This window comes from Sphaerisporangium rubeum, assembly GCF_014207705.1.
Classification (GTDB): Bacteria; Actinomycetota; Actinomycetes; order Streptosporangiales; family Streptosporangiaceae; genus Sphaerisporangium; species Sphaerisporangium rubeum.
In genome coordinates this window covers 5321412-5377878 of record NZ_JACHIU010000001.1, presented here as the reverse complement: position 1 = coordinate 5377878, position 56467 = coordinate 5321412, and the positions used below count along the sequence as shown (strand labels likewise).

General features: G+C 71.2%; 49 protein-coding genes (1 of these 49 running past the window's edge). 30 read left to right on the top strand and 19 right to left on the bottom strand.

Annotated features, from left to right (window positions below):
- A protein-coding gene (locus BJ992_RS22890) for a DMT family transporter (protein ID WP_184984302.1) crosses the window boundary here: on the top strand, window positions 1-642 show its 3' portion. Its footprint begins 297 nt before the window's first position; only the last 642 of its 939 coding nucleotides appear in the window; its start codon lies off the left edge, out of view; the stop codon is at window positions 640-642.
- 8 nt (window positions 643-650) lie between these two features.
- On the opposite strand, the gene BJ992_RS22885 is transcribed toward BJ992_RS22890, so the two are convergent.
- Window positions 651-1391, bottom strand: a complete 741-nt coding sequence (locus BJ992_RS22885; RefSeq protein ID WP_184984300.1) for a GntR family transcriptional regulator — start codon at window positions 1389-1391, stop codon at window positions 651-653.
- Window positions 1392-1870: 479 nt separating this feature from the next.
- On the opposite strand from BJ992_RS22885, the gene dapA reads away from it, so the two are divergent.
- Together dapA and BJ992_RS22875 are read left to right on the top strand one after the other, a co-directional pair.
- Window positions 1871-2785 carry a 4-hydroxy-tetrahydrodipicolinate synthase gene (gene dapA / locus BJ992_RS22880; RefSeq protein WP_184984298.1) on the top strand — a complete coding sequence of 305 codons (915 nt, stop codon included), beginning with the start codon at window positions 1871-1873 and terminating at the stop codon, window positions 2783-2785.
- Between the two features lie 230 nt (window positions 2786-3015).
- Window positions 3016-4701, top strand: coding sequence for a ribonuclease J (locus BJ992_RS22875; RefSeq protein ID WP_184984296.1), 1686 nt, complete (start codon window positions 3016-3018; stop codon window positions 4699-4701).
- Between the two features lie 54 nt (window positions 4702-4755).
- Here BJ992_RS22875 and BJ992_RS22870 read toward each other — a convergent pair whose 3' ends face one another.
- A complete protein-coding gene (locus BJ992_RS22870) occupies window positions 4756-5433 on the bottom strand; it encodes a histidine phosphatase family protein (RefSeq protein ID WP_184984294.1) in 678 nt (225 codons plus the stop codon).
- Window positions 5430-6656: a PEP/pyruvate-binding domain-containing protein gene (locus tag BJ992_RS22865; RefSeq protein WP_184984292.1), complete on the bottom strand. Its 1227-nt coding sequence runs from the start codon at window positions 6654-6656 to the stop codon at window positions 5430-5432. The genes BJ992_RS22870 and BJ992_RS22865 overlap by 4 nt, the downstream gene beginning before the upstream one ends.
- Window positions 6657-6821: 165 nt before the next feature.
- Here BJ992_RS22865 and BJ992_RS22860 point away from each other — a divergent pair, with 165 nt between their 5' ends.
- From BJ992_RS22860 to BJ992_RS22850, 3 genes are all read left to right on the top strand, one after another.
- Window positions 6822-7217: a DNA-binding protein gene (locus tag BJ992_RS22860; protein WP_184984290.1), complete on the top strand. Its 396-nt coding sequence runs from the start codon at window positions 6822-6824 to the stop codon at window positions 7215-7217.
- Window positions 7214-7849: a transcriptional regulator gene (locus BJ992_RS22855; RefSeq protein WP_184984288.1), complete on the top strand. Its 636-nt coding sequence runs from the start codon at window positions 7214-7216 to the stop codon at window positions 7847-7849. Before BJ992_RS22860 ends, BJ992_RS22855 begins: the two co-directional genes overlap by 4 nt.
- Window positions 7850-8058: 209 nt before the next feature.
- Complete coding sequence (locus BJ992_RS22850; RefSeq protein WP_184984286.1) at window positions 8059-8613, top strand: DUF402 domain-containing protein; 555 nt, start codon at window positions 8059-8061, stop codon at window positions 8611-8613.
- 63 nt (window positions 8614-8676) lie between these two features.
- Here BJ992_RS22850 and BJ992_RS22845 read toward each other — a convergent pair whose 3' ends face one another.
- Both BJ992_RS22845 and BJ992_RS22840 read right to left on the bottom strand, forming a co-directional pair.
- Window positions 8677-9993, bottom strand: a complete 1317-nt coding sequence (locus tag BJ992_RS22845; RefSeq protein WP_184984284.1) for a pectate lyase family protein — start codon at window positions 9991-9993, stop codon at window positions 8677-8679.
- Window positions 9994-10060: 67 nt separating this feature from the next.
- Entirely contained in the window at window positions 10061-10981 is a 921-nt protein-coding gene (locus BJ992_RS22840; RefSeq protein WP_184984282.1) for a 5-dehydro-4-deoxyglucarate dehydratase, read from the bottom strand.
- Window positions 10982-11220: 239 nt separating this feature from the next.
- Between BJ992_RS22840 and BJ992_RS22835 the strand changes: the two genes are divergently transcribed.
- The 8 genes from BJ992_RS22835 to BJ992_RS22800 all read left to right on the top strand — a co-directional run bounded on the left by BJ992_RS22835 (window position 11221) and on the right by BJ992_RS22800 (window position 18935).
- Window positions 11221-12108, top strand: a complete 888-nt coding sequence (locus tag BJ992_RS22835; protein ID WP_343072809.1) for a carbohydrate ABC transporter permease — start codon at window positions 11221-11223, stop codon at window positions 12106-12108.
- Window positions 12109-12119: 11 nt separating this feature from the next.
- Window positions 12120-13010 (top strand): carbohydrate ABC transporter permease, encoded by an 891-nt coding sequence (locus tag BJ992_RS22830; RefSeq protein ID WP_184984277.1) that lies wholly within the window; start codon window positions 12120-12122, stop codon window positions 13008-13010.
- A gap of 27 nt (window positions 13011-13037) precedes the next feature.
- Window positions 13038-14354, top strand: a complete 1317-nt coding sequence (locus BJ992_RS22825; protein ID WP_184984275.1) for an ABC transporter substrate-binding protein — start codon at window positions 13038-13040, stop codon at window positions 14352-14354.
- Window positions 14355-14433: 79 nt separating this feature from the next.
- A complete protein-coding gene (locus tag BJ992_RS22820; RefSeq protein ID WP_184984273.1) occupies window positions 14434-15585 on the top strand; it encodes an enolase C-terminal domain-like protein in 1152 nt (383 codons plus the stop codon).
- The gene (locus tag BJ992_RS22815) at window positions 15579-16346 is read left to right on the top strand and encodes an NAD-dependent epimerase/dehydratase family protein (protein WP_184984271.1); all 768 of its coding nucleotides are present in this window, start codon (window positions 15579-15581) and stop codon (window positions 16344-16346) included. Before BJ992_RS22820 ends, BJ992_RS22815 begins: the two co-directional genes overlap by 7 nt.
- Window positions 16347-16387: 41 nt before the next feature.
- On the top strand, window positions 16388-17170 hold the full coding sequence (locus BJ992_RS22810; RefSeq protein WP_184984269.1) for an IclR family transcriptional regulator: 783 nt from the start codon (window positions 16388-16390) through the stop codon (window positions 17168-17170).
- 86 nt (window positions 17171-17256) lie between these two features.
- A complete protein-coding gene (gene kduI, locus BJ992_RS22805) occupies window positions 17257-18072 on the top strand; it encodes a 5-dehydro-4-deoxy-D-glucuronate isomerase (protein ID WP_184984267.1) in 816 nt (271 codons plus the stop codon).
- Complete coding sequence (locus BJ992_RS22800; protein ID WP_281390445.1) at window positions 18069-18935, top strand: SDR family oxidoreductase; 867 nt, start codon at window positions 18069-18071, stop codon at window positions 18933-18935. Before kduI ends, BJ992_RS22800 begins: the two co-directional genes overlap by 4 nt.
- On the opposite strand, the gene BJ992_RS34380 is transcribed toward BJ992_RS22800, so the two are convergent.
- Window positions 18896-19687: an IclR family transcriptional regulator domain-containing protein gene (locus BJ992_RS34380; RefSeq protein WP_184984265.1), complete on the bottom strand. Its 792-nt coding sequence runs from the start codon at window positions 19685-19687 to the stop codon at window positions 18896-18898. The genes BJ992_RS22800 and BJ992_RS34380 overlap by 40 nt on opposite strands.
- Before the next feature lie 68 nt (window positions 19688-19755).
- On the bottom strand, window positions 19756-20691 hold the full coding sequence (locus tag BJ992_RS22790; RefSeq protein WP_221474936.1) for a sugar kinase: 936 nt from the start codon (window positions 20689-20691) through the stop codon (window positions 19756-19758).
- 75 nt (window positions 20692-20766) lie between these two features.
- Between BJ992_RS22790 and BJ992_RS22785 the strand changes: the two genes are divergently transcribed.
- From BJ992_RS22785 to BJ992_RS22755, 7 genes are all read left to right on the top strand, one after another.
- Window positions 20767-20952, top strand: a complete 186-nt coding sequence (locus BJ992_RS22785; RefSeq protein WP_184984263.1) for a tautomerase family protein — start codon at window positions 20767-20769, stop codon at window positions 20950-20952.
- 227 nt (window positions 20953-21179) lie between these two features.
- Entirely contained in the window at window positions 21180-23720 is a 2541-nt protein-coding gene (locus BJ992_RS22780; protein ID WP_184984261.1) for an FtsK/SpoIIIE family DNA translocase, read from the top strand.
- 112 nt (window positions 23721-23832) lie between these two features.
- Window positions 23833-24582, top strand: a complete 750-nt coding sequence (locus BJ992_RS22775) for a helix-turn-helix domain-containing protein (protein ID WP_184984259.1) — start codon at window positions 23833-23835, stop codon at window positions 24580-24582.
- Window positions 24583-24703: 121 nt separating this feature from the next.
- On the top strand, window positions 24704-26110 hold the full coding sequence (gene rimO / locus BJ992_RS22770; RefSeq protein WP_184984257.1) for a 30S ribosomal protein S12 methylthiotransferase RimO: 1407 nt from the start codon (window positions 24704-24706) through the stop codon (window positions 26108-26110).
- Window positions 26107-26712: a CDP-diacylglycerol--glycerol-3-phosphate 3-phosphatidyltransferase gene (gene pgsA / locus BJ992_RS22765; protein WP_184984255.1), complete on the top strand. Its 606-nt coding sequence runs from the start codon at window positions 26107-26109 to the stop codon at window positions 26710-26712. Before rimO ends, pgsA begins: the two co-directional genes overlap by 4 nt.
- Window positions 26709-27203 (top strand): CinA family protein, encoded by a 495-nt coding sequence (locus BJ992_RS22760; protein ID WP_184984253.1) that lies wholly within the window; start codon window positions 26709-26711, stop codon window positions 27201-27203. The genes pgsA and BJ992_RS22760 overlap by 4 nt, the downstream gene beginning before the upstream one ends.
- Window positions 27204-27456: 253 nt before the next feature.
- Window positions 27457-27822, top strand: coding sequence for a helix-turn-helix domain-containing protein (locus BJ992_RS22755; RefSeq protein ID WP_184984244.1), 366 nt, complete (start codon window positions 27457-27459; stop codon window positions 27820-27822).
- Window positions 27823-28165: 343 nt separating this feature from the next.
- Here the strand turns inward: BJ992_RS22755 and BJ992_RS22750 are convergent, their stop codons facing one another.
- Genes BJ992_RS22750 through BJ992_RS22740 form a run of 3 tightly spaced genes read right to left on the bottom strand, consistent with a single transcriptional unit; the run spans window position 28166 to window position 31369 of the window.
- Entirely contained in the window at window positions 28166-28954 is a 789-nt protein-coding gene (locus BJ992_RS22750; protein WP_184984242.1) for an Fpg/Nei family DNA glycosylase, read from the bottom strand.
- A gap of 1 nt (window position 28955) precedes the next feature.
- Window positions 28956-29405 carry an RrF2 family transcriptional regulator gene (locus BJ992_RS22745; protein ID WP_184984240.1) on the bottom strand — a complete coding sequence of 150 codons (450 nt, stop codon included), beginning with the start codon at window positions 29403-29405 and terminating at the stop codon, window positions 28956-28958.
- An 8-nt stretch (window positions 29406-29413) separates the two neighbouring features.
- On the bottom strand, window positions 29414-31369 hold the full coding sequence (locus tag BJ992_RS22740; RefSeq protein ID WP_184984238.1) for an endonuclease/exonuclease/phosphatase family protein: 1956 nt from the start codon (window positions 31367-31369) through the stop codon (window positions 29414-29416).
- 159 nt (window positions 31370-31528) lie between these two features.
- Here BJ992_RS22740 and BJ992_RS22735 point away from each other — a divergent pair, with 159 nt between their 5' ends.
- Together BJ992_RS22735 and BJ992_RS22730 are read left to right on the top strand one after the other, a co-directional pair.
- Window positions 31529-32707, top strand: a complete 1179-nt coding sequence (locus tag BJ992_RS22735) for an ROK family transcriptional regulator (RefSeq protein WP_184984236.1) — start codon at window positions 31529-31531, stop codon at window positions 32705-32707.
- Between the two features lie 140 nt (window positions 32708-32847).
- A complete protein-coding gene (locus BJ992_RS22730; protein ID WP_221474935.1) occupies window positions 32848-34527 on the top strand; it encodes a substrate-binding domain-containing protein in 1680 nt (559 codons plus the stop codon).
- Window positions 34528-34758: 231 nt separating this feature from the next.
- On the opposite strand, the gene BJ992_RS22725 is transcribed toward BJ992_RS22730, so the two are convergent.
- Genes BJ992_RS22725 through BJ992_RS22710 form a run of 4 tightly spaced genes read right to left on the bottom strand, consistent with a single transcriptional unit; the run spans window position 34759 to window position 39473 of the window.
- Window positions 34759-36231 (bottom strand): glycoside hydrolase family 3 protein, encoded by a 1473-nt coding sequence (locus tag BJ992_RS22725; protein WP_184984234.1) that lies wholly within the window; start codon window positions 36229-36231, stop codon window positions 34759-34761.
- A 43-nt stretch (window positions 36232-36274) separates the two neighbouring features.
- Window positions 36275-37126 (bottom strand): carbohydrate ABC transporter permease, encoded by an 852-nt coding sequence (locus tag BJ992_RS22720; protein ID WP_184984232.1) that lies wholly within the window; start codon window positions 37124-37126, stop codon window positions 36275-36277.
- Entirely contained in the window at window positions 37123-38136 is a 1014-nt protein-coding gene (locus BJ992_RS22715) for a carbohydrate ABC transporter permease (RefSeq protein ID WP_184984230.1), read from the bottom strand. Before BJ992_RS22715 ends, BJ992_RS22720 begins: the two co-directional genes overlap by 4 nt.
- A gap of 2 nt (window positions 38137-38138) precedes the next feature.
- Window positions 38139-39473 (bottom strand): extracellular solute-binding protein, encoded by a 1335-nt coding sequence (locus BJ992_RS22710; protein WP_184984228.1) that lies wholly within the window; start codon window positions 39471-39473, stop codon window positions 38139-38141.
- 214 nt (window positions 39474-39687) lie between these two features.
- On the opposite strand from BJ992_RS22710, the gene BJ992_RS22705 reads away from it, so the two are divergent.
- Window positions 39688-40866, top strand: coding sequence for an ROK family transcriptional regulator (locus BJ992_RS22705; RefSeq protein ID WP_184984226.1), 1179 nt, complete (start codon window positions 39688-39690; stop codon window positions 40864-40866).
- Window positions 40867-41134: 268 nt separating this feature from the next.
- Window positions 41135-41788, top strand: coding sequence for a M15 family metallopeptidase (locus BJ992_RS22700; RefSeq protein ID WP_184984224.1), 654 nt, complete (start codon window positions 41135-41137; stop codon window positions 41786-41788).
- Between the two features lie 22 nt (window positions 41789-41810).
- Here BJ992_RS22700 and BJ992_RS22695 read toward each other — a convergent pair whose 3' ends face one another.
- Window positions 41811-46643 carry an ATP-dependent helicase gene (locus BJ992_RS22695; RefSeq protein WP_184984222.1) on the bottom strand — a complete coding sequence of 1611 codons (4833 nt, stop codon included), beginning with the start codon at window positions 46641-46643 and terminating at the stop codon, window positions 41811-41813.
- 138 nt (window positions 46644-46781) lie between these two features.
- Here BJ992_RS22695 and BJ992_RS22690 point away from each other — a divergent pair, with 138 nt between their 5' ends.
- From BJ992_RS22690 to recX, 4 genes are all read left to right on the top strand, one after another.
- Window positions 46782-47270 (top strand): VOC family protein, encoded by a 489-nt coding sequence (locus BJ992_RS22690; RefSeq protein ID WP_184984220.1) that lies wholly within the window; start codon window positions 46782-46784, stop codon window positions 47268-47270.
- 55 nt (window positions 47271-47325) lie between these two features.
- Entirely contained in the window at window positions 47326-47520 is a 195-nt protein-coding gene (locus BJ992_RS22685) for a DUF3046 domain-containing protein (RefSeq protein ID WP_184984218.1), read from the top strand.
- Window positions 47521-47691: 171 nt separating this feature from the next.
- Window positions 47692-48777 (top strand): recombinase RecA, encoded by a 1086-nt coding sequence (gene recA, locus BJ992_RS22680; RefSeq protein ID WP_184984216.1) that lies wholly within the window; start codon window positions 47692-47694, stop codon window positions 48775-48777.
- A 28-nt stretch (window positions 48778-48805) separates the two neighbouring features.
- A complete protein-coding gene (gene recX / locus BJ992_RS22675) occupies window positions 48806-49525 on the top strand; it encodes a recombination regulator RecX (protein ID WP_184984214.1) in 720 nt (239 codons plus the stop codon).
- Between the two features lie 78 nt (window positions 49526-49603).
- On the opposite strand, the gene BJ992_RS22670 is transcribed toward recX, so the two are convergent.
- Complete coding sequence (locus BJ992_RS22670; protein ID WP_184984212.1) at window positions 49604-50569, bottom strand: TIGR03557 family F420-dependent LLM class oxidoreductase; 966 nt, start codon at window positions 50567-50569, stop codon at window positions 49604-49606.
- Between the two features lie 581 nt (window positions 50570-51150).
- Here BJ992_RS22670 and rny point away from each other — a divergent pair.
- Complete coding sequence (rny, locus tag BJ992_RS22665; protein ID WP_246496749.1) at window positions 51151-52770, top strand: ribonuclease Y; 1620 nt, start codon at window positions 51151-51153, stop codon at window positions 52768-52770.
- A 90-nt stretch (window positions 52771-52860) separates the two neighbouring features.
- Here the strand turns inward: rny and BJ992_RS22660 are convergent, their stop codons facing one another.
- The 3 genes from BJ992_RS22660 to BJ992_RS22650 all read right to left on the bottom strand — a co-directional run bounded on the left by BJ992_RS22660 (window position 52861) and on the right by BJ992_RS22650 (window position 56453).
- Window positions 52861-54738 (bottom strand): S9 family peptidase, encoded by a 1878-nt coding sequence (locus BJ992_RS22660; RefSeq protein ID WP_184984209.1) that lies wholly within the window; start codon window positions 54736-54738, stop codon window positions 52861-52863.
- A 141-nt stretch (window positions 54739-54879) separates the two neighbouring features.
- Window positions 54880-55773 carry an amino acid ABC transporter permease gene (locus BJ992_RS22655; RefSeq protein WP_184984207.1) on the bottom strand — a complete coding sequence of 298 codons (894 nt, stop codon included), beginning with the start codon at window positions 55771-55773 and terminating at the stop codon, window positions 54880-54882.
- Entirely contained in the window at window positions 55770-56453 is a 684-nt protein-coding gene (locus BJ992_RS22650) for an amino acid ABC transporter permease (RefSeq protein ID WP_184984205.1), read from the bottom strand. Before BJ992_RS22650 ends, BJ992_RS22655 begins: the two co-directional genes overlap by 4 nt.
- Window positions 56454-56467: the final 14 nt, after the last annotated feature.

Here is a 56467-nt window from a genome sequence, read left to right as displayed (position 1 = left end):
GTGGTGTTCGGCTTCCCCGTCCTCAGCGCGCTGGCCCTGCACGCCGGTGCCGATGTCGCGCACGGCGCGGTCGTCATCGGGCTGCTGCCGCTGGCCACGGCCGTGTGCGCGGTCGTGCGTGCCGGGGAGCGGCCCCGGGTGCTGTTCTGGGTGGCGAGCGTCGCGGGGGCCCTGGCGGTCACCGTCTTCACCGTGGGACGCGGCGACGGCCGTCTCGCCGTCGCCGACCTGCTGCTGGTCGGCGCACTGATCTCGGCCGCGGTCGGCTACACCGAGGGAGCCCGCATGGCCCGCGACACCCCCGGACTCCAGGTGATCGCCTACGCCTTGGTGGTCGCGGCCCCCGTCACGATCCCGGTGACCGCCGGCCTCCTGCTGTTCGGCGACCAGTCGTTCTCCGCGCCGGCCTTCGGCGGGTTCCTCTACGTCGGCCTGGTCTCGATGTTCCTCGGCTTCGTCCCCTGGTACGCGGGCCTGGCTCGCGGCGGCATAGCCCGCGCGGGCCAGACCCAGCTGCTCCAGCCCTTGCTGACCATGGTGTGGGCCTGGCTCCTGCTCGCGGAACCGGTCGACCCCGCCACCGTCACCGCCGCACTGGCCGTGCTCCTCTGCGTCGCCGCCACCCAGCGCACCCGTGTCTGACCCGGTGGTCAGGCGCCGAGGGGGACCGAGTAGACGAGACGGAACCGGTTGCCGGGGACGACCACGTCGCTGGTCTCGACGGGACGGTCCACCGACCAGTGGGTCCGCTCGACATGGAGGACGTGGACACCGGAGGGAAGGTCCAGAAGGTCGCTCTCGTGGGGTTGCGGGACCCGGGTGTGGACGCTTTCCCGGATGTCGGTCACCTTGACGCCGGCGGCGCTCAGGCGGGCCAGCAGGCTCTTGCGCGCGGTGGTGCCCTCGTCGGGGAGGCGGAGGGTGCCGGTCAGGTCGGCGGGCTCGTAGGAGGTGGCGAGTTGCATGGGGGTGCCGTCGGTGCGGAAGACGTAACGGGTGCGGATCACGGGGGTGAGATCGGGGAGGGCCAGGCGGCGCGCGATCTCACGGGTGGCCTTGACCTGGTCGGTGCGCCAGTCCCAGGTGGCGCGCCGGCCCGCGGCCCGCATGTCGGCGGCGAACGGAGCGTCGTGGTCGAGGTTGCGGCAGCGCTGCAACGGCTGCAGGACGGACCTCTCACGGACGTAGTGGCCCGAGCCGACCTTGCCGACGATGAGACCCTCGGCGGCGAGCACGCGCAGCGCGTGACGGGCCGCCGTCTCGCCGACGCGGAAGCGCTGGGTGAGCTGAGCGCGGGAGGGGATCGGCGCGCCGGGTGGCAACGTGCCGTCGGCTATCTGGCTCCGCAGCTCTTCGACGACACGTAGATACACCGGGTCGTTGCCAGTCATCCGTCCACCCTGGAGTACTCGGAGATCGTTTTCCTATCTTGCCGTAACCATTAGACGACTAGGAGTAATGACCGAAACTTGGAGCCCCAACTTTACCAAACGCGATTCTCCAGGGGCACTGCGTGACGGAAATCGGGACCGGTCCATCCGGTGATTCGAACGCCGGCCCCGCCGAGGTGCGACGATGCGTGAGAGATGCGCACTGCTCCCGGCGTGCGGCGATCCCGCCGGCGACCTTAGGGCCCGCCGGAACGCCGCCACGAGGAAGCGGCCGAAAATTCTCCGTAGAACCGTGTAACGCACGCGTAAGCCGCCACGATTGTTCGGATAGAGGCCGCCGATGTGTGTACCCCCGAGCACATATCGGCGGCCTCTATCCATCTTGGAACGTCGCCGGCCCCGCCGGACGCCTCGCGGACTACGGCGAACCGGGGTGGCGGGGTCCACCGTCACCACCGGATCCGGGTACCGTTCGGTCTATGGCATCGCCACTCGCATCCTCCGGCGCGCCCTTCGGCCGCATGCTGACCGCCATGGTCACCCCCTTCACCGCCGACCGCGCTCTCGACGTCGACCGCGCGCAACGACTGGCCACCTACCTCGTCGACGAGCAGAAAAACGACGGCCTGGTGGTCAGCGGCACGACAGGGGAGTCCCCCACGACGTCCGATGCCGAGAAAGACCTGCTGCTGCGAGCCGTGCTGGAGGCCGTCGGCGACCGCGCCACGGTGGTCGCCGGTGTCGGCACCAACGACACGGCCCACTCGATCGAGGTGGCCAAGGCCGCCGAGCAGGCCGGCGCGCACGGCGTGCTGCTGGTGACGCCTTACTACAACAAGCCGCCGCAGGAAGGCCTGTACCACCACTTCGCCTCGGTGGCCGACGCCACCGGCCTGCCGGCGATGCTGTACGACATCCCCGGCCGCACCGGCACGGCGATCGCCGTCGAGACGCTGATCCGCCTGGCCCAGAATCCCCGCGTCGCCGCCGTGAAGGACGCCAAGGGCGACTTCTTCGCCTCGTCCGAGGTCATGCTCGCCACCGGGCTCGTGTTCTACTCCGGTGACGACGCGGTGAACCTGCCCTGGCTATCGGTCGGGGCCGCCGGGTTCGTCAGCGTGGTGGGTCACGTGGTCGGCGCGCAGCTCGCCGACATGATCGGCCGCTACCGCGCCGGCGACGTCAACGGCGCCAGGGACATCCACCAGCGTCTGCTGCCGGTGGTGGCGGGCATCATGAACCGCACCCAAGGCGCGATCATGGCCAAGGCGGCGCTGGACCTCGTCGGCCAGTGGGGCGGCCCGCTGCGTCTGCCTCTGGTGGAGGCCACCGAGGAGCAGTTCGCCGCGCTGCGGGCCGATCTGGTCGCCGGCGGCGTCAAGCTGGCCGACTGAAACCGTCCACCCGGAGGCGGTGGCCCGGCCCATCGGGCCGCCGCTCATCCGGCCTGGACCACCGAACGCCGAGATATTGCGCAATATCGGAAAGATGCCGCAGGGTACACGCGGCGAGGAGGAACGGATAGTTTGCGAAAGAGATACCGCGAAGAAGGCTCGCGCCGCGCGCGACGGCTCGGCGAGGGAGCCGTACCCGCGCGCCGGGCCGGTGCACACGGGGGGAGAACATGAGCCATCCGCATCCCGAACTCGGGCCGCCCCCACCGCTCGCCGAGCACGGCCTGCGCATCGTCGCGCTCGGCGGCCTCGGTGAGATCGGCCGCAACATGGCCGTCTTCGAGTTCGACGGCAGTCTGCTGGTGGTCGACTGCGGAGTGCTGTTCCCCGAGCCCGAGCAGCCGGGGGTCGACCTGATCCTGCCGGACTTCGAATACATCCGCGACCGTCTCGACGACATCGAGGCCGTCGTGCTGACCCACGCGCACGAGGACCACATCGGCGCGGTGCCGTACCTGCTGCGTGAACGATCCGACATCCCGCTGGTCGGTTCGATGCTGACGCTCGGCCTGATCGAGAGCAAGCTCACCGAGCACCGCATCCAGCCGGTCAAGGTCGAGGTCGCCGAGGGGGAGCGGCGCCGCTTCGGGCCGTTCGAGTGCGAGTTCTTCGCGGTCAACCACTCCATCCCCGACGCCTTGGCCGTGGCGCTGCGCACCCCGGCGGGGCTGGTGCTGCACACCGGCGACTTCAAGATGGACCAGTTGCCGCTCGACGGCCGCCTCACCGACCTCGGCGGTTTCGCCAGACTCGGCGCCGAAGGCGTGGACCTGCTGATGTCGGACTCCACCAACTCCGAGGTGCCCGGTTTCGTGCCGAGCGAGCGCACCATCGGACCGGTGATCGACGAGGTGTTCCGCAGCGCCGAGAAGCGCATCATCGTCGCGTGCTTCGCCTCGCACGTCCACCGTGTGCAGCAGATCTTCGACGCCGCCGAGGAGAACGGCCGCAAGGTCGCGCTGATCGGCCGTTCCATGGTCCGCAACATGACGGTGGCCCGTGAGCTCGGCTACCTGCGGGTTCCCGCCGACATCCTGGTCGACTCCCGCGAGATCGAGGAGTGGCCGCCGGAGGACGTGGTGCTGATCTGCACCGGGTCGCAGGGTGAGCCGATGGCGGCGCTGTCGCGCATGGCCAACCGCGACCACCCGATCCGGGTGGCCGAGGGTGACACCGTGGTGCTGGCGTCGTCGCTGGTGCCGGGGAACGAGACCGCGGTCAACAAGGTCATCAACGGGCTCACCCGCTGGGGTGCCAGGGTGGTGCACAAGGGCAACGCGCTGGTGCACGTCTCGGGCCACGCCGCGGCCGGCGAGCTGCTGTACGTGCTCAACCTCACCAAGCCGTCCAACTTCATGCCGGTGCACGGCGAGTGGCGCCACATGCGCGCGCACGCCAAGCTCGCGGCGCTGACCGGCGTGCCGGACGACCACATCGTGATCGCCGAGGACGGCGTCGTGGTCGACCTGGTGGACGGCCGTGCGCGCATCACCGGTGCGGTGCAGTGCGGCTACGTCTACGTGGACGGCTCGTCGGTCGGCGCGGTCACCGACGTCGCGTTGAAGGACCGGCGCATCCTCGGCGACGAGGGCTTCATCTCGGTCGTCGTGGTGGTGGACTCCACCACCGGCAAGGTGACCGGCGGCCCCGAGGTGTACGCGCGCGGCTCCGGCATCGAGCTCGCGGCGTTCGACGCGGTGATACCGCTGATCGAGAAGGCCCTGGAGGAGTCGGCGGCCGACGGCGTCGCCGACCTGCAGCAGATGCGCCGGGTGACCCGGCGCATCGTCGGCCGCTGGGTCAACGAGAGCTACCGCCGCCGGCCCATGATCATCCCAGTGATCGTGGAGGTCTGACCGGCGCGAGCCACCTCCGCGGTGATCGTGGAGGTCCGGCCGGCGCGAGCCACCTCACGGCCTGACGCGCTCGGGGAAACCCGTCCAGCGCAGATCGGCCGGGAGGTGGCTCATGTCGTTGAACACCACGACGGCAGGCGGCGCGTCGTCGCGGTACTCGATGACCGTCAGCGCGGCGTTGCCGCTGTTCAGCCCGAGCCACCGCGCCGGCGGCGCGTCCAGCGCGTGCCGCACCAGCCACGCGATCTGGAAGGCGTGCGTCACCAGCACCTCGTGCACGTCTGGTCCTGTCGCGTCTGGTTCGCTTGCGCTCGGTTCGCTCGCGGTTGCTCCGGCCGACCTCGGTTCGGTCGCGTCTGAGGCCTTCGCGTCAGGGATCTTCGCGAACCGCGCGACCAAGGCATCGGCGAGTCTCCGGCCCATTGCCGCCTCCTTGTCGTCGCAGCCGTCGAGGTAGCCGGTCCAGCGCGGCGGCGTCTCGGCCGCGCTCGGCACGTACGGCACATGGTCGGTGAGCTCGGCGGCCTCGCGCACGGGGACGTCCGGCAGGTGCCGCGCGATCTCGTGCGCGCTCGCCACGGCGCGCGGCAGCGGGGAGTGCCACACGGCGTCGACCGGCAGGCCGGCGAGCCGTTCGCCGAGCAGGCCCGCCTGCCGGTGGCCGGCGGCGGTGAGCTCTCCCGTCGCGTCGGCCGCGCCGTGGCGTACCAGGTAGAGCACTCGGGTCGTCATGATCGGCCTTCCTGGGTCACGGTGCCGGCGGTGCCGTCGACGGTGACGGCACCGCCGTCGCGCAGCCTGCTCGTCGCGTCTGGCACGCCGAGTACGGCGGGGATGGCGTACTCCCTGGCGACGATAGCCGCGTGGGACAGCACGCCGCCGACCTCGGTGACCACACCGGCGGCGACACGCAGCAGCGGCGTCCACGCGGGGTCGGTGAAGCGGCAGACCAGGATGTCTCCCTGGTGGACGCGCGCGAAGTCGGCAGGACCACGGACGATCCTCGCCGCGCCGGTCGCCGTCCCGTGGCTCCCTGGTGTTCCGGTGAGCGCGGCCGGTGTTCCGGCGGACGGGGCCGGTGGGGTTTCGTGGACGCCGGACGGTGGAGGGGTGGCGGTGACCGGCCGGGCCTGAAGGATCCAGACGTGGCCCTCGGCGACGGCCCACTCGATGTCCTGTGGTCCGCCGAGCACGGCGGCGATCTCGTCGCCGAGCGCGGCGAGCCGCCTGGCGGTCGCGTCGCCGATCGACGGCCGGTGCCGGTCGCGCGCGGGGACGTCGCCGACGATCAGTCGCGTGCCGTGCCGGTCGAGCCGGGTGCTCTTGTCCGCGACGGTGCGGGCCACCGATCCGTCCCCGGCGATCCGGTAGGTGTCAGGGGTGACCGTCCCTTGGACGACGCTCGGACCAAGACCCCATGCGGCCTCGATCCGGGTCGCGTCGCCGGCGCCGGCGGGGGTGAACATGACCCCGGACACCTCGGCGTCCAGATGGCGCTGCACGAGGACGGCCATCGCGGGTTCACCGGCCGTCCGTCCGTCCCGGGCCCGGTAGCCGGCCGCACGCGCCGACGACAAGGAGGCCCAGCAGGCACGCACCGCGCCGGCGACGTCCTCGGCCCCCCGCACGGCGAGAAAACTCTCGTACTGTCCGGCCGCCGACGCCTGAATGGTGTCCTCGTCCGCCGCCGACGAGCGCACCGCCACGTACGGGTCGCCGAGATCCCCGAGCGCACGTGTCAGCGCGTCGGCGAGGGAGGTCTGGAGCGGGTCGGCCTCGGTCACCTGCCGCGCCGCGCCGCCACCCTCCGGCGGTGCGAGTCCCGACGCCGGGGAGGCGGTGAACGGGACCACGAAGCCGTCGGGAACCGGCAGTCCCGCGCGCAGCAGAACACCGAGCGTGCCGGCCTTGCCTCCGCAGGTCCCGGCGGCGGCCTTTGTCAGAGGTACGAGCACTGGCTGCGCCTTCCACCAGGTTGTTCGCGGGTTGTCGCGGGGACCTCGACCAGGGGTTTGAGCACCGGCGGCGCCTCCCGGCGGTAGCTGCCATCGACGTACGAGCACGATCACGTCATCAACATTTTGTTGACAACATTTTGTTGATTGTGCAGCATGAGTGGCATGCCTCGCAAGCCGGACATCACACACACCACTCACGCCGACCAGCTCCAGGCCCGGCGTGAGCGGGACGCGCGTGCGCGTCTCATGAGCCTCGGTGCGGACGCGCTGGAGGCACGACCGTGGCGGCCACCGCCGGTTCCGCCGTCGGCGTCCGATCTCGTGCAGTTCGCCGTGTGGCGTCAGGCGGACCTCGGTCCGCAGGACGTCCTGAGCGTGCTCACCCTGCTGCCGGCGGCACGCGCGGAGACCGACGGGCTCGAATCGGCCTTGCTGTTCGTGGCCAGGAGCGCGGGGCTGACCTGGGCCCAGATGGCGCACGCGATGGGCTTCAACTCACCGCAGGCGTGCCAGCAGCACTTCAACCGCCTGGCCGCGCGACAGGATGGTGGCGCATGACGCGGGACTCCTCGTTCGGCCTGCTGGTGCTGCACGCCGTGCGCGTCACCGGGTTCGCCGACACCCCCGTGCTGGCTCGCCGGTACGGACTCGGTGCGGCCGAGACCGAAGAGGAACTGCGCGACGCCGAGGCACGGGGCTGGGTCACGCACACGTCCTTCGCCGGCACCGGCGGCTGGTCGCTGACCGAGGCGGGTCGCGCCGAGAACGAACGCCGCCTCGCGGACGAACTCACCGGCGCCGGCGGCGCGGACGAGGTGCGTGACGTCTACCGTCGGTTCCTCCCGCTGAACGCCATGCTTCTCAAAGCCTGCACCGACTGGCAGCTGCGGCCCGCCGGCGGCGACCGGCTCGCCGTCAACGACCACAGCGATCCGGTCTGGGACGCCGGAGTCCTCGCCGAGCTGGCCTGCGTCGGCCGTGCGCTCACGCCGCTGGGGGATCGGCTCGCGAAGGTGCTCACGCGCTTTCGCGGATACGACGAACGCTTCACCGCGGCGCTCGACCGGGCCAGAGGCGGCGACGGCGCATGGGTCGACCGCACCGACGTCGACTCCTGCCACCGGGTGTGGTTCGAACTCCACGAGGACCTCATCGCCACGCTGGGGATCGACCGGCACGCGGAGGTCTGACCGTCCCCCAGCCGGAGATCGACCGGCGAGCACGTGGAAACGTCGACCGGCGCGAGGGGGTCTGACCGTCCCACAGCCGCAGAGATCGACCGGCGAGTACGTCGACCGGTACGGGGAGCTCTGACCGTCCCGCGTGCCGTGGCCGCCGCACGGGACCGGATCCGGCGTAGGTTTCTCGCCGGGACCTGTCGCCGTCGTGAGGAGCCGTCATGACCGAACTCGGAGCCGATCCGCCACCCGTCGTCACCGGTGCCCCCGGTGCCTTCGGTGCGGCGGTCGCGGTCCGCTACACCAAGTACGACGGTTCGCTGCACTGGCACCACCAGGGCCGGCTGCTCGGCGAGGACGAGCACGGCGTCTGGACCGGATGCCCGGTGAACACTCCAGGTGGCCGGGGCACCGAGGTGTCCCTGGTCTGGGACCACGCCTTCGTCATGCTGTTCCCGAGGGACGCGTGGTTCACCGTGAACTTCAACGCGCCGCCGGAGCGCCTGGAGGTCTACTGCGACATCACGACCGTCCCGCGCTGGCGCGACGGCCTGGTGACCATGGTGGACCTGGACCTCGACGTGATCCGCCTGCGGGACGGCGAGACGTTCCTCGACGACGCCGACGAGTTCGCCGAGCACCGGGTCCGTTACGGCTACCCGCCGGACGTCGTCGCCGAGGCCGAGCGTTCATCCGCCTGGCTGATGGACGCCGTACGTGACCGCCGTCCGCCGTTCGACGGCACGCACGAGCGCTGGCTCGCCGAGGTGATGTGACGCCGGCGGCCCGGAGCCGGGGGACCCGTCCGGCTCCGGGCCGCCGCCCGGTGGCCCGCCGCGTCAGCGCAGCCGGCCGGCCCCCGCGAGCAGGGGCACGGTGAGCGGGACCACGACAGCGGGGTCGATCCGGGTGTGCAGCGTGGGGGTCCAGCCCACGTCGGGGGACAGGTCGGGGTCGTGGGTCGCGTTGTGCTCGGCCAGCAGATCCACGGTACGCACGCGGTGGCCCTGCGCGACCAGGCTGCGTTCGGCGTGCAGTGCGGTGCCGCCCCAGTTGTAGATGATCTCGCCGAGCGGCACGGCGGCCCCGAGCCGGAAGAAGTTGTCCTGCGCGTAGATCTTGGACTGCACGCCGGCGCCGAAGCTGTAGACGTACCCGGCGCCGTCCGGCACCTCGTAGTGGTTGTTGTAGACGTGCACCTGGCCGAACCGTACCCGTGGCGCGCGCTGCAGGATGGTGTCGAACACATTGTGGTGCACGGTGACGTTGAGCTTGCCGAGGTCGGTGGCCGGGTTGTTGGTGGAGCCGATCAGCATCGTCTTGTCGTGGCCGGCGAACCGGTTCCACGACACCGTCGCGAGGTCGGAGCCGCTGGTGATGTCGAGCTGGCCGTCGTGCACCTGGTAGGGCCGGCCGAAGTACAGCGGCTGGGCCGAGTCGGGGTTGTCACCGTCGTCGAAGGTGTTGTGGTCGGCCCACACGTGCGTGGACCCGGTGACCGAGACGTTGTCGTACAACGAGTTCCAGTTGCCGTCCGCGCCGTCGGTGGGGTCCCACTGCGGGAAGCAGTCGTAGGCGTCCTGGAAGTGGATGTTGCGGATGATGACGTTGTCGGCCTTGTCGATGTGCAGGTTGAAACCCTTCAGCACCGCGTGGCCGACCCCGACGATGGTGGTGTTGGATCCCACCTTGGGTTTGATCCACGCGGTCTGCCGCGCCGCCGAGGCGGCGCGCGCGTCCTCCATCGGCCCGGCCGGCTCGGTGTCGCGGCCCCACACCGCCGGGTCGTACGCGGCGAGGTAGCCGTCGAGTGTGTAGCCGCCGGTGGCGTGGTCGTCGCAGGTGAGCCTGCGGCCGTCGTCACCGGTGGCGGCGTCGATGACGCCTCTCACATAGATGATCTTCGGGGTGGGGTCGGCGCGGTTCAGCGCGGCGACCAGCGCGGCCCGCGTGGTGACGGTGTACACGTGTGCCGCGTCGGCGGCGGCGCCACCGGTGGTGCCGGCGCCGGACGACCCCCACCCGTCGCCGGCCGGCAGGGTCTGCCGGCCGAGGGGGACGCCGTGCGCGGACGCGGGCCCCGCCGGTACGGCGAGCGCGGTGGCCGCGCACAGGGCCGCCGCTGCGACGGCGGCCCGGCGTGAAGGTGTTCTCATGGGGGATGTACCTCCTGGGTCAGGCGGAGGTCCCGCCTCAGGCAGGCGGGGAGACGTGGGGTGCGGGTCAGGGCTCCTCGACGAGCGCGAGCCCTCGCTCGATCAGCTCGCCGAGTCGTTTGACGTGCTCGGGGGCCGGTTCGCACAGCGGCGCGCGCACCGGGCCCGCGTCCAGGCCGCGCAGCCGCGCGCCGGCCTTGACCAGGGACACGGCGTACCCGCTGCCTTGGCGGCGCAGCTCGACGAACGGCCGGTAGAACCCGTCGATGAGCCGCGCGCAAGTGGCGTCGTCGCCGTCGACGAGCGCGCGGTGGAACCGGACCGCGACGGCCGGCAGGAAGCAGAACACCGCCGAGGAGTAGAGCGTGACGCCGAGCCCGCGGTAGGCGAGCGCGGACATCTCGGCGGTCGGCAGGCCGTTGAAGTACAGCAGCTCGCCGTCCTGTGAGCGCACGGCGCTGATGATGCGCTGCATCAGGTCCAGGTCGCCGTGGCCGTCCTTGAGGCCGACGACGCCGGGGTGCCGCGCGAGCGCGACCACGGTGTCCGGCTCGAACACGGCGTTGTCGCGCTGGTAGAGGATCACCGGCAGCGCGGTGCCGTCGGCGAGGTTCTCGTAGTGCCGCCGCAGGCCCTCCTGGTCGGCGTGCACGAGGTACGGCGGCAGCGCGAGCAGCCCGTCGGCGCCGGCCTTCTCGGCGGCGGCGGCGAACGTCAGGGCCAGCGAGGTGCCGTACCCGGTGCCGGCGATCACCGGCACCCGGCCGGCCGTCTCCTCGACGGCGGCCTCGACACAGGCGGCGTAGTCGTCCAGGCCGAGGGCCGGGAACTCGCCGGTCCCGCAGCAGGCGAACACGCCGGCGCATCCCGCGGCGACCCCCTCGCGGACGTGCGCGCGGAAGGCGTCCAGGTTGAGCCGCTCACGCGGGTCGCAGGGAGTGACGGGGAAGAAGAGCGGCCCGCCTGCCTTGTCCGCCAGCACTGTCATGCGGTCCTTTCCGATGTCCATATGCGAGAACATGATTCATGTATATGAACACGAGGAACGTAAGACGGCCAAGCCCTCCGGGTCAAGAGAGCGGCGGAAACCCTGTCGAGCGCCATTGGAAATGTTCCGGTTACCTGTCGGAGGCTTGACAGCCGCCGTCCGGCGTTCCTACGTTGACGGCGCGTCCACATGCGTGAACGTCGTTCAGGAATGTGTGTGCCTATCGATCGGAGCGCGAGGTGGCTGGAGGAACCGGACGACCCCGGACGCCGCGCTGGGCTCCGTACCTGCTGATCTCCCCGACCGTGCTGCTGATCGCGATCTTCCTCGTGTACCCCATCGGCAGCGTCCTGTACTACAGCTTGCAGCACTACAACCTGACCCGGCCATGGTCGGACGGCTTCGCCGGCCTGGACAACTTCCGGCGCATGCTGCTGGAGGACCCGCTGTTCTGGTCCAGCCTGGGTTTCACCGCCAAGTGGGTGGTCGTCGAGATCGCGCTGCAACTGGTGTTCGGCATGGCGCTCGCGTTGATCGTCAATGAAACATTCATCGGCAGAGGCCTGGCCAGGTCCCTGGTCTTCTCGCCGTGGGCCGTCTCCGGGGTGCTCACCACCGGCATCTGGATCCTGCTCTACAACCCCACCACCGGCATCGTCCGCTACCTCGGCGCGCCGGAGGCCGCGGTGCTCGGCAACCCCGACACCGTGTTCGGCGCCATCGTCGTCACCGAGCTGTGGCGCGGTGTGCCGTTCTTCGCGATCCTGCTGCTCGCCGGCCTGCAAGGCGTCCCCGGCGAGCTGTACGAGGCCGCCGCGGTGGACGGCGCCGGCCGCGTGCGGCGGTTCCTGCACGTCACGCTGCCTCACCTGCGCGACGCGATCGTCCTCGCCACGCTGCTGCGCGCGGTGTGGGAGTTCAACAACGTCGACCTGATCTACACGCTGACCGGCGGCGGCCCCGCGCAGGTGACCACCACGCTCCCGCTGTACGTCGCGCAGCGTGCCATCGACGCCAAGGACTTCGGGTACGGCTCGGCGCTGACCACCGCCGGGTTCGTGATCCTGCTGTTCTTCTCGCTGGTGTACCTGCGGCTGAGCCGGTTCGGCGCGGACCACAAGGCATGAGGGGCGGTTCCATGGCGACCGAGGTGATCCCCCGGCAGGCGGCGCAGGCGCCGCCGGACACCCCGCCGGGAGGCGCGCCGGCGCGGCACGTGCGCGACCCCGGCCGGGTGCTGCGGCTGTACGTGCCGCTCGGGCTCTACCTGGCGTTCACCCTGATCCCCTTCTACTGGATGATCGTCTTCGCGCTGCGGCCCGCCGGGTCCACCTCCCCGGTGCCGTGGCCGATCACGTTCGACCACTTCGCCACGGTCTGGAATGACATCGGCTACGCGGTGTTCTTCAAGAACAGCGTGATCGTCGGCGTGCTGTCGCTGTTCTTCACCACCGTGATCGCGCTGATGGGTGGGTACGCGCTCGCGCGGTTCCGGTTCCGGGGCCGCGGGCTGTTCATGGTCGTGCTGCTGTGCACGCAGTTCATCCCCGGCGCCATGATGCTGATCCCGCTGTTCTCGATCTTCCGTGAGCTCGGGCTCATCAACTCGCTGTGGAGCCTCGTCGTCGCGGACACGGTGTTCAACCTGCCGCTGTCCATCATCCTCATGAGCGGCTTCGTCACCGCCGTCCCCTTCCAGGTGGAGGAGGCCGCGATGGTGGACGGCTGCTCACGGCCGCGCGCGTTCTTCGCGGTCGTGCTGCCGCAGCTGCGGCCGGGGCTGATCGCGGTGGGGTCGTTCGCGTTCATCCACACCTGGAACAACTTCCTGTTCGCGCTGATGTTCATCAGCCGGCAGGCCAACTTCACGATCCCCGTCGGCCTGAGCTACACGATCGGGGAGTACAGCGCCGACTTCGGGGCCCTGGCGGCGGGTGGCGTGGTCGCCGCGCTGCCTGTCGTGTGCGTGTTCGCAGTGATTCAGCGCTACCTGGTGCACGGCATCAGCGCCGGTGCCGTGAAGGGGTAGCACCCCCCGACTGGAGGACACCGATCCATGAGAAGCATCGCCAAGGCCACGACGGCCGCCGTCGCCGTCCTCACGCTGTCCGTGGCCGCCACCGCCTGCGGATCCGGCTCGGGGGAACCCGGCACGAGCGCGGCCCCCACCACCATCACCTTCTGGGACAACAACGGCGGTGTGCGCACACCGATCTACACCGAGCTCATCAAGCGGTTCGAGAAGGCCAACCCGACCATCAAGGTCGAGTACGTCGGCATCCCGATCGCCTCGGTGCAGCAGAAGTACGACACCGCCGTCGCCGGCGGCGACACGCCTGACGTCGGCGGCGTCACCACCAGCTACCTCGCCGGCCTGGTCGGCCAGCAGGCACTCGAACCCGCCGACGGATGGCTGTCGTCCAGCGGCATGTCAGGCAAGCTGCTCGGCAGCATGCTGACCTCGGTGAAGAACACCGCCGCCGACGGCAAGACGTACATGGTGCCGGCCACCTCCAACCTGGACGTCGTGTGGTACCAGAAGGACAAGCTGTCCGCCGCCGGCGTCGAGGCGCCGAAGACGTGGGACGAGTTCTTCGCCGCCGTGCCGAAACTCACCAAGGCCCCCGACCAGTACGGCTGGACCATCCGCGGCGGCGCCGGGTCGATCTTCCAGTTGCTCGCCGAGGCGTACGCCTACTCCGGCGTCCCCCAGTTCTTCGACGCCTCAGGCAAGAGCACGGTGAACGATCCCAAGAACGTCGAACTGGTCACCAAGATCGCCGAGCTGTTCAAGAAGGACACCCCCGAAGCGGACGTCACCAACGACTTCCCCAAGATGGTGGCGCAGTTCACCAGCGGCAAGGTCGCGATGATGCACCACAACCTCGGCTCCTACAACGACCACGTCAAGGCGTTCGGCGCGGACAAGGTGGACGCGTTCCCGCTGCCGGTCGGCGCGTCCGGCAAGCGCACCGTCGTGGCCAACCCCGTGGACGGCTTCGCGGTGTTCAAGAACAGCGAGCACAAGGAGGCCGCGTGGAAGTTCGTGGAGTTCCTGGTCTCCAAGGAGAGCAACAGCTACTGGAACCAGCAGACCGGTCAGATCCCGGCCAACACCGAGGCGCAGGGTGACTCCTGGCTGGGGGAGCGGCCGTACCTGAAGAACGCGGCGGACGTGCTCGCCGACCCCGGCACCGTGGTCGTCGCGCCGCCGTACCACCTGCCGCAGTTCTCCTCGATCACCAAGGCCGACACCGAGCCGCTGTTCCAGAAGGTGCTGCTCAAGCAGATGACGCCGCAGGAGTTCCTGGACACCTTGGCCGGCAAGCTCACCGAGGCGCAGGCGGAGTGGAAGAAGGCCAACCCCAACTGATCCGGCGCGGGCCGGCGTCCGCCACCTGACCGTGGACGCCGGCCCGCCGCGACCGGACCCCCGCACCGAAGGGAGCGAGATGGCCGTCATCGAACGCGTCACCGTCACGGTGTTCACCACCGTCACGCGGTCCGTGGTGGACGGGCACGGACACCGGCACCCGGGGCCGCCACGTGAGGTGCGCGAGGCCCTGCTGGAGATCACCGACAGCGACGGCGCGACCGGACGGTGCCTGAGCACGCCGGAGACGCTGCGCCAGAGCATGATCGACGCGCACGTGCGTCCGGTGCTGCTCGGCCGGGACGCCGTGGACCGTGAGCGCCTGTGGCACGACCTGGCCCGCCGGCAGCGCGGCGCGCACGGCCACCTCACCGACCGCCTGCTCAGCACCGTCGACCAGGCCCTGTGGGACCTTCTCGGCCACCGGACGGGCCTGCCGGTGTGGCGGCTGCTCGGCGGTGCACGCTCCTCGGTCCCCGCGTACGCCAGCACCATGTGCGGCGACGACATCCCCGGCGGTCTCGCCACCCCGGCCGACTACGCCGATTTCTGCAAGGACCTCGTCGCGCGGGGCTACCGCGGCATCAAGCTGCACACCTGGATGCCGCCGATGCCGCACGGCGTCGCGCTCGACATCGAGGCGTGCGCCGCCGTACGCGACGCGGTCGGCCCGGACGTCGCGCTGATGCTCGACGCCAACCACTGGTACAGCCGCACCGAGGCGCTGCGTCTCGGCCGCGCGCTGGACGAGCTCGGCTTCGCCTGGCTGGAGGAGCCGATGGAGGAGGCGTCGGTGCGGTCGTACAAGTGGCTGGCCGACCAGATCGCGACGCCGGTGCTCGGCCCGGAGACCTCGTGGGGCAAGCACATGGCGCGGGCCGAGTGGATCGCCGCCGAGGCGTGCGACATCCTGCGGGTCGGGGTCGTCGGGTCCGGCGGCATCATCCCCGCGGTGAAGGCGGTGCACACGGCCGAGTCGTTCGGCATGGGCTGCGAGATCCACGGCAACGGCTCAGGCGCGCTCGCCGTGATCGGGGCCACGCTGTGCGGCGAGTGGTACGAGCGGGGCCTGCTGCACCCCCACTCCGACTACGACTCCCCGCCGCCGCACCTGCGGTCCGTCGTCGACCCCCTCGACGCGACGGGGAACGTCGTGATGCCGGACAGACCGGGCCTCGGTGACGATCTTGACGAGGACCACATCGCGGCCCATACGGTGGTCACATGGTGAAAAGTGTGCTTGTGACCGGTGCGGCAGGACGGATCGGCACCTGCCTGACCGAAGGACTTCCCGAATACGGCCACACGTTGCGGCTGCTGGACCGCGAACCTCTCGACCACCCGGCCTTCGAGACGATCAGGGGGGACGTCACCGACCCCGAGGTGCTGGAGCGCGCCATGGAGGGAGTCGGCGCCGTCGTGCACCTGGCCGGGGTCCCCTCGACCAGCGCACCCTGGGAGCGGGTCATGCCGGCCAACATCGAGGGCACCTACCAGGTGTTCGAGGCGGCGCGCCGCGCCGGCGTGGAGCGCGTGGTCTTCGCCAGCAGCAACCACGCCGCCGGGTTCGTCCGGCGGCAGGAGAGCGTGCCGGCGGACGTCGCGGTGGCGCCGGACTCGCTGTACGGCGTGTCCAAGGCGTTCGGCGAGGCGCTCGGCCGGTTCTACACCGACCGGTACGGCATGCGCGTCGCGGCGCTGCGCATCGGGACGTTCGCGCCGCGTCCACCGCTGCCGCGCGCGCTGTCCACCTGGCTCAGCCCCGGTGACATGGTGCGGCTCGCGCACGCGTGCCTCACCTCGCCTGATCTCACGTACGCCGCCGTGTGGGGAGTGTCGGCGAATACGCGAAACTGGTGGGACCACGCCGCGGGCCGCGCGCTCGGCTACGAGCCGCAGGACGACGCCGAGGCGTACGCCTCGGAGTTGCCAGAGCTTTCGCCGGACGACCCGGAGTACGCCTGGCTCGGCGGACGCGTCGTGGAGGCCTGACGGCCGGAATGGAGGACGATGTGGGGCAGGGAGACGCGGACATGGCCGAGCAGGGAACCACCGTGCCGCACGTCAAGTCCGCCGTGCGGACCGTCGAGCTGCTCGACTTCTTCGCGCAGTACCCCGGCCTGCACAGCCTGTCCGACCTCCAGGGCAAGCTCGGCTACCCCAAGAGCAGCCTGCACGCGCTGCTGCGCACCCTGGTCGGCCTCGGCTGGATCGAGACCGACGTCACTGGCACGCTGTACCGCATCGGCATGCGCGCGCTGCTCGTCGGCGCCACCTACATCGACGGCGACCCGGTCGTCCAGATCGCCAGGGACGCGCTCGACTGGCTGGCCGAGACGACGGGGGAGACCGTCCACCTGGCCCGCCTGGACCATTTCGACGTCGTCTATCTCGCGACCCGCGCCTCGCGGCACTACCTGCGGCCGTTCACCCGGGTCGGCCGCCGCCTGCCGGCGTCCACCACCTCGCTCGGCAAGGCGATCCTCGCCACCCGCGACGACGCCGAGGTGAGCCGCATGCTCCCCTCGGAGCTGCCGAGGCTCACCAAGAACACCATCGTGGACCAGGGCCAGCTGATGGCGGACCTGCGGCGGGTGCGCAAGCGCGGGTACGCCGTCGACCGTGAGGAGAACACCGAGGGGCTGCGCTGCTTCGGCGCGGCCCTGGACATCGCCTACCCGCCGCGGGACGCGCTGAGCGTCTCGGTGCCGGTGCCACGGCTGACGGCGGGCCGCGACAAGGAGATCGCGGCCTGCCTGATCGAGGCCCGCGACCGCATCGAGGTGGCGGCCCGAGGGGTGCGGCGCACGTACTGACCCTCTGACGCGCGGCCGGCGGGTTCTGCACGCCTGCTGATCGTTCTATGACGTGACACGAAATCTCATGTACTGGAATCGGAGGCATGGTGGAGACACGGCACGCGACCGCACCCGACCAGGTGCCCGGCATGACAACAGAACAGCTGCGCGCCAGGTTCCTCGCCGAGGGCCTGTTCACCCCCGGGGACGTCACCCTCGTCCACTCCCACGAGGACCGCATCGTGATCGGCGGCGCGTCCCCCGGCGACGGCACCCTGGAGCTGCCGTGTCCCGCTGAGCTGCGTGCCGAGTACTTCCTTGAGAGGCGCGAGCTCGGCGTGGTGAACGTCGGCACCCCCGGCACGGTCACCGTGGACGGCGCCGCGTACGACCTCGGCCCCAAGGAGTGCCTGTACGCCGGCCGCGGCTCACGTGAGGTCACCTTCACCGGCGGCCCGTTCTACCTGGTCTCCACCGCCGCGCACGCCGACCACCCGACCGCCAAGGCCGGCCTCGCCGACGCCGAGCCCGTCCACCTCGGCGGCCGGGAAGGCTCCAACGAGCGCACCATCTACAAGTACATCCACGCCAAAGGCATCCAGAGCGCACAACTGGTGCTCGGCGTGACCGTCCTCGCCGCCGGCAGCATGTGGAACACCATGCCGTGCCACACCCACGAGCGCCGCACCGAGGTCTACTTCTACTTCGACCTCCCCGAGGACCAGCGGATCGTCCACCTCATGGGCCGTTCCGACGAGACCCGCAACCTGATCGTCGCCGACCGCCAGGCCGTCATCTCCCCCTGCTGGTCCGTGCACTGCGGCTTCGGCACCCGCAACTACTCCTTCGTCTGGGCCATGGGTGGCGAGAACCAGGCCTACGACGACATGGAACAGGTCGCGATCGGCGCGATGCGATGACCACCGGGACCCCGGACATCTCCGGGAGCCGCACGACAGAGCCCGTCCGTGCCGCTGGGGCCCTGGGACCGGCACCGGCAACCCCCACGACCACCGGCGAGCCCCGCGAGCGGGACATGTTCTCCCTGGCCGGCCGCACCGCGCTGGTCACCGGCAGCCGTACCGGCATCGGCCGCGCCGTCGCCGTAGGTCTCGCACGCGCCGGCGCGGACGTCATCCTGCACGGCCACCACGACGACCTGGACGAGGTGGAGGCCGAGGTCCGCAAGGCCGGCCGCCACGCCTGGCGCTGGATCCACGACCTGTCCGACACCGAAGGACTCCCCGAGGCCGCCGCGACCCTGCTGGAGCGGCACCGGATCGACATCCTCGTCAACAACGCCGGCGTCATCCGCCGCACCCCGGCCGAGGCCCACTCCTACGCCGACTGGCGCGACGTCCTCACCGTGAACCTCGACGCGGTCTTCCTCCTGACCAAGGCCGTCGCCACCCCCATGCTGGACCGCCGCACCGGCAAGATCATCATGATCGCCTCGATGCTGTCCTTCCAAGGCGGCGTCAACGTCCCCGGCTACACCGCCGCGAAACACGCCGTCGCCGGCCTCACCCGGGCCCTGGCCTGCGAGTGGGCCGCCAGGAACGTCCAGGTCAACGCCATAGCCCCCGGCTACATCGCCACCGCCAACACCGAGGCACTGCGCGCCGACCCCGACCGCGAGCCGGCCATCCGCGCGAGGATCCCCGCCGGCCGCTGGGGCACCCCGGACGACCTGGCCGGCGCCGCCGTCTTCCTGGCCTCACCCGCCGCGAGCTACGTCAACGGTCACGTCCTGGCCGTGGACGGCGGCTGGCTGGCCCGCTGAACGGCCGGAGGCGCGCCGAGGGCCAGGGACACCTCGCGCGCCGCGGCGACGACGGACGGTGCGAGGTCCGCCAAGGCGGCGCGGCTCATGTCCATGGCGAGGGTGGAGATGGAGATGCCGCCGAGCACGGCGCCGGTGTGGTCGAAGACGGCGGCGCCGACGCAGCGGACGCCTGGCTCGTTCTCCTCGTCGTCCACGGCGTGGCCGGCGGCGCGGACGTCCTTCAGGTGGGCCAGCAGGTCGTCGACGGTGGTGCGGGTGTTCGGGGTGTGGCCCGGCAGGCCGGTGCGTGCGCAGATGGCGCGGACCTCGGCGTCGGGGAGCTCGGCGAGTATGGCCTTGCCGATGGCCGTGCAGTGCAGGCGCAGGCTCATGCCGACCCGCGACGGCATCTGGTAGGGCCTGCGGCCCTCCAGCTTGGCGACGTACACGGCCTCGTCGCCGCCGCGGATCGCGAAGTGGGTGGTGTACCCGGTGCTCTCGTGCAGCGCGCGCAGCGCGGCGTCGGCCTGGCGCGCCGGGTCGAACCGGCTCATGACCTTGCCGGCGAGGGTGAGGATGCGGGGGCCGGGTTCGTAACCACCGGTGCCGTCCTGCCGCGCGAATCCCCACTCGACGAGGGACTGCAGGACGCGGTGGACGGTCGACTTGGAGACGCCGGTCGCCGCGGCGATGTCGGTCACCCGGTGGTGCTCGGCGATCGCCTCCAGCACCGCGAGCGCCTTGTCGATGGAGCTGCCTTCCCTGACCACGTGCCGAGCTTACTGACAGCGGATCGCCATGGGGGAGCGGCTTGTCGTGCGGTGACGCTCGCCGTGGGTCAGGGCCGCGGGGAGGCGGCGAGGAGGCGGTCGATCTGCTCGGCGGTGGCGACCGTGCCGGTGCCGCCGCGGCCGGTGAGGCTGATGGCGGCGGCCGCGGTGCCTGCTCGTACGGCGTCCGGCAGGCGGTCGCCTCCGGCGAGCCTCGCCGCGAGCACGCCGGTGAACGCGTCGCCGGCGCCGGTCTGGTCCACGATGTGCGTGGCCGGGACGGCGGGGACGTGCTCAAAGCCGTCCGGTGAGGCGAGCAGCACGCCGTCGGGGCCGCGGGTGACGGCGGCGGCGCGGGCCCCGAGGCGCAGGCACGCCAGGGCCGCCTCGCGGGGGTCGGCGGTGGCGAGCAGCGGCAGGCTGTCGCCGGGGCACGACGGTGTCAGCAGGTCCACGTGCGGCGCGAGGTCGGTGAGGAAGCGGGTCGCGGCCGGCGGTGTGGTGAGCCGCGACCGGAAGTTGGGGTCGTACACGACCGTGCCTCCGGCGCCGCCGACGGTCTCGGCGGCGTACCGCACGGCCTGCGCGCACGAGGGGGACAACGCGGCGGTGATGCCGCCTGCCACCAGCACCGACGCCTGCGCCAGCGGCACGCGCGCCAGGTCGGCGGGCCCCATGCGGGAGGCGGCGCTGCCGGCGCGCAGGTACGCGAACGCGCGCTCGCCGCTCGGGTCCGCGCCGACGGCATACGCGCCGGTGGAGCCGGGGCCGCGGGTCATCCAGGTGGTGTCGACGCCGTGGCCCCGCGCGAACGCGATCAGCCGCTCGCCGAACTCGTCGTCCCCCACCAGGGTCACCAGCGCGGTGTGGGCCCCCGCGGCGGCGGCCGCCACGGCGGCGTTGAGCGCGTCGCCGGAGAACGACAAGTGGAAGGTGTCCGCCTCGGTCAGCGGCACGGACGCCGAGAACTCCACCAGCGGTTCGCCGATCACCACCACGTCCACACCGGATCTCCTTCTTGGTTCATGTAGTGGAATTTGATTTTATGTGATGCAACAGAATGCCGACAGGAGGACATCATGCCGAACATCACCGTCGAGCTGTTGTCGGGTCGAACCATGGACCAGCGCCGCGAGTTCGTGGCGGCGGTCACCGAGGCGGCCGTGGACATCCTGAAGGCACGCAGGGAGGCGGTCCGCATCGTGTTCTGGGAGATCGAGAAGTCGGACGTCGCCAACGGCGGCACCCTGGAGTCGGACAAGTAGAGAACCGGCGCGAGGCGGGGGAGGACCGCTCCTCCGCCTCGTCACGCCAGGTCACGGGCCATCTTCCGTGCTCGCCAAGGCGGTGGGGGCCGGCTCGTCGCCGTACGGCCGGTTTCTCCGGCTTCCGGCGGGCCGGCTGGAAACCCGGCTGGAAACCCGGCTGGAAACACGGTGAGACGCGGCGCGCCTCCTCTGGCGGGAGATGCCTCATGCGTACCCTCGGTACCATGGCCACCCGTACGTCGAAATCCACCCAAAAGGGGTCGGCGAAGCGGTCAGCGCCGTCGCGTACGTCCCCCGCCAAGCGCTCGCCCGCCAAGGCCGCGCGGCCCACGGGAGCGCGCTCCGGCAGCCGCACCCCGGCCCGTCAGGCGCACACCCAGCCCGATCCCATCGGCTGGGTGTTCCTCGCCATCGGCAAGCTCTTCGCCGGCGTGTGGCTGCTGTTCGCCAACGGCATCGGCACCGCCGCGCGCGCGTTCGGGCAGCAGGCGCGTGAGCTGGACCCGGCGCACCGGCGCGACGGCCTCGGTCTCGCCGTGCTCGCGCTGGCCATCGCGGTGGCCGCCATGACGTGGCGTACCGGCCAGGGGGCCGCCGCGACCGTCGTGACCGCCGTGCTGCGCGGGGTGCTCGGCTCGCTGGCCTGGTCGGTCCCGGTCCTGCTCGCGCTGATCGCCTGGCGGCTGCTGCGCCACCCCGACCAGAACGCCGACACCGGCCGCATGATGATCGGGTGGACCGCGCTGCTCGCCGGGGTGCTCGGCATCGTGCACGTCGCGCACGCCACGCCGTACCCCTCCGGCCCCGCGCCGACCGACGGCATGGACAAGGTCTCCGCGGCCGGCGGCATGATCGGCTTCATCGTGTCCGCGCCGCCGTCCAGCGTTCTTCCCGCCTTCGTCACGATCCCGCTGCTGATGCTGCTCTCCGGCTTCGGCGTCCTGGTGATCACCGCCACGCCGGTGCACCGGGTGCCCGAGCGGCTCGCCGAGATCCACCACATGCTGTTCCAGAAGAGCGGCGCCGGCGACGCCAAGCCGCCGGTGAAGCGGACACGCAAGCCCCGCGCCGCGTCCTCCGGCAAGAGCGACGGCGAAGGTGACGTCGGCGAGCACGGCAAGCCGTACGACACGCCGCTGGTGGACGACGGGCCCGGCCGGCTCGCCGACCACTCGCCGGAGATCGTGCCGGGCCTCGTGGACGAGGAGCCGCCGGCGCCGGTGGAGCGCAGGGCCGCCGAGCCGCCGGAGCCGACCCCGGCGCCGCGCAAGGTCGAGCAGCTCGTACTGTCCTCGCAGGAGGGTCCCTACACCCTGCCGGACGTCGCCACGCTGCGCTCCGGCACGCCGCCGAAGCCGCAGACCAAGGCCAACACCGTCGTGGTGAACGCGCTCAGCAGCGTGCTGGAGCAGTTCGCCATCGACGCGCAGGTGGTCGGCTTCACCCGCGGCCCGACGGTCACCCGGTACGAGATCGAGCTCGGCCCCGCGGTGAAGGTCGAGAAGGTCACGGCGCTCACCAAGAACATCGCCTACGCCGTCAAGTCCGCCGACGTGCGCATCCTGTCCCCGATCCCCGGCAAGTCGGCCATCGGCGTCGAGATCCCCAACACCGACAAGGACCTCGTCAGCCTCGGCGACGTGCTGCGGTCCCAGGTGGCGCAGGCCGACCACCACCCGATGATCGTCGGCCTCGGCAAGGACGTCGAGGGACGCACCATCGTCGCCAACCTGGCCAAGATGCCGCACATCCTCATCGCCGGCGCCACCGGCGCCGGCAAGTCCACCTGCATCAACGGCCTGATCTGCTCGGTGCTGATGCGCTCCACCCCCGACGAGGTGCGCATGGTGCTGGTCGACCCCAAACGGGTCGAGCTCAACACCTACGAAGGCATCCCCCACCTCATCACCCCGATCATCACCAACCCCAAGAAGGCCGCAGAGGCCCTCGAATGGGTGGTCGGCGAGATGGACCGCCGCTACGACGACCTCGCCGCGAGCGGGTTCCGCCACGTGGACGACTTCAACAAGGCGGTGCGCGCCGGCAAGCTCACCGCGCCACCCGGCAGCGAGCGGGTGTACCAGCCCTACCCCTACCTGCTGGTCATCGTGGACGAGCTCGCCGACCTGATGATGGTCGCCCCCCGCGACGTCGAGGACTCCATCGTCCGCATCACCCAGCTCGCGCGCGCCGCCGGCATCCACCTGGTGATCGCCACCCAGCGGCCCAGCGTGGACGTCGTCACCGGCCTGATCAAGGCGAACGTGCCGTCGCGGCTGGCGTTCGCCACCTCCTCGCTCGCCGACTCGCGCGTCATCCTCGACCAGCCGGGGGCCGAGAAGCTCGTCGGCCAGGGCGACGCGCTGTTCCTGCCGATGGGTGCCAGCAAGCCCATGCGGTTGCAGAACGCCTACGTCTCCGAGAAGGAGATCTTCGACATCGTCGCGCACTGCAAGGCGCAGATGCAGGCCGAGTACCGCGACGACGTCGCCGCCACGGCCACCGCGAAGAAGGAGATCGACGAGGAGATCGGCGACGACCTCGACCTGCTGGTGCAGGCCGCCGAGCTGATCGTCACCACGCAGTTCGGCTCCACGTCCATGCTCCAGCGCAAGCTGCGCGTCGGCTTCGCCAAGGCGGGCCGCCTGATGGACCTGCTGGAGAGCAGGAACGTCGTCGGCCCGAGCGAGGGTTCCAAGGCGCGTGAGGTCCTCGTCCAGCCCGACGGGCTCCCCGGCCTGCTCGCCGACTTGCGGGGAGGGTGACCCCTCCACACTTCCCCCGGCGATAACTGGTTGAATATGAATGACTACGCATCGTCGGAATGTGGGAAATGAGAAAGTGGGCGGGAGCGTGGCCGCCCGGCGAGGGGGACTCATGAGCATCGGGGTGACGCTGGCCGCGGCACGCGACGCGGCCGGCATGACGGTCGCGCAGCTGTCCGGCCGCACACGCATCAGAGAGACGGTGATCTACGCCATCGAGAGGGACGACTTCTCGATGTGCGGCGGCGACTTCTACGCTCGCGGCCACGTGCGCAACATCGCGCGAACGGTCGGGCTGGACCCCGACGCGATCGTCCACCAGTTCGACGAGGAGCACGGCGGCGCGCCGGCCCCGGTGCGGGCCGCCGCCGTCTTCCAGGCCGAGAGCCGCATCAAGCTCCGTGAGCGGCGCAGCCCCAACTGGTCCACCGCCATGGCCATCGCCCTGGCCATCGTCGCGGTGTTCGGCGTCACCCGCGTCATGAGCGGTTCCAGCACCCCCACGGCCAATGAGAGCGCCGCCAAGCCCGCCCCGTCCGCCAAGGCCCCCGCGACGCCGTCCCGGCCCCCCGTCGCGGCCAAGGCCCCCGCGGCGCCGGTCAGCGACATGGTGACGCTCCAGGTCAAGGCCACCAAACCCTCGTGGGTGGAGATCAGCGACAGCAAGGGCAAGCCGGTGTTCCGCGGCACCCTGCCGGCGGGGGTCACCTCCACCTGGAAGGCACGCAACCGCATGCAGATCACCATCGGCAACGCCGGCGGTGTCGTGCTGAAGGTCAACGGCAAGCGGCTCGGCGTCCCCGGCAAGCCGGGTGAGCTCGTCACCAGGACGTTCGGCCCGGAGCCGCCGCGCTCACGGTGACCCGCGGCGGCGGCCGGCCGCCTGTCCCGGGTCGCCGCTCGGCGCGTCAAGCGGGGATACCGGCGCAAGAACGGGGGGAGTGCGCCGTGTGGGGGCCGACTGCCGATACCGTAGAGCCATCATGTCTTCCCGCCGAACCGCATCGCTGATCACACTGGGCTGCGCGCGCAACGAGGTCGACTCCGAGGAGCTGGCCGCGCGCCTGGAGGCCGCCGGGTGGCGGCTCGACGACGACCACCCCGACGTCGTCGTCGTCAACACCTGCGGCTTCATCGACTCGGCGAAGAAGGACTCCATCGACACGCTGCTCGCCGCCGCCGACTCAGGCGCCAAGGTCGTCGCCGCGGGCTGCATGGCCGAGCGCTATGGCAAGGAGCTGGCCGACGCGCTGCCCGAGGCCGCCGCGGTCATCTCGTTCGACGACTACACCGACATCGGCGGCCGCCTCGACGACGTCGTCGAGGGCCGGTCGCTGACGCCGCACACACCGCGCGACCGCCGCACCCTGCTTCCCATCAGCCCCGTTGAGCGCGGCGGCGCCGCCGCGCACATCCCGGGTCACGGGGAGCTCCCCGAGGGCCTCGCTCCGGCGAGCGGCCCGCGCACGCTGCGCAAACGGCTCACCGGGGGGCCGGTGGCCTCGCTGAAGCTCGCCTCGGGGTGCGACCGGCGGTGCAGCTTCTGCGCCATCCCGGCCTTCCGCGGCGCGTACGTCTCACGGGACCCCGGCGAGCTGCTCGCCGAGGCCGAGTGGCTGGCCGCGCGCGGGGTCACCGAGCTCGTGCTGGTCAGCGAGAACTCCACGTCGTACGGCAAGGACCTCGGCGACCTGCGCGCGCTGGAGAAACTCCTGCCGAAGCTCGCCGCCGTGGACGGCGTCCAGCGGGTGCGGGTCTCCTACCTGCAGCCCGCCGAGCTGCGGCCGGGCCTCATCGAGGTCATCGCCGGCACCGAGGGTGTCGCGCCGTACTTCGATCTGTCCTTCCAGCACGCCAGCGGCCCTGTGCTGCGCCGCATGCGCCGCTTCGGCGACCCGGCGCGGTTCCTCGACCTGCTGGAGTCGGTCCGAGCCCTCGCGCCTGAGGCGGGGGTGCGGTCCAACTTCATCGCCGGCTTCCCCGGCGAGACCGAGGAGGAGTTCGCCGACCTGGTGGGCTTCCTCGACCGCGCCAGGCTGGACGTCATCGGCGTGTTCGGCTACAGCGACGAGGACGGCACCGAGGCGGCGAGGCTGGACGGCAAGGTCCCGCAGGACGTCGTCGACGAGCGGGTCGCGACGCTCAGCGAGCTCGCCGAGGAGCTCACCGCGCAGCGGGCCGAGGAGCGCATCGGCACCGAGATCGAGATCCTCGTCGAGGAGGACCTCGGGGACGGCGGTTACGAGGGCCGTGCGGCCCACCAGGGGCCCGAGGTGGACGGCTCGGTGACCGTGCAGGGCATCGGGCTGGTGCCGGGCCAGATCGTGCGTGCGACCGTCGTGGACGCCGAAGGCGTCGATCTCATAGCCCGCATCAAGGCCGGGCCATGACGAACGACTCGGAGGCCGGCACCGAGCACCTCACGCCGTCCGCGGGCCGCCGGGTCAGTCCGTGGAACGTCGCCAACGTGCTCACCGTGCTCCGGCTGCTGGTGGTCCCGCTCTTCGTCGCCGGCATGTTCGTCGACGGTCCCGGCTGGCGCTACTTCGCGCTGGTGGTCTTCCTGCTGGCGTCGCTCACCGACCAGCTCGACGGATGGCTCGCGCGGCGGTACGGGCTGGTGACCGACTTCGGCAAGATCGCCGACCCGATCGCCGACAAGGCGCTCATCGGCGCCGCTCTGGTCACCTTGTCCATACTCGCCGAGCTGCCCTGGTGGGTCACCGTGGTGATTCTCGCCAGGGAGGTCGGCGTCACGGCGCTGCGCGTCGCGGTGATCAGGCACGGCGTCATCCCGGCCAGCTACGGCGGCAAGGTCAAGACCGTGCTGCAGATCGTCGCCATCGCGCTGTACGTCCTGCCGGGCACACCTGACCCGCTGCGGTGGGTGGCGATGGGTGCGGCGCTGCTGGTGACCGTCGCCACCGGCGCCGACTACGTCAACCGCGCGGTGCGGCTGCGCGCCGTAGCGCGTAAGGCCAGAGGCGGATGAACGCGGCGGCGGCCGGGGTGCTCGCCGCGCTGGTGCGCGGCGGGTCCACCGTGGCGGTCGCCGAGTCGCTGACCGGAGGGCTGCTCGGCGCGACGATCACCGCGCGGGCCGGCGCGTCCGCGGCGTTCCGCGGCGGCGTGATCGTGTACGCGACCGATCTGAAGGCGTCGCTGCTCGGGGTTCCCGAAGATCTACTCGATCGGGAGGGTGCCGTGCACCCGGAGGTCGCCGCGGCCATGGCCCGCGGTGTCCGTGACCTGGCCGCCGCCACGTACGGCCTCGCGGTGACCGGCGTCGCGGGGCCCGACCCGCAGGACGGCAAGCCCGTCGGTACCGTGCATATCGCGCTAAGCGGGCCGGAGTCGGCCTTGTGGCATCGTGATGTGTCGCTGGCCGGTTCCCGGGAACAGATCCGCGAAAACACCGTCTGGGAGAGTTTGGATCTTCTGAGAAGTGTGCTGGACGCCTCAGTGGGGGAACATACCGGATGATTACCGCGTTACGTCACCAGCGAACATGCTCCGCACGGTCTGCCGCCCTGCTGGCCCATGCGGGTACGGTGGAGCTGTGAGCGAGGTTCGTGACCCATCGGTGAGGAGTAAGTCCGGCGTGCGCCCGGCTACAGGGCCGAGCGAACCCAGGATGACGGCGAGGAGCATGCACGAAGGGCATTCGAAGAATGGGCGATACGAACCGACCGCGCGGAGCGTCGTGAAAACGCCTGCGCCCGGGAGGGAGCGACAGATGGTCCTGCTGCGTCAGCTGCTCGGTGACGTCCTGCGGCGGCTGAGGGTGCGGCAGGCCCGCACCCTTCGAGAAGTCTCCACCGTGGCACGTGTCTCCCTCGGCTACCTGTCCGAGGTGGAGCGTGGCCAGAAGGAGGCGTCATCGGAGCTGCTCGCGTCGATCTGCGGCGCTCTCGGCGTGCCGCTGTCGCAGGTGCTCCGCGAGGTGTCCGACCAGTTCGCACTGGCCGAGCTCCAGCACGCACCCGTCCTGGCCGACGTTCCCGAGCACGAGCGTCTGCCTATGTCCGAGACCGTGTCCAGCACGATGTCAGGTCCGGAGTTCGACGGCTTCCCCGAAGTCAAGGACATGGTCGCCGCCTAGGCGCCACCGGCCACCGCCTCCCGGCGTCCCCGGCCCTCGCCCGTCAGCGACGGCCCCGGCCGCCACGTCCTCTACGACCTATGCCTCGTGCCGTCCCCTCGCGAGCGCCTTCCGGAGATCTCACCTGGATCCGGCACCCCCTACGGGTGGCCGCTCAGTCCGGCAGTTCCGGCCCGCGTGCCGCACCCCGAGCCTCTACGGGCCCGCGCGCCGCACCCCCGAGCCCCCATGTCCGTGAATCGCGTCCGGTAGCCGGCTCCACGTCCCCGCGCCGGCCCAGGTAACCGTCACTCTCGTGCCGCCGCACGTCACCCCGGCCCACGTCCGCCGTGGGTTCACCCGGTCACGGCTGGCAGGCGGGACAGTAGAAGATCACGCGCTCGTACGGGCCTTCTCCGAGCTCGCCCCCGAGCATGCGCGTGCCGCAGCGCAGGCACGGACGGCCCGCGCGGCCGTAGGCCCACAGGCGGTGCCCCGGACGCGGATCGCCGGTCGTGACCGGACCGCCGGACGCGTCCTTGGCGGAGAACAGCAGCCGGTGCGCCAGATCCACCACCTTGAGCAGGTCAGGGACGTCCGCGACGGGCCGGTGCGGCGACAGGCCCGCGAGGAACAGGGTCTCGGCGCGCCAGATGGTGCCGAGACCGGCCACGTTGCGCTGGTCGAGCAGGGCTTCGCCGATGGTCGCCGCCGGGTGACCTGCCAGGTTGGCGGCGGCACGCTCGGCGTGACCGGCGCTCCACGACGGATCGAGCAGGTCGGGGCCGAGGTGGCCCACCAGGCGGTCCTCCTGGTCGGTCGGCACGAGGTCCACCATGCCGAGCTTCACGCCGACCGCCTGCCGCAGATCGTTGACCAGCACCAGGCGCACGGCGTCGCCGCGCCGCACCGGCGTGCCGGCCCGCTGCACCCGCCACGTGCCGTCCATGCGCAGATGCGTGTGCACGGTCAGCCCGCCTTCGATCCGGGTCAGCAGGTGCTTGCCCCGGGACTCGGTGGTCAGCACGGCCCGGCCCGACAGGTCCGCCGTGGCGTGCCGCGGCACGCGGAAGTCGCTGCGGACCAGGACCCTGCCGTCCAAGGCGGCGCGCAGGCGGACTGCGGTCCGGTGGACGGCGTCGCCTTCGGGCACGTCAGTCCCAGGCGGCGGGGTCGGCCGCGAGCTCCATCACCCTGGACGGCAGCGTGCCTGAGGCGATCTGCTCCAAGGTGACTTCTTCGAGGATCATGCGCTCGCTGGCGCGCAGCGCGATCCACACCTCCTGCAGCGAGCGGGCCGCGCCACGGTAGCCGACGTGCTCGGGCCGCTCGCCGCGCACGTTGGCGAGCGGGCCGTCCACGGCACGGATGACGTCGGCGAGCGTGATCTGCGCGGCGGGTCTGGCCAGCACGTAACCCCCTTCGGGGCCGCGCTGGCCGCGGACGAGGCCCGCTCTGCGCATCTGAAGCAGGATGTTCTCCAGGTACTTCGGGGGAAGTTCCTGCTCCTTGGCGAGCTCGCCCACCGTGGTGGGGCCGCTACCGGCCGCGGCCAGTTCGGCGGCGGCGCGCAGCGCGTAGTCGACGCGGGCGGAAAGTCGCATGTAGCTGATTATCCCGCCTGTCGCAGGTCGCTCAGCCGCAGCCTCACGACAACGGGAAGGTGATCGGAGTACGTCACCCTCGGTACCTTCGCCGACACGGCCGTCAGGCCCGCGCCGAGCAGCACGTGGTCGATGCGCTGGACCGGCGCGTCCGCAGGAGACGTCGGCGGGTCGCCGAGCCCGATCAGCGGATCGGTGAGCCCGGCCCCCTCCAGCACCCGCATCTCCTGGTCGTCCTTGGTGACGTTGAGGTCCCCCGCCAGCAGCACGCGCCGCGTCACCGGCCCCGAGGCCCTCGCCGTCCCGGCGGCCCCGGTGGTCGCGCCGCGTGCCAGGTCGGCGGCGATGGCGGCGACCTCGGGGGCCTGTCCTGCGGTGGCCTGCAGGTGGGTGCCGACGATCCCCACCTCCTGTCCGCCGATCTCCACGACCGCCGCCTGCGCCTGCGCGCCGGTCGGGTGGTCGTGCCGGCCGAGCGGGTGGGACGTGATCTGCCGCACCGGCAGGTTGGTGAGCAGCGCGTCTCCCCACAGCGCGTCGGCGGCCGGCGCGAAGTGGTACCGCATGCCGAGCCCCTTGGCGATCCTCGCGAGGTCGTCGTGGCCGCCGTTGAGCAGCCACCCCCGGTCGACCTCCGACAGCAGCACCACGTCCGGCCGTTCGCTCCTGGCCCAACCGGCGATCCTGTCCAGGTCCAGGGTGCCGGACAGGCCGAAACCCATCCTGATGTTGTACGCGATCAGCGTGAACTCCGGCCCGGCCGCCGTGCGCACCGCGGGCTGTACCGCAGGCAGGGGCCGCCACGTCAGCGCCGCCACCGCCACCGCGGTGACCGCCGCCACCACGGCCAGGCGGTACGGCCGGGGCCGCGCCGCCGTACCGGAGGAGCCCCCGGCCCGCAGCGCCACCAGGCCGGTCAGCGCGCCGAGAACCGCGGGCACCACGGCGTTGGGGAAGCCGAGATCGGTGTCGTAGGCGGCGTAGTAGAGGAACACGGCCACCAGGAAGATCAGCATCCCGCCGAGCAGCGTCGCGCCGCCGCGTGCCGCGCCGCCGGTCCGAGGCAGCCCCGCCGTCCCGAGGCAGGCCCCGAGCGCGGGAGCGACCAGCAGGGCGACCAGCGGCGACTCGACCGGCAGCAGGGCTCCCGCCGCCACCGGCAGCAGCACCGCCATCACCCACGCGGGCCGGGGTGGCCGGGCCGCGAACGACACCAGCAGGAACTGTGCCGCGACCAGCGCCGCCGCGACGACCGCCACCTGCCACGGCCCCGCCTGCTCCGCACGCGGCCGGTCGGCCAGGCCGAGCGGCGTGAGCAGCATGCCGTGCAGCGCGACCACCGGCCCGAGCACGGCCCACACCCCGGCAGGCGCGACGTCCTTGGCGGCCACGACGTGCCACGCGCACACCAGGAAGACGGCGCATCCGGTGGCGACGGCGACGTACACCACCGGCCCGTCCCGCCAGACCGCGTCCACCTGGTCCAGCGCCAGATGGAGCACCCCGGCCGCGGCGAGACCGCCGGCCAGTCCGGTCGCCACGGCGGGCCGCGGGACCATGCGCGCGCAGCCGTACAGGAAGACCAGCGCGGCGGTGACCCCGGCGCCGGCCACGTACAGCTGCGGCATGCCGGTCACCGGCCCCTGGAGCGCGAGGCGGGCCGCGCACAGCACCGCCGCGCCGCCGAGCAGCACCGCACGAGGCCCGGCCAGGCGGGTCAGCGGGATCGCGGCGAACGGCAGCACGAACCACAGCGCCGCGAACAGCCCCATGCGTTCCGGGGGAGTTGACCCCGCCTGGCCGTACAGGGTGATCAGCGACGGCAGGAACACACCGAGCACGTCGGTCAGCAGCACCATGCCGAGCGCGAGCGTGAGCGTCGCGGCCCGGCGCGGGGTGAGCCGTTCCGACAGGCGCTCCAGAGGTCGTGAGCGCTCGGGGACGGCCGTGTCGATGTCGCGCATGCGCACTCCTCGGGCCGGGGACATGAGTGATCCTCGGGTCTGCCGGGGGTCGAAGGCAAGAGGGCCGACAGCGCAGGTGATGGCGCTAAACTCGCAGGAAGGTTTACCGATGGAACGGTGCGGTGGACCCCACGGGGATCGACGACAGGAAAGCATGCGATGGAGCGACGTCCTGGCGTGCCCAGGTTGCTGCGGGAGATCAACGACCGGGCCGCGCTGGAGCTGCTGCTCTCCTCGGGTCCGCTGACCCGCGGGCAGATCGGTGACCTCACCGGCCTGTCCAAGGTCACCGCGTCCCAGACCCTGTCACGCCTGGAGGAGCGAGGCCTGGTCGAGGTGGTGGGGGCGCAGGCCGGCAACCGCGGCCCGAACGCCGCGCTGTACGGCGTCATCCCCTCCGCCGCCTACGTCGCGGGCCTCGACGTCGGCCCCGAGTCGGTCACCACGGCCGTTGCCGACATCAACGGCGAGGTCGTCGCCGAGGTCACCGTCCCCACCGACGGCCACGACGACCCGGTGACGGTCGTGCACAACGCGGTGGTGAAAGCCTGCCGCTCCGCCAAGGTCGCGCTGTCGCGCCTGCGAGGCATCGTGATCGGCACCCCCGGCGTGGTCGACCCCCGCACCGGCGACGTCCGCTTCTCCTTCGACCTCCCCGGCTGGCACGAAGGCAGCCACGAGGCCCTGGCCCGCGACCTGCGCCGTCCCGTGACCATCGAGAACGACGTCAACCTCGCCGCCATCGCCGAGCGCGCCGAAGGCGCCGCCAAAGGCGTCGAGGACTTCGTCCTGCTCTGGATCGAACGCGGCGTCGGCCTCGCCGTCGTCCTCGGCGGCCGGCTGCACCGCGGCAGGTCCGGCAGCGCCGGCGAGATCGGCTACCTCCCCGTCCCCGGCGTCCCCACCGCGGGTGACGTCCGCGCCGTCCCCGGCCGCCTCCCCTCCCTGGCCGGCGGACTCCAGTCCCTGATCAGCGCCGAGGCCGTCGCCGAGTTCGCCGAGCCGTACGGCTTCGCCGGCGGCACCGCCGCCGACGCCGTGCGCGCCGCGGTGAAGAGCGGCCCCGCAGGCGCCGCCTTCCTCGACGAGCTGGCCCACCGTCTCGCCTTGGGGGTCGCCTCGGTCTGCGTCGTGCTCGACCCCACTTTGGTCGTCCTCAACGGCGAAGTGGGCCGGGCCGGCGGGGACGAGCTCACCGGCCGGGTCGAGGAGGCCGTGGCCCGCATCTGCCCCATCCGCCCCGAGGTCGTCGTCAGCCGCGTACACGGCCGCCCCGTGCTGCGCGGGGCCGTTCTCGCCGGCCTGGAGCAGGCGCGCGAGGAGCTGTTCACCTCCTGACCCCTCGCTGACGGTCCGTTCCGGCTTTTCCTCGCGAACGGTGTCCGGAGGTTGAATTCCCCATGAACTGATCGTCACCGGTCGCGGACCGTCGTCGCAGCGCCACGAGAATCGGAACCAGTCGCGAGGGGGTGCGTCTGGTGGCCGTGCTGGAGTGGCTGGCGAGGGTGGTCGACTTCATCGGTGGCGCGGGCCCGGTGCTGTTCTCGATCGTCCTGCTGATCGCCACCCCCTACTTCGACCGGCTGCTCGTGCGCCGCAAGCGCCTGGCGTTCCGCGTGCTGTACAACTCCAAGATCGGCCTCGGCCCCGAGACGCTGCACGACGGCGGCGACCCGGCGCGGTCCGGGCCGCCCCAGTTGCGCCAGGTGCTGCGGCTGGTGGACCGCATGAGCATGGTCGTCATCCGGATACGCAACAACGGCAGCTACGACATCGGGCCCGACGACTTCGACACACCGCTGTCGTTCACGTTCGGCGGCCGTGTGGTGTGGAACGCACGGGTCTCGGAGGCGAGCACGCCGGAGTTGCGCGCGCGGCTGCGCGAAGGCCTGCGGTTCTTCTCGACCGAGGAGAACCCGCCGCCGCGCGACGACCTGCGGACCGTGCGGCAGCGGCTGTCGGAGCGCATGACCCGCTGGCTCGGCGCGTCCAACGGGCAGGACATCGCGGAGCCGCACTGGCTCGGGGTGCGCGTCGACGGGCTGCGCCTGCGGCCGGGACAGAAGGCCAAGCTCGTCGTGGTGCTGCGCGAACCAGGGGAGGCCGGGGACGGGGACGTCACCAAGACCGTCGACCAGTACGGGAAGCTGCGGGACACCGGGCTGATCAAGGACGAGGGCACGCGGAGGCGGTTCACCCTCTCCCGGGTCAGCGGGGTGTTCGCCGCCGTGCTCACCGTCCTGCTGGTCCTCAGCCAGGTCACCGACCCGCCGCCGGCCGCCGGCACCGTGGCGTGCGCGTCGGGGACGCTGCGCATCGAGGGCTCCACGGTGTTCATGCCGGCCATGGAGGTCATCCGCGACCAGTACGTCCAGGCGTGCGGCGACGGAGCGCGGATCACGCTGAACGGCAACGGCTCGCGTGACGGCGTACGCGGGATCGTGGAGGCCGGTCCCGGCGAGGCCGCCGAACGGCTCGCGTTCTCCGACGGCACGAGCCAGTTCCACGACCGGCTCCACAGCGAGAAGATCGCGATCGTGGTGTACTACGTGGTGGTCAACAGCGACGTGAAGCTGACCACGCTGAGCACCGCCGACCTCCGCAAGATCTACGACGGCACCTGGACCGACTGGAGCCAGGTCCCCGGCGCCGTCTCCGGCTCCCTCCCGATCCGCATCGTGGGCCGCGGCGAGAACTCAGGCACCCGCAAGCTGTTCCAGCAGCAGGTGCTCGACGGCGCCTCCGAGGGCCCGATCTCCTCGGACCTGTGCCTGGAGAAGGACCGCGACCCCCGCAGCCCCACCATCCGCTGTGAGCGCGAGCACAACTCCGAGATCGTCCAGAAGATCGCCGACATCCCCGGCGCCATCGGCTACTCCGACGCACAGTCCCTCGTCGAGTCCCGCCGTGCCAACCGCGTGACCGCCCTCACCCTCGACGGCCGCGCCTTCGACGCCTCCACGGCCGTCGACACGGGCTACCCCCTGTGGACCGTCGAATACGCCTACACCAAGTCCCCCCCACCCCCTGGCACCCTGGCCGCCTCCTTCCTGGCCTTCACCCGCCACCACCCCTTGTCCCGCACGACCCTCACCGACGCCGGCTTCCGCCCCTGCACCACCCCCGAAGGCCCCCTCCAACTCTGCACCCTCCGCTGACTCTGCTCACAGTGAGGCGACCCAAGCGCCGGTCGGACCCCTGAGCCGCATCTCCTCCGGGGCCGGCAGGTTCGTCCCGTCGGGGTCTGCAAGCTTCGGGTCGAGGTGAGTCGGCCCAAGGGCCGGTCGGACTCCTGAGCCGCCTCCCCACCCGGGATGCTTGACCGGCGCCGACGCGGTGGGACGTGGTGCGGCGAATCCGGCGCCTTCGTACGGTGCCAGGCCGGTCGGCTACGCGGTGAGCAACTCGGCGGCGGCCTGTGCGTTCGCGCGGGCCGCGCCGTAGGTCGCGATGTAGGTGGCGGCGGTGGGTCGCCAGATCGGCAGGCCCATCTCGACCACGGTCGCGTCGGGACGTGCGGTCAGCAGGGCCGACACGAAGGAGCGGCTCTCGTCGTGCCGGTGCGCGTCCTTCACGACGATGATCAGGGAACGGTCCTTCGCGTGGGTCAGCAGGGCCGGCGCGTCGGCCTCGTCGGGCTTGACCCGGGTGATCTCGGCCTGAGGGAGCCACGGGGTGAACCCCCACGGGACATCCCCGACCGCCATCGACGGCGGCGTGTCGACCTCGACCACGAGCGGGTCGACCAGCGGCGCCGGCGCCCCGGAGAGCCGTACGGCACGGCGCGCGGCCGTCAGGCCGATCACCTGGCCGTCGCGGGGCTCACGCCGGGCCGTGCCGAACCACGTCCGCAGCCGCGCCACCCGGTCCACCGCCTCCTCCAGCCGCGACACCGGCAACCGTCCCTCACGCACCGCCGACACGATCGCGGACTCGATCTCCCGGATCTCCTCGAACGTCGGCAACGGGCCGAGGCACAGCAGGTCCGACCCGGCGGCCAGGGACAGCACGGCCCCGCCGCCGAGCCCCACGCTCCGGCTGATCGCGTGCATGTCGAGCGCGTCCGACACCACCACACCGTCGTACCCGAGCTCACCCCTGAGGAGCTCGGTCAACGCGGCGGAGGACAACGTGGCAGGCGCCGAGCCGGTCAGCACGGGGACCCGCACGTGCGCCGTCATGATCGACTTCGTTCCGGCCGAGATCGCGGCACGGAACGGCACGAGCTCACGCTCCCACAGCACCTCACGTGACACGTCCACCGTCGGGATCTCCAGGTGGGAGTCCTGCCGCGTGGCCCCGTGGCCGGGGAAGTGCTTGACGCACGCCGCCACACCGGTCTCCTGCAACCCCTCCACGGCGGCGACGGTGTGACGTGCGACGAGCGCGGGATCGGCGCTGAACGACCGGGTCCCGATGACCGGGTTGTCGTCGGCGGTGTTGACGTCCGCGTCCGGCGCCATGTCCAGGTTCACCCCGCAGCGCAGCAGATCGTCGCCGATGGAGCGGTACACCCTCCGGGTCAGCTCCACGTCGTCCACCGCGCCGAGCGCCGCGTTCCCCGGGTAGGGGCTCCCCACGTGGTACGCCAGCCGGGTGACGTCCCCCCCTTCCTCGTCGAGCGAGATGACGGGGTCGCCGGCGGACCGCAGCCGCGCGGTGAGCGCGGCGAGCTGCTCGGCCGAGGCGACGTTGAAGCCGAAGAGCGTCACCCCGCCGAGGCCGTTCTCCAGGTCGCGAAGGACCCATTCGGGTGCGGTGGTGCCGGGGAAGGCCGCGAGCAGCGTGCCGGCGGCCAGGCGGCGCAGCCCCGGGTCGTCCGTGGCGGACACGCCGGTGGACGTTGCGGAGATCTCAGACATGGCTGTACTCGACTCCTTGACTAGAAGGGAAGCGCGGAAAGGGTCAGCCCTTCACGGCGCCGGCGACCAGGCCCGTCACCATGCGCCGCTGCACCAGCAGGAAGAACGCGACGACCGGGATGGTCATCAGCGTGGACGCGGCCATGATGCCGCCCCAGTCCGTGGACCTCTGGCTGGTGAAGAACTGCAACGCCACCGGCATCGTGTACTTGCCCTGGTCGTTGATCAGGGTCAGCGCGAAGACCAGTTCGTTCCACGCCGTGATGAACGAGAAGATGCTCGTCGCGACCAGACCAGGTGCCACCAGGGGAAACAATACCCGCCAGAAGGTGACGAACCTTCCGGCGCCGTCGATGGCGGCGGCCTCCTCCAGTTCCTTCGGCACCGCCGCGACGAACGTGCGCAGCATCCAGATCGCGAACGGCAGCGTGAAGCCGACGTTGACGACGATCAGGCCGATGAGCTGGTCGTACATCCCGAGCCTGCGCACCATCAGGAACAGCGGGATGAGCAGCGCCTCTCCCGGCACCATCTGCACGATGAGCAGCAGGATCAGGAACGACGTGCGGAACCGGAACCGGAACCGTGCCACCGCCGTCGCGGCGAGCAGCGCGAACAACGAGCCTATGAGCACGGTGCCGACGGCCACGACGGCACTGTTCGCGAGGTACTGCCAGATCGAGTGACCGGCGACACCTTTGGTGAGCACACGGGACACGTGGTCGAAGGTCGGCGCCAGTGGGAACGGGATGAACCGCGTCGTGAAGATCTCGTCGTTCGGTTTGAACGCGGTGGCGACCATCCAGTAAACGGGGAACACCGCGACGAGGAACACCGCGACCGCGAGGCCGTTCAGACCGAACCCCCTCAGGCGCTTGGCGGTCCGCGGATTCATCGCACGTCCTCCGTCCTGACGATCTGCCGCACGTAGACGGCGGTGATCACGAGCATGATCGCGGTGAGCAGCACGGCGATGGCCGCGCCGATCCCCATCTTCGGCGGCGCGCTGAACGCCTCGGTGTAGGCCCACAGCGAAAGGTTGAAGGCCTCGCGGTTGGTCGTGCCTCCCGCCAGCACGTACAGCTGGGTGAACACCTTGAAGTCCCAGATGATCGACAACACCAGCAGCACCGAGAACACCGGCTTGAGCAGCGGGAACGTGATGCGCGTGAACGTCTTGACCGGCGTGGACCCGTCCACCCGCGCCGCCTCGTACAGCTCCGAGGGGATGCTCTTCAGGCCCGCGAGCACCGACACGGCGATGAACGGGAACGAGGCCCAGGTCACCGCCACGACCAGCACCAGGTAGATCGTGGTGGCGTCGTTCAGCCAGGGGTGACCCGACCAGTCCGACCGGCCGAACAGCAGTGAGGACACCCCGTCCGGCAGCAGATCGAGCATCCAGTTGACGACCCCCGCGTCGGAGTCGAACAACCACTTCCAGATGATCGCCGACGCGGTCGGCGGCGTGGCCCAGGCCGCCATGATCCCGACGATCAGGAAGGCCGACATCTTCTTGCCGAGCCGGTGAAGGAGCAGTCCCACCAGGGTGCCGGCGACCAGCGTCAGCGCCACCGTCACCGCGGCGAAGACCACCGTGTTGCGCAGCGACGTCCAGAACAGGTCGGCCTCGAAGACCTGCGTGAAGTTGCCGAGACCGACGAACTCCGCGGGCTGGGGGTTCGGACGGATCTGCCGCAGTCCCACCTTGTGCAGGGACATGTCGGCCATCTGGTACAGCGGGTACAGCAGCAGTGCCGCGATGACCAGCAGGCCCGGGATCAGCAGCACGTAGGGGACGGCCTTGGGGGACAGTGCGCCGCGCCGGCGCGGCCGGCCGGACCGGTGCCGCGCCGGGGCGGGGGAGGTGTCCCCGCCCCGGGCGATCGTGGACGTCTGGGCCATCGTCACTGCTGGTTCAGGATGGCTTCGAGCTCGGTGTTGGCGTCGGCGAGAGCGGTGTCCACGTCCTTCTTGCCCTCGATGACGGCGCGGGCCGCGTTCTGCAGCACGGCCTTGGTGTCGTTGGCCTCGGCCCAGTTGGGGTCGGCGGGGAAGCCCTTGGCGACCTTGAACGTCTCGGCGAACGGCGCCTGCACCGGGTCGCTCGCGTACTCGGCGAGCGCGTCGGGGTACAGCGGCAGCAGGCCGCCTTCCTTGGCGTACCGGGTGCCGTACTCCTTGCCGGCGGCGAGCTTCAGGTACTCGGCGGCCAGCTCGGGGTTCTTGGCGTCCTTCCAGATGGCGATGTCGTTGCCCCCCTGGAACGCCGGCGCGGGGCCGCTGCCGTCCTTGGCCGGCAGCGAGAAGAAGGCCATCTGGTCGTCGCCGACCTTGCCCTTGCTCTGCTCCTTGATGGTGGCGATGTCCCAGCCGCCGGTGACGTACATGCCGACCTTGCCGGCGGCGAAGCGCTGGCCGATGTCCACCGAGTTCTGCGACAGGCGTCCCTTGCCGGACACGCCGTCCTTGGCCACCAGGCCGGTGTAGAACGCGAAGCCCTCCTTGAAGCCGGGCTCGGTGAGCTTGCCGACCCACTTGCCGCCGTCGAAGGACGCGAAGTCGCCGCCTGCCGACCACACGAACGGCGACAGCGACATGTTGGCGTCGGATCCGCCGTTGAAGGCGAAGCCGTCGACGTCCTTGCCCTTCTTCGCGACGATCTTCTTGGCCGCGGCCACCAGCTCGTCCCAGGTCTTGGGTGCGCTGATGCCGAGGTCGTCGAACCAGTCCTTGCGGTACAGCACGGCCCGGGTGCCGCCACCCCACGGCGCGGCGTAGACCTTGCCGTCGATCGTCTCGTAGCCCCACAGGTTCTGCGGGATCTGCTGGAAGTCCGGCGTGGACTTCACGAGGTCGGTGATGTCGGTGAGCGCGTCCTGCGCGACCCAGGCGGCGACCTGGTCGTTGCCGAACTCGGTGACGTCGGGGCCCTCGCCGCCGGCCAGTGCGGCGGTCCACTTCTTCTGCGCGTCCGGCCAGGGGATCCACTGCACGGTGACGTCGGCGCCGGTCTGCTGCTTGAACGCGGCGTTGACGTCCTGCATGTACTTGTCCTGCACGTCGTTGGGGGCGCCTAGCCGCCAGACGGTCAGTTTCTGGCCGGCGAACTTCGGCCCCGCCTCACTGGCCGAGGCCTGCGGCTGGGCCGGCTCGCCTGAGCCGCCGCTCCCGCACGCGGTGACGGCGAGGGCGAGTGCGGCGGTGGTGGCGGCCGCGGCGGTGATCTTCACGATCTTCACGTCTGGGTTCTCCCTTCCCGGCTTCGCGTCGGGCATCACGCCTACCCGGGCACGTGTCAGGGCGTGCGACCTGGTGAAGCGCCGTCCTCGCGCTCTGCGCTGCGGCACCCCGAGGTCCTGATCCCTTGCCTGCGGGGCGACTGCCGTTAAACTAACAAGAAACTTTATTAAAAAAAACGTCCGTTAGCGGATCGTGACGAGAGGCCTCCGCCCCATGTCTCAGGGACACCCCGGAACCCCCCGGTTGCTGCGCAAGCTCAACGACCGGGCCGCGCTCGAACTGCTGCTCACCATCGGGCCGCTGACCAGGGCCGAGCTCGGTGAGCACACCGGGCTGTCCAAGGTGACCTCCGGCCAGCTCCTGGCCCGCCTGGAGGAACGCGGGCTCGTCGCCGTCTCGGGGGAACGGCCGGGGGGCCGCGGGCCCAACGCCGCGCTGTACGCCGTGGTGCCGTCCAGCGCCTACGTCGCGGGCCTCGAAGTCCAGCCGGGAAGCGTCACCGCCGGCGTCGCCGACATCACCGGGACGGTCGTCGCCGAGCGCACCGTGGACGTCGCCGGCTCGGTGGACCCCGTCAAGGCCGTGCACGCCGCCGTACGGCGCGTGTGCGACGAAGCCGGGATCAGCCTCGCCAGCCTGCGGGCCCTCGTCATCGGCACCCGTGGCGTCGTGGACCCGCGCACCGGCGACGTCCGCTTCTCCTTCGACCTGCCGGCCTGGCACGCCGGCGTCCTCGCCGACCTGCGCGCCGCGCTGGGCTCCTCCGTCATGATCGAGAACGACGTCAACCTCGCGGCTCTCGCCGAACACTCCCACGGCGCCGCACGCGGCGTGGACGACTTCGTCCTGGTGTGGACCGGGGTCGGCCAGGGCCTCGGCGTCATGCTCGGCTCCCGCCTCCACCGCGGCTTCACCGGCGGCGCCGGCGAGATCGGCTGGCTCCCCGTCCCCGGCGAACCCCTCCCCGTGGACGTCACCGCCCCCCAGTCCGGCTCCTTCCAGCGCCTGGTCGGCCTCACCGCCGTCACCTCTCTGGCCCGCGAGCACGGCGTCCCCGCCGCCGCCGACGTCACCGCCGCCGACATCGTCCGCACCGCGGTGACCACTGCCTGCGACCCGTTCCTGGACGCACTGGCCCTCCGCCTGGCGATAGGCGTGGCCGCCGTCACCGTCGTCCTCGACCCGAGACTGGTCGTCCTCAGCGGCGACGTGGGCCGCGCCGGCGGCACCGCACTGACCACAAGAGTCGAAGAGGCCGTCGCCGCGATCTGCCCCAGCCGCCCCCACGTCACCGTCACCGAGGTCCCCGGTTCCCCCGTCCTGCGCGGCGCACTGACCGCCGCTCTCACCCAGGCCAGAGAACAGGTCTTCTCCAACACCGTCGACACCTGACCAACCCCACGACCCGCGGCCCCCGCGGAGATCCGCGGACACGGTCCGGGTACCGGACGAGTCGGCTCAGGGGGTGCCATCGGCCGGCCGCAGGCGGCGACCTCCGGGGACGCTCGGCCGAGGCAGCGCGTCGCGGTCATCGGCGGTGAACGTCCCGGGACACCCGGCTCAAGCAGTGTGTCATCGGCCGGACATCGGCGGTGCAGCCCCGGACACAGGGTGGACCAGGGGAAAACCCTTACCTGGGCTTGTGTCAGAATTGCCGGTCATGCGGAACGTCGTGCTGATCTCTGACCCCCGCGTGACCTCGATCCCCGTCGAGGACTGTGGCGAGCCGCTGGCGGACGTACGTGGCCTCCTCGCGGTTGACGACCGCCTCGCCGACCGCGAAGGCGCCTACGCGCACCTGCGCGCAGGCCTGCTCACCCGCCTCCGCGAAGCCGAGTCGGCCCTCCCGCACGGCTACCGCCTCCGCGTCGTGGAGGGCTACCGGCCCCCGGCCCTGCAGATCAAGTACTTCGAGGACTACAAGGACGAACTCCGCACCCTGAACCCCGCGATGTCCCCCGAGGCCCTCCACACCGCCGCCAGCCGCTACGTCTCCCCCCTGGAAGTCGCCCCCCACACCGCCGGCGCCGCCGTCGACCTCACCCTGACCACCGACGACGGCACCGAACTCGACATGGGCACCGAAGTCAACGCCACCCCCGAACAAAGCGACGGCGCCTGCTACACCGCCGCCCCCAACATCTCCCCACAGGCCCGCGAACACCGCAAAATCCTCACCGCCGTCCTCGAATCCGCCGGCCTCGTCAACTACCCCACAGAGTGGTGGCACTGGTCCCACGGCGACCGCTACTGGGCCCACCAGACCAACACCTCTGCCGCCATCTACGGCCCTCTCTCCTTCCTCCCCACCTGAAACCTGTGGCAGGGAGTCCGGGTCAGGCTCGTAGGCGAAGGCCACGGGGGGTCGGGTGGAAACCGGCGGACTCCAGGGCCTTGGCCAGGGGGGACGTGGTGATGGACTCGCCGTCCGCCTTCTCCACGGTGAGTTTGCCGAGTGCGCCGTCGCGGACGGCCAGGGCCAAGGCGTCCACGGCAGGCTGGAGACGGTCGTCGTCGGTGAAGGAGAGCAGGGTGCGGCCGCCTCTTTCCACATAGAGGACCAGGTGGCCGTCCACCAGGACGACCAGGGAGCCCGCCTTACGGCCGGGTTTGTGTGTCACCTCACCGGGGTGGGCCGGCCAGGACAAGGCGGCGCCGTACGGATTGGCGGGGTCGGCGGCGGCCAGCACCACCGCGCGGCGGCCGGCGTCCGCGGAACGGGCCCCCGGCACGACGCCGTACGGCCGGCTCACCGGTCCGAGGGCCGGTCCCATGGCCGGTGGTGCCGAGGCCGGTCCCATTTCCGTGGACGGGCCCGCAGTGATCCGACCGGGGGTCTGGTCCGGCGATCCCGGAAACCGATCCAGGGGAGATGACCCAGGGACCGAAGACGCCGGCGAGGTACTGCGGGACGACAGGTCGGCGGCGATGGCGCGCATGCGATCCACCGCGCCGGGGAGAGCGAACTGAGCCCCGCCGAGGCTCTCGACGAAGTAGCCGCGGCGGCAGCGGCCGGACTCCTCGAAGGCGCGCAGGACGGGGTACACGGCGCCGAAACCCCCGGCCAGGCGTTCGGCACCCATCACGCCTTTGGTCAGGACGCCGTGGCGCTCCAGCAGGACCTCCGCCTGCGCGTGGGAACGCTGGGTGACGTCGGTGGACGGCTCGGGCAGTGCCCACCAGCGGCCGCTGACGGTGGGTGGGCCGGAACGGGTGGGGAGGACGGCACGCCGGCGGCGGGTGGAGGAGGAAGGCCGGTGCGCGGGACGGCCGGAGCCGAGGACGGAACGCAGGGGGGCCATGGTGTCGCCGGACAACCGGCCCGACCACACCAGATCCCACAGCGCGGTGGCGAGCGCTCCGTCGTCCGTGGAACCGACTCTCGTGGAAAGGTCCCGGAAGAACAGCGCTCCACCGCCGCCGAGCGCCGACACGATCTCCTCGTGCAGCGGGGTCATGGTGATCTCGGCCGGCTGCGGCAGCAGCAGCGGCGCGGTGTCGGCGAAGTACAGCGCCACCCAGCCGTCCCCGCCGGGCAGCGATCCCTGACCGGCCCACACGACCTCACCGGACGCGGTCAGCTCGTCGAGCAGCGCGGGCTCGTACCCCTGGACCCGGCCGGGCAGCACCAGCGTCTCCAGCGCCGACGCCGGCACCGCGGCCCCCTGCAACTGCTCGATGGCGTGCACCAGCGCGTCGATGCCGCGCGCGGGACGGCCGCCGGTGATGCCGTGCCAGGCCGGTGAGAACGCGCCGAGGACCTCAGGCGGGACCGGCTCGACCTCCTTGCGCAGCCGCGCCAGGGAACGGCGGCGCAACGACCGCAGCACACCGGCGTCGCACCACTCCTCACCCCTGCCACCCGGCCGGAACTCCCCGCAGACCACCCGGCCGGTGGCGGTGAGACGCCGCAGCGCGTCGGTCACCACCGCGACTCCGAGGCCGAACCTGGCGGCGGCCGTCTCGGCGGCGAACGGGCCCCGGGTGCGCGCGTGCCGGGCCAGCAGGTCGCCGAGCGGGTCGGCGACCGGCTCAAGGAAGGCGTGCGGCACCCCCACAGGCAGCGGGACGCCGAGCGCGTCGCGCAGCCGCGCGGCGTCCTCGACGGCGGCCCACTGCTCCACCCCGGCCAGCCGGATGCGGATGGCCCGCCGCGCCGACTCCAGATCGGCGAGCCACCCCGGCGCGCCGTCCCGCACCGCGACGTCCTCGGCCAGGAGCGGGCCGTGGGTGCGCAGGAGGTCGGCGAGGTCCTCGGCGTCGCGGAGCGGACGGTCCAGGCGGGCCAGCTCACGCTCGGTGTCGGCCACCACATCGGGGTCGAGCAGCTCGCGCAGGTCGGCCTGGCCGAGGAGCTCCGCGAGCAGATGGGTGTCGAGCGCCAGCGCCTGGGCCCGACGCTCCGCCAGCGGCGCGTCCCCCTCGTACATGAAGGCCCCGACGTACGCGAACATCAGCGACGCCGCGAACGGCGACGCCTGGCCGGTCTCGACCTCGACCACCCGCACCCGGCGCGCGGCGATGTCACGCATCAGCCCCACCAGGCCCGGCACGTCGAACACGTCCTGCAGGCACTCACGCATCGTCTCCAGCACGATGGGGAACGAGCCGTACTTGCTCGCGACCTTCATCAGATCGGCGGCGCGCTGCCGCTGCTGCCAGAGCGGCGAACGACGGCCGGGGTTGCGCCGCGGCAGCAGCAGCGCACGGCCCGCGCACTCACGGAACCGTGACGCGAACAGCGCCGACCCGCCGAGCTCCTCGGTGACGATCTGTTCGAGCTCGTCGGGGTCGAACACCGCCACATCGGCCGGCGGATCATCCATGGTGTCGGGAAGGCGCAGCACGATGCCGTCGTCGGAGTGGAGGGCCTGCATGTCCATGCCGTACCGCTCACGCAGCCGCCGGGCGATCGCGAGGGCCCACGGAGCGTGCACCCGCGCGCCGTACGGCGTGTGGATCACGACACGCCAGTCGCCGAGCTCGTCGTGGAACCGCTCGACCACCAGGGTGCGGTCGTCCGGGACGTACCCGGTGGCCTCGCGCTGCTCGGCGAGGTAGGCGAGCAGGTTGGCCGAGGCGAAACCGTCGAGACCGGCCGCGGTGAGCCGGGACTCGTCGCCGCCTGACATGTCGCGCAGGAACGCGCCGAGCGCTCGGCCGAGCTCCGCCGGACGGCCGGGGGAGTCGCCGTGCCAGAACGGCAGCTTGCCCGGACGGCCCGGAGCGGGGGAGACCAGCACACGGTCGGCGGTGATGTCCTCGATGCGCCACGAGGTGGCCCCCAGCACGAAGACGTCACCCACGCGGGACTCGTACACCATCTCCTCGTCCAGCTCGCCGACCCGCCGGCCGCCGCGGCCCTCGCCGCCACCGGCCAGGAACACGCCGAACATGCCGCGGTCGGGGATGGTGCCGGCGTTGGTCACCGCGAGGCGCTGCGCGCCGGGACGGCCGGTGATCCGGCCCGTCACGCGGTCCCACACCACACGAGGCCGCAGCTCGGCGAACTCGTCGCTCGGGTAACGACCGGCCAGCATGTCCAGCGTGGCCTCCAGCGCGCTGCGCGGCAGCGTCGCGTACGGCGCGGCGCGGCGGATCACGGTCTCCAGCTCGTCGACCGTCCACTCGTCCAGTGCGCACATCGCCACGATCTGCTGGGCCAGCACGTCAAGGGGATTGCGGGGACAGCGGGTCTCCTCGATCTGGCCGGCCCGCATGCGTTCGGAGACGACGGCCGTCTGGATCAGATCGCCGCGGTACTTGGGGAAGATCACACCCTTGGAGACCGCGCCGACCTGGTGGCCCGCGCGGCCGATGCGCTGCAGACCGCTCGCCACGCTCGGCGGCGCCTCCACACAGGCCACGAGGTCGACGGCCCCCATGTCGATGCCGAGCTCCAGGCTGGACGTCGCCACCACCGCCGGCAGCCGGCCGGACTTCAACTCCTCCTCGATCTGGGCCCGCTGCTCCTTGGACACCGAGCCGTGGTGGGCCCGCACGATCTCGGGCACCACGCCTTTGGCCGCACCCGCCTGCGCCATGATCTCCGCGGGGGCCGGCCTGGTCGCCGGCCCCGGAACGGGGGTGCCCTCCCCGGTGGAGGAACGCTCGAACGCCAGCTCGTTGAGGCGGGAGCACAGGCGCTCGGCCAGTCGGCGGGAGTTGGCGAAGACGATGGTCGAGCGGTGGGAGCCGATCAGGCCGAGCAGATGCTCCTCGACGTGCGGCCAGATCGACCGCCGAGGCGGGTCCTCCGTGGCCCACGGCGACTCGCTCTCCTCGGCGAGGCCGGGTGCCACGGGCTCGCCTGGCTCGCCGCCTCGGACGGACGGCCGGCGCGGCGGGCCGTCCAACTCGGTCATGTCCTCGACGGGAACGATCACCTCGACCTCGATGACCTTGTCGGACGGCGGCTGCACGACCGCGGCGGGCCGGGAGCCGCCGAGGAACGTCGCGATCTCGCTCACCGGCCGGACCGTGGCCGACAGGCCGATGCGCTGCGCGGGCCGGGGGAGCAGGGTGTCGAGCCGCTCCAGCGTCACCGCCAGGTGAGCGCCGCGCTTGGCGCCCGCCACGGCGTGCACCTCGTCGACGATGACGGTGTCGACCTCGCGCAGCGCGTCACGCGCCTTGCTGGTCAGCAGAAGGTAGAGCGACTCGGGGGTGGTGATCAGGATGTCGGAGGGCCGGGAGGCGAAGCGGCGGCGGTCCTCGGTCGTGGTGTCACCGGACCGGACGGCCACCGAGACCTCCGGCGCGGTCAGCCCCATGGCGCGTGCCGCCTGGCCGATGCCGGCGAGCGGAGCGCGGAGATTGCGCTCGACGTCGACCGCCAGCGCCTTGAGCGGCGACACGTATACCACCCGGCAGCGCCGCGGCGCCGGGTCCTTCTTCTTGCCTCGGCCCCTCGCACCCTTCGCGGAGCCGTCCTCCGCCGCACGCGACCCCGCCGGCCTCTCGGCCATGTGAGCGGCCGCCAGGCGGTCCAGGGACCACAGGAACGCGGCCAGGGTCTTGCCGGAGCCGGTGGGAGCCACCACGAGGGTGTTGTCGCCTCGCGCGATCGACCGCCAGGCGCCTTCCTGCGCGGCCGTCGGCGCGGCGAAGGCGCCGGTGAACCATCGCCTGGTCACCGGTGTGAAATGGTCGAGCACGGAAGCGGTCACCGTCCCATCATGCAACCCGCCACCGACAGAAAACGTCCGCCGTCCGCCGCCGGCGGCGGTCCCGCTCCGTACCCGCTCCGAAGCCCGGTGACCTGGCCGGTCTTGACATTCGGGACACACGGGACGTCATCTGGGACCATGGACATCGACTACGCGGCGATCGATGCGGCCCGGGAACGTATACGGGAACAGCACATCCACGCACGGCGGCCCGAAAGCAGCGCTCGCGGCCTGCACCACTTCGCACTGATCTGCTCCGACGTCGAGCGGACCATCGGCTTCTACCAGGGACTCCTGGAGTTCCCGCTGACCGAGATATTCGAGAACCGGGACTACAAAGGCTCCAACCACTTCTTCTTCGACATCGGCAACGGCAACCTGCTGGCGTTCTTCGACCTCCCGGGGCTCGACCTGCCGCAGTACAAGGAGGTGCTCGGGGGCCTCCACCACATCGCCATCTCCGTCGAACGCGGCAAGTGGGAGAGGCTGCGCGGCAAGCTGGACGACGCCGGAGTCCCGTACCAGGTGGAGAGCGACGCCTCGATCTACTTCCGCGACCCGGACGGAGCACGCCTGGAACTGCTCGCCGATCCGCTGGGAGAGATGTACGGCACGAAGGTCATGTGAGCGCGCCGGGGTCCTCGAGGTCCGTGCGCCTCTCGGCGGCGACGATACTGAGGGGATGCGCCTCACGGATTTCTGGCAGCGGATGAACCGCCACTTCGGCGAGAGGTACGCCGAGTCCTGGGCCCATGACTACGTCATCGCTCAGCTCGGCGGCCGTACCGTCACGCAGGCGCTGGCCGAAGGGGAGTCGGCCAAGACCGTCTGGCGCGCGGTGTGCGAGGTGACCGACATCGACCCGAGGCTTCGCTGAGCGGTGACCACTTCCGGCGAGCCGTCCGGACTCGGCCCCCCGATCGAACAATCGTTCGCTATATTTGGACCTGCCGACGTCCCGGTGCCGCGGGTTCCGGAAATTGTCGGTGCCACCCCGTAGCCTCCAGGCGACGGAAACGAAAACCTCACACCCTCCAGGGGGCACTCCATGGCAGCCAACGACCGCGAGAAGGCCCTCGAGACCGCCCTCGCCCAGATCGAGCGCCAGTTCGGCAAGGGCTCTGTCATGCGCCTCGGCGATGACGCCAGGGCCCCCATCGAGGTGATCCCGACCGGGGCGATCGCGCTCGACGTCGCGCTCGGCATCGGGGGTTTCCCCCGTGGCCGCATCGTCGAGATCTACGGTCCCGAGTCCAGCGGTAAGACCACCGTGGCGCTGCACGCCGTCGCCAACGCACAGCGTCAGGGCGGCATCGCGGCGTTCATCGACGCCGAGCACGCTCTCGACCCTGAGTACGCGCGCAAGCTCGGGGTCGACACCGACGCTCTGCTGGTGTCGCAGCCCGACACCGGTGAGCAGGCCCTTGAGATCGCCGACATGCTGATCCGCTCCGGCGCGATCGACCTCGTCGTGATCGACTCGGTCGCGGCCCTCGTGCCGAAGGCCGAGATCGAGGGTGAGATGGGTGACAGCCACGTCGGCCTGCAGGCCCGGCTGATGTCCCAGGCGCTGCGCAAGGTCGCGGGTGCGCTCAACAACACCGGCACCACCGCGATCTTCATCAACCAGCTCCGCGAGAAGATCGGCGTCATGTTCGGCTCGCCGGAGACCACGACCGGCGGCAAGGCCCTCAAGTTCTACGCCTCGGTCCGTCTCGACGTCCGCCGCATCGAGACCCTCAAGGACGGCACCGAGCCCGTCGGCAACCGCACCCGCGTCAAGGTCGTCAAGAACAAGATGGCCCCGCCCTTCCGCCAGGCCGACTTCGACATCCTGTACGGCGTCGGCATCTCCCGCGAAGGCGGCCTGATCGACATGGGTGTCGAGCACGGCTTCGTCCGCAAGGCCGGCGCCTGGTACACCTACGAAGGCGACCAGCTCGGCCAGGGCAAGGAGAACGCTCGCAACTTCCTCAAGTCCAACCCCGACATCGCCAACGAGATCGAAAAGAAGATCAAGGAAAAGCTCGGCGTAGGCCCCCGCATCGACACCCCCGCCGAGCCCCAGGCCGCCGCCACCCCCCCGTCACCCCCCACCCGCGGCGCCAAGGCCCCCAAGCCCGGCGACGTCTGATCCGCCCCGCCTCCGGAGCTGACCCGGCATGCCCGCGGAAGACCCCACCCCCCGTCCCACCGGCCCTTTCTGGAACGACGGGGGTGAGTCTCCCGACCCCGAGCGCGTCCGCGGTGCCTCCACGGGCCGCAGGTCCGGCGGCCGTGGCCGCTCCACCGGTCGGGGGTCTGGCGGTCGTGATGGCTCGTCGGGCCGGGGGTTCGACGGTCCGGTGCCGGGGTCGGTGGCCGCGTCCGGGGCCGCAGCCGATCCGGCGGCGGTGGCGCGGAGCATCTGCCTGCGGTTGCTGACGCTCGCCCCCCGTACGCGGGCCGAGCTGGCGCAGGCGATGCGGAAGAGAAATGTTCCCGACGACGTGGCGGAGGCCGTGCTCGATCGGTACACCGAGGTCGGTCTGATCGATGACGAGGCGTACGCCGAGGCGTGGGTCAGTTCCCGGCACGCCGGCCGGGGCCTCGCGCGTCGAGCGCTGGCTTCTGAGCTGCGTAACCGTGGCGTCGCCGAGGAGACCGTCCGCGACGCCGTCGACCAGTTGGACCCCGGTCAGGAGCTGGAGACCGCTCGCCGCCTGGTCGCTCGCCGCCTCGCGTCCACCGCGGGCCTTGAGCCCGCGGCTCGCATCCGCCGCCTGGCAGGCATGCTCGCTCGCAAGGGCTACTCCGGCGGCATCGCCTACCGCGTCGTCCGCGAAGCCCTCGAGTCCGAGGGCCAGTCCACTGAGGACGACATGTTCGACGGCCTGGACTGACCTCCGGGGCTGATCAAAGGCGGCTGGATCGACCTGTCGGAGGTCGGCGACAGGTGAACGGGCCTACGGTGAGTGGTGTCAGAGGGAATGGAGAGCGGGGAGGAGTTCTTTCTGGGACCAGGTGAGGAAGTCTTCCTGGTGGTCGGCGCCTATCTGGACGAGGGCCACGTGGGTGAAGCTGGCGTCGGTGAATTCCTTGACGGCCTCGACAACGGGGCGGACGTCGGGGCCGCAGGGGACCTGAGCGGCGACGTCGTCCGGGCGGACGTAGTCGGCGTAGGCGGCGAAGTTGACCGGGGAGGGGAGTTCGGAGAGGACTTTCCAGCCTGCGGGGAACCATCGCCACAGACGGTGGGCCCGGGATCTGGCGGCTTCCTCGTCCTGGTCGTAGCAGATGGCGAGCTGGCCGTAGATCGGCTTGCCGTCACCGCCTGAGGTCTGGAAGCGGTCGACCAGGGTGGAGTCGGGCTGCACGGCCACCAGCGCGTCGCCGTACTCGGCGGCGAAGTCGACCGACTGCGGGCCGGAGGCGGCGATCGCCATGGGGATCTCACCCGGAGGCAGGTCGTACAGCTTGGCGGAGTCCACGGTGAAGTGGTCGCCGCGGTAGCTGACGTAGTCGCCGCCGAACAGCGCCTGGATGATCTCGATGGCCTCACCGAACATCTCGTGGCGGATGTTGACCGGGGGCCAGCCACGGCCGATGACGTGCTCGTTGAGGTTCTCACCCGCACCGAGCCCCAAGGTGAAACGGCCACCGGAGAGCGCGCCGATGGTCGCGGCCTTCTGCGCGACGACCGCGGGGTGATAGCGCATCGTCGGACAGGTGACGTAGGTCATCAGCGGGATCGACTCGGTGGCGTACGCGGCGGCGCCGAGCACCGACCAGGCGTAGGGGGAGTGGCCCATCTCTTCCAGCCAGGGGAAGTAGTGGTCGGAGATGACGGCGTAGTCGAACCCGGCACGCTCGGCGGCGACGACGTCCTCGACGAGCTGCCGCGGTGGCGTCTGCTCGCACATCATGGTGTATCCGATGCTGGCCATGGCAGCCCCCTACCCCTGTTCGAGTGATTTGCCCGGATGGCCGGAAAAATCTCCGGAATCGAGCACCGGTGCAGGGACCGCCGAGGCGCAGACAGCCACAGCCCTGCGGCAGGCGTCCGAAAAGGGGGGTACTCGGGGCCGTGCGGCTTCGGGGAAGGCGGTCGGAGTCGCGGTCTCCGTGGTCGCGTGGTCACGGTGTGCGGAGGGAACCTCCTATCTTTCCTGTCGGCCGGATTCTGTCCAGTTATCCGACAAAACCTGACTAATCAGGCAAGACGGGTCGCTAGCGGGTGCTCATCCGGCTGTCGTGAGTGGGACGGATCGTCTTGACGGGCGGACTTTGCTTGCTCGTTACCTCTCTGACGCTTAATCTCGACCACAGTGAGGAGTTACTCCGCGCAGTGCGGATTGCGATAACGGTTGACGTCGGACGATCTAGACCGATCACAACCAGTGGCCGGGTACTTCGGTGCCAGGACACTGGTCCATATTTGTCTGACCAGAATCGCCCGGCCGGGTCGTTCCGTCTGTGGGTGTGACCCTCGTGTGCTTGGTCGCGACGCGAGGAGGGGTGCACCCGCATGACGTCGACAATCGTGATCATGCTGGCGGTAGCCGTTGTCCTGCTGGCAGTCATCGCGATCGTCGCGTTGGTCGTGCTGATACGCCGGACCAGTGGTGACCGCGCGGCCCGGCACGATCCCCGTCCGGAACAGCTCGCCGAGGTGCAGGCCGAGCTGGAGCAGGCACGCCTCGAAGGCAGCCAGATCCGCGTCAAGGCCGAGAGCGACGCCGGTGAGGTGCTCCGCCGGGCCGAGGCCGCCGCCGAAGGCGCGCTGCGGATGCGCAAGGACGTCGAGGAGGAGACCCGCGTCCTGAAGAACGAGCTCAAGGAGCTCAGGTCCGACCTGGAACGCCGCGAGCACCGCCTGGCCGAGCGCGAGGAGCGCCTGGACGAGGAGGCCCGACGTCTCGCCGAGCGTGGCCGCGCGGTGACGGAGACCGAGGCCGAACTGGCCGGCCGCAGCCAGGCCCTCGACGAGATCGAGCACAAGCAGCGCGAGGTACTGGAAAGGGTCGCGGGGCTGACCGCCGACCAGGCCAAGGCCGAGCTGGTCATGACCATCGAGAACCAGGCCAAACGCGAGGCCGCTCTGCTGGTCCGCGAGATCGAGAGCGAGGCACGCAAGGAGGGGGAGAAGCGCGCCTGCAAGATCGTGACGCTAGCGGTGCAGCGGGTCGCCACCGAGCAGACCGCCGAGTCGGTGGTCAGCGTCCTCCATCTGCCCGGCGACGAGATGAAGGGCCGCATCATCGGCCGGGAAGGCCGCAACATCAGGGCCTTCGAGTCCACCACCGGCGTCAACCTGATCATCGACGACACCCCGGAAGCCGTGCTGCTGTCGTGTTTCGATCCGGTGCGCCGGGAGACCGCGCGCCTGACGCTGGAGAAGCTGGTGCTGGACGGCCGCATCCACCCCCAGCGCATCGAGGAGGCGTACGAGCGCAGCAAGGACGAGGTCAAGCACCTGTGCGTGCGGGCCGGCGAGGACGCGCTCGTCGAGCTCGGCATCACCGAGATGCACCCCGAACTCGTGACCCTGCTCGGCCAGCTCCGCTACCGCACCTCCTACGGTCAGAACGTGCTCAAGCACCTCATCGAGTCGGCGCACATCGCCGGCATCATGGCCAGCGAGCTGCGTCTGGACCCCATGCTGCTCAAGCGCTGCACGGTGCTGCACGACATCGGCAAGGCCCTCACCCACGAGGTCGAAGGCAGCCATGCGCTGATCGGCGCCGAGATCGCACGCAGGTACGGCGAGCACGAGGACGTGGTGCACGCCATCGAGGCCCACCACAACGAGGTGGAGGTCCGCACCGTCGAGGCCGTCCTCACCCAGGCCGCCGACGCCATCAGCGGCAGCCGCCCCGGCGCGCGCCGCGAGTCCCTGGAGGCGTACGTCAAACGGCTGGAGCGCCTTGAGGAGATCGCCCAGTCGTACGACGGCGTCGAGAAGGTCTTCGCGATGCAGGCCGGCCGGGAGATCAGGGTGATGGTGCGGCCGGACTCCATCGACGACATCCAGGCCCAGGTGATAGCCCGGGACGTCGCCAAGCAGGTGGAGGAGGAGCTGACCTACCCCGGCCAGATCCGCATCACGGTCGTCCGCGAGTCCCGCGCCACCGAGTTCGCCCGCTGACCCCCGAGCCGGCGGCCGCCGGACCCCTGGACCTTCGGACCACCGGACCCCGGGCCGGCGATCCACCGGCAGCCGGTGCACGGTGGCGCCTCAGGAGCGGAAGATTTGCTGGTAGAACGCCAGCTCCGCCGCCAGGACCGCGCTGCGGGTCTCGGCGCGGCGGAACTCGTGGCCCTCGCCGTCGAACGACAGGTACGCGCACGGCACCCCCCGCTCGGTGAGCGCCGACACGACGGCCTCGGCCTGCGCGGCCGGCACCACTGGATCGTTCCTGCCGTGCATCAGCAACATGGGGCACCGGAGACCGGCGAGGCGGGACATGGGCTCCCGGGAGGCGTACAGCAGAGGATCGGGTGGCCCGACCAGCCACTCGACGTACCGCGACTCGAAGTCGTGGGTCGACCCGGTGAACGCCTTGAGTGCCCCGGCCCCCGAGACCGACACACCTCCCCGGAAGACACCGGACGCGCAGCACGCCGCCATCGCCGTCCAGCCCCCCGCGCCTCGGCCCCGGATCGCGACCCGCTCGGGGTCGGCCAGCCCTTCGGTGACCAGCCACTCGGCGGCGGCCACGACGTCCTCGACGTCACCGGCCCCCCACCGGCCGCGCAGCCGGTCGCGGTAGGCCCGGCCGTACCCGGTGGAGCCGCCGTAGTTCACGTCGAGCACACCGATGCCGCGGCTGGTCAGGAACGCCTTGTGCGGGTCGAGCGCACCGATCGCACGCGCCGCGGGCCCGCCGTGCGCGAACACGACGTACGGCGCGGGACCACCGGTGGCCGGCACCGCCGGGTTGGCCGGGGGGTACACGATGGCGTGCACGACTCGGCCGTCCGGTCCGGTGATCTCCACCGGACGCGGCACCGGCATGTAGGCGGCCGGCGCGCCGACCGGCTCGCGGCGCAGGGTCTCCACCCGCCCCGTCGTGACGTCGACCCGCACGACCGACCGGGGCAGCGCGGGCCCGTACGCCACGCCGCACACCGTGGCGCCGTCGGCGGCGAGGCACGGCAGCCACCCGTCGAACGGGGTGGCGAGGTCGGTGAGCGTGCCGGTGGCGGGGTCGAGCACCCCGAGGCGCAGCTCTCCCCGGCCGCGCAGCACCGCGAGCCTGCCGTCGCCGAGCACGGCGTACGGCGCGCCGCCGAGCTCGGCGGACGCCTCCCCGAACTCCTCGCCGGCCGGGTACAGCGCGCGTGACCCGCCGGTCAGCGTGATCTCTTCGAGGTTCCACCAGCCGGAGCGGTCGGTCACGAAGTAGAGCGTGCCGTCGTCCTTCCAGCGCGGCGCGAGCACCGACTCGTCCCTGCCGCCGCGCACACACACCGGGTCGCCGCCGGAGAGCCGCACGACCCGCAGCTCCGTGCCGGTCCACGGCATCGACGGGTGGTCCCAGCAGACGTACGCCAGGTGCGTGCCGCCGGGGGAGACGACGGGGGAGGCGAAGAAGTCGTGGCCACCCACCCGGTGCCGCACCTCGCCGCCGTCCAGCGGGACGGACACGATGGAGCGGGTGACCTTGCCGTCCCCTGTGTGCCGCTCCTGGACGCACCAGATCTCGCCGTCGCGCACCACGGGGTCGGCGTAGCGCAGCCCGCACTCGACCTCGGGCTCGGGGGTGAGGGGCCTCGGATCGCCGCCGCCGTCCGGCAGCAGGTAGAGCCGCTGGTCGGCGTGGTTGGCGAACACCAGCCCAGCGCCGGGGGCCACGACATGGGACCGGCCGCCGTACTCGTGGACACGGGTGCGGACGTCCCACGGCGCCGGCAGCAGCTCGCGGCGGGTGCCGTCGGCGGCGACGTGGACGACGGTGCGCCGGCCGCCTTCGGCGGGACGGTCCTCCTCCCACCAGGTCAGCGCGCCGGCGACCGACGGATGACCGGGCCGCGTGGCGGCCCGCACCACGTCGGCGGTCGAGATCGGTGAGGGCCAGGCACCGGGTCGCCCTGGGGCGGGCTTGGGGGGCATAGCGGAATCCTGCCGGAAAACGCCGCGGCGCGTGCCCGTATCGGCACGGCTACCGGATCCGGCCACCGGTGCGGCACCGGACGGCCGGAGTGGTACGGCGGGAGCGACGGCATCGGAAAAGGGGTCCTTGGCAGGCGGGGCCTACTCCATGCCGGACCCCGGTGTGGCGCCGCCGACGCCGGCCGCCGCCGGCGCCGCCACCGGGCCCGCCGGAGTGCGGCGGCTGCGGCGGCTGCGGCGCTCCAGGCGGATCGCGACGTAGCCGAGCACCAGGTTGATCGCGATGTACACCAGCGAGATCACGATCGCGCTCGGGATGAGGTTGCCGAAGTTGGCCGGGATCTGCTTCAGGCCGAAGTTCAGCAGTTCCTCGTACGCGATGACCCAGCCGAGCGCGGTGTCCTTCAGCAGCACCACCATCTGGCTGACGATCGCCGGCATCATCGCGGTGGTGGCCTGCGGCAGCAGGATGAGCCGCATCACGCCGCCCTTGCGCAGCCCGATGGCGTACCCGGCCTCCGACTGGCCGCGCGGCACGGCGAGGATGCCGGCCCGGAACACCTCGGCGAGCACCGACCCGTTGTACAGGGTCAGGCCGATCACCACGGCCGCGAACGCCGGCACGTTGACGGTGTATCCGCTGGCCGTGGCCGGGAAGAACTGCACGAAGAAGATCAGCAGCAGCAGCGGGATGGCGCGGAAGAACTCCACCACCCAGCCCGACGGCACCCGGATCCAGGCGTGGTCCGACAGCCGGCCGAGCCCGAAGACCATGCCGAAGATCAGCGCGAGCACCGCCGACAGCGCGGCGGCCTGCACGGTCGCCAGCAGCCCCGGGATGATCTGGTTGGCCCAGACGTCCCCCCGCAGGAACGGCTCCCACAGCTTGCCCGCGAACTGTCCCTTGTCGGCCAGCCCGCGCACCACGATGTAACCGATGCCGAGGATCACCACGGCCGACACCAGCGTCAGCACGTTGTTACGCAGCCGCGCGCGGGGTCCCGGCACGTCGTACAGCACGCTCGACGTGCTCATCGGCTCACCGCCAGTCGCTTGGCCAGCCACCCGAACAGGTAGCCGGTGGGCAGGGTCAGGACCATGTATCCGAAGGCGAAGCCGATGAAGATCGGCAGGGTGCCGCCGTAGTCGTCGAACATCTGCCGCATCACCGAGGCCGCCTCGATGTACCCGGCCACGATCACGATGGTGGTGTTCTTGGTCAGCGCGATCAGGAGGCTGCCGAGCGGCGCGATGACCGACCGGAACGCCTGCGGCAGCACCACGAGCCGCAGGGACTGCGTGAAGGTCAGCCCGATGGCCCGCGCCGCCTCCGCCTGTCCGGCCGGGACGGTGTTGATGCCGGCCCGCAGCGACTCGCACACGAACGCCGCGGTGTAGGCGGACAGGCCGAGCGTGGCCCACCAGTAGTAGTTGGTCGACGAGTCACTCGACAACGTGTACTGGAGGGTGTCGCTCAGCCCGAGCACGCACAGCAGCAGCACCAGCGTCAGGGGGGTGTTGCGCAGCACGTTGACGTAGATCGTGCCGGCGGCGCGCAGCACCGGTGTCGGCGACACCCGCATCGCCACCAGGATCGTGCCGAGGATGAGCGACAGCAGCCCGCTCATCAACGTCAGGCGGATCGTGGCCCAGAATCCCACCAGGATCGTGCCGAACTGCTCGGCGAGGGGGCTGAAGTCGAAAAACGCGTCCATCAGGCTCCACTGGT

What these genes read in the sequence shown, in the direction of transcription:
- BJ992_RS22885 (WP_184984300.1), bottom strand. Translation starts at nt 1,391, where the DNA reads ATGACTGGCAACGACCCGGTGTATCTACGTGTCGTCGAAGAGCTGCGG.
- dapA (WP_184984298.1), top strand. Translation starts at nt 1,871, where the DNA reads ATGGCATCGCCACTCGCATCCTCCGGCGCGCCCTTCGGCCGCATGCTG.
- BJ992_RS22875 (WP_184984296.1), top strand. Translation starts at nt 3,016, where the DNA reads ATGAGCCATCCGCATCCCGAACTCGGGCCGCCCCCACCGCTCGCCGAG.
- BJ992_RS22870 (WP_184984294.1), bottom strand. Translation starts at nt 5,433, where the DNA reads ATGACGACCCGAGTGCTCTACCTGGTACGCCACGGCGCGGCCGACGCG.
- BJ992_RS22860 (WP_184984290.1), top strand. Translation starts at nt 6,822, where the DNA reads ATGCCTCGCAAGCCGGACATCACACACACCACTCACGCCGACCAGCTC.
- BJ992_RS22855 (WP_184984288.1), top strand. Translation starts at nt 7,214, where the DNA reads ATGACGCGGGACTCCTCGTTCGGCCTGCTGGTGCTGCACGCCGTGCGC.
- BJ992_RS22850 (WP_184984286.1), top strand. Translation starts at nt 8,059, where the DNA reads ATGACCGAACTCGGAGCCGATCCGCCACCCGTCGTCACCGGTGCCCCC.
- BJ992_RS22845 (WP_184984284.1), bottom strand. Translation starts at nt 9,993, where the DNA reads ATGAGAACACCTTCACGCCGGGCCGCCGTCGCAGCGGCGGCCCTGTGC.
- BJ992_RS22840 (WP_184984282.1), bottom strand. Translation starts at nt 10,981, where the DNA reads ATGACAGTGCTGGCGGACAAGGCAGGCGGGCCGCTCTTCTTCCCCGTC.
- BJ992_RS22830 (WP_184984277.1), top strand. Translation starts at nt 12,120, where the DNA reads ATGGCGACCGAGGTGATCCCCCGGCAGGCGGCGCAGGCGCCGCCGGAC.
- BJ992_RS22825 (WP_184984275.1), top strand. Translation starts at nt 13,038, where the DNA reads ATGAGAAGCATCGCCAAGGCCACGACGGCCGCCGTCGCCGTCCTCACG.
- BJ992_RS22820 (WP_184984273.1), top strand. Translation starts at nt 14,434, where the DNA reads ATGGCCGTCATCGAACGCGTCACCGTCACGGTGTTCACCACCGTCACG.
- BJ992_RS22815 (WP_184984271.1), top strand. Translation starts at nt 15,579, where the DNA reads ATGGTGAAAAGTGTGCTTGTGACCGGTGCGGCAGGACGGATCGGCACC.
- BJ992_RS22810 (WP_184984269.1), top strand. Translation starts at nt 16,388, where the DNA reads ATGGCCGAGCAGGGAACCACCGTGCCGCACGTCAAGTCCGCCGTGCGG.
- kduI (WP_184984267.1), top strand. Translation starts at nt 17,257, where the DNA reads ATGGTGGAGACACGGCACGCGACCGCACCCGACCAGGTGCCCGGCATG.
- BJ992_RS22800 (WP_281390445.1), top strand. Translation starts at nt 18,069, where the DNA reads ATGACCACCGGGACCCCGGACATCTCCGGGAGCCGCACGACAGAGCCC.
- BJ992_RS22785 (WP_184984263.1), top strand. Translation starts at nt 20,767, where the DNA reads ATGCCGAACATCACCGTCGAGCTGTTGTCGGGTCGAACCATGGACCAG.
- BJ992_RS22780 (WP_184984261.1), top strand. Translation starts at nt 21,180, where the DNA reads ATGGCCACCCGTACGTCGAAATCCACCCAAAAGGGGTCGGCGAAGCGG.
- BJ992_RS22775 (WP_184984259.1), top strand. Translation starts at nt 23,833, where the DNA reads ATGAGCATCGGGGTGACGCTGGCCGCGGCACGCGACGCGGCCGGCATG.
- rimO (WP_184984257.1), top strand. Translation starts at nt 24,704, where the DNA reads ATGTCTTCCCGCCGAACCGCATCGCTGATCACACTGGGCTGCGCGCGC.
- pgsA (WP_184984255.1), top strand. Translation starts at nt 26,107, where the DNA reads ATGACGAACGACTCGGAGGCCGGCACCGAGCACCTCACGCCGTCCGCG.
- BJ992_RS22760 (WP_184984253.1), top strand. Translation starts at nt 26,709, where the DNA reads ATGAACGCGGCGGCGGCCGGGGTGCTCGCCGCGCTGGTGCGCGGCGGG.
- BJ992_RS22755 (WP_184984244.1), top strand. Translation starts at nt 27,457, where the DNA reads ATGGTCCTGCTGCGTCAGCTGCTCGGTGACGTCCTGCGGCGGCTGAGG.
- BJ992_RS22745 (WP_184984240.1), bottom strand. Translation starts at nt 29,405, where the DNA reads ATGCGACTTTCCGCCCGCGTCGACTACGCGCTGCGCGCCGCCGCCGAA.
- BJ992_RS22740 (WP_184984238.1), bottom strand. Translation starts at nt 31,369, where the DNA reads ATGCGCGACATCGACACGGCCGTCCCCGAGCGCTCACGACCTCTGGAG.
- BJ992_RS22735 (WP_184984236.1), top strand. Translation starts at nt 31,529, where the DNA reads ATGGAGCGACGTCCTGGCGTGCCCAGGTTGCTGCGGGAGATCAACGAC.
- BJ992_RS22725 (WP_184984234.1), bottom strand. Translation starts at nt 36,231, where the DNA reads ATGTCTGAGATCTCCGCAACGTCCACCGGCGTGTCCGCCACGGACGAC.
- BJ992_RS22720 (WP_184984232.1), bottom strand. Translation starts at nt 37,126, where the DNA reads ATGAATCCGCGGACCGCCAAGCGCCTGAGGGGGTTCGGTCTGAACGGC.
- BJ992_RS22715 (WP_184984230.1), bottom strand. Translation starts at nt 38,136, where the DNA reads ATGGCCCAGACGTCCACGATCGCCCGGGGCGGGGACACCTCCCCCGCC.
- BJ992_RS22705 (WP_184984226.1), top strand. Translation starts at nt 39,688, where the DNA reads ATGTCTCAGGGACACCCCGGAACCCCCCGGTTGCTGCGCAAGCTCAAC.
- BJ992_RS22700 (WP_184984224.1), top strand. Translation starts at nt 41,135, where the DNA reads ATGCGGAACGTCGTGCTGATCTCTGACCCCCGCGTGACCTCGATCCCC.
- BJ992_RS22690 (WP_184984220.1), top strand. Translation starts at nt 46,782, where the DNA reads ATGGACATCGACTACGCGGCGATCGATGCGGCCCGGGAACGTATACGG.
- BJ992_RS22685 (WP_184984218.1), top strand. Translation starts at nt 47,326, where the DNA reads ATGCGCCTCACGGATTTCTGGCAGCGGATGAACCGCCACTTCGGCGAG.
- recA (WP_184984216.1), top strand. Translation starts at nt 47,692, where the DNA reads ATGGCAGCCAACGACCGCGAGAAGGCCCTCGAGACCGCCCTCGCCCAG.
- recX (WP_184984214.1), top strand. Translation starts at nt 48,806, where the DNA reads ATGCCCGCGGAAGACCCCACCCCCCGTCCCACCGGCCCTTTCTGGAAC.
- BJ992_RS22670 (WP_184984212.1), bottom strand. Translation starts at nt 50,569, where the DNA reads ATGGCCAGCATCGGATACACCATGATGTGCGAGCAGACGCCACCGCGG.
- rny (WP_246496749.1), top strand. Translation starts at nt 51,151, where the DNA reads ATGACGTCGACAATCGTGATCATGCTGGCGGTAGCCGTTGTCCTGCTG.
- BJ992_RS22660 (WP_184984209.1), bottom strand. Translation starts at nt 54,738, where the DNA reads ATGCCCCCCAAGCCCGCCCCAGGGCGACCCGGTGCCTGGCCCTCACCG.
- BJ992_RS22655 (WP_184984207.1), bottom strand. Translation starts at nt 55,773, where the DNA reads ATGAGCACGTCGAGCGTGCTGTACGACGTGCCGGGACCCCGCGCGCGG.
- BJ992_RS22650 (WP_184984205.1), bottom strand. Translation starts at nt 56,453, where the DNA reads ATGGACGCGTTTTTCGACTTCAGCCCCCTCGCCGAGCAGTTCGGCACG.